The following is a 57671-nucleotide window of genomic DNA, read 5'->3' as shown; positions in this document are numbered from 1 at the left end:
CCGGCAGCGGCTTCCAAAGCCTCGAGCCAGGTCGCGACCTGCCGCACATCGTCGCCGCCTTGCGATTTCGGCAGCACGATGCCGTCGGGCCTGCCCGGCATCACCGCGGCGAGATCGGCCAGCGTCAGGCCGGTGTCGAGCGCGTTGACGCGGACATAGAGCTGATGCGGGCCGGGGCGGCTCTTCAGCATCGAAAGCGTGAGCTCACGCGCTTCCGCCTTCTTCTCGGCGACGACGGAATCCTCGAGATCAATGATCAGCGCGTCAGCCTTGCCTTCGCTCGCCTTCTCGAATTTGCGCGGGGAATCGCCCGGCACGAACAGCATCGAACGCATCAGACCGGCCTCTTGTGCATCATCGCCATGCGGCGGCATTTACCGACGATCTCGTCGTTCTGGTTCAAAGCGTGGTGCTCGAACTCGACGATGCCGGCCTTGGGCCGCGATCTGGATTCCCGCACCGAGAGCACCTTTGTCGTGGCCCGCAACGTGTCGCCATGGAAGACCGGCTTTGGAAAGGTGACGTCGGTCATACCGAGATTGGCGACGGTGGTGCCCAAGGTCGTATCATAGACCGTCATGCCGATCATGATGCCGAGCGTGTAAAGGCTGTTGAAAATGCGCTGGCCGAACTCGGTCTTCTCGGCGAAATGCGCGTCGATGTGCAGCGGCTGCGGGTTGAGCGTCAGCAGGCTGAATAGGGTGTTGTCCATCTCCGTGACGGTCCGGCTCAGCGGATGCCTGAACTCCTGGCCCACGGAAAAGTCCTCGAAATAAAGTCCGGCCATCGCGGTTTCCTCCCTGCGAAATAACGGCGCGCTCTTGCCGTCGCGCCGCATGACCCCATGCATGGTAGACACACTTCGCGGGCAAATTCACGTATCTGCATGCGGTTTTTCGAGCTAAAGAACGCAAGGCGAAGGGAGATCAAGGCCATGGATTTCGCGCTCACCGATCAGCAGGAAGCCATTCGCGACGCCATCGCCAAGATCTGCGAAGGCTTTCCCGACGCTTATTGGCTGAAGAAGGACCACGACGGCGGCTTCCCGCACGACTTCCACAAGGCGCTGGCGGATGCCGGCTGGCTCGGCATCTGCGTGCCGGAGGAATATGGCGGCTCCGGGCTCGGCATCACGGAAGCCGCGATCATGATGCGCACCATCGCCGAGTCGGGCGCCGGCATGTCCGGTGCCTCGGCGGTGCACATCAACGTGTTCGGACTCAATCCCGTCGTCGTGTTCGGGACCGAGGAGCAGCGCAGGCGCATGCTGCCGCCGATGGTCGAGGGCCGCGAGAAGGCGTGCTTCGCCGTCACCGAGCCGAACACCGGCCTCAACACCACGCAGCTGAAGACCCGCGCGGTCGCCAAGAACGATCGCTACATCGTCAACGGTCAGAAGGTGTGGATCTCGACCGCCCAGGTCGCACACAAAATCCTGCTGCTGGCGCGCACCACGCCGCTGGAGGAGGTGCGCTCGCCCACCCACGGCCTCAGCCTGTTCTACACCGATTTCGATCGCAACAGGATCAAGGTCCACGAGATCGAGAAGATGGGCCGCAAGATCGTCGATTCCAACGAGTTGTTCTTCGAGGACTTCGAAATCCCGATGGAGGATCGGATCGGCGAGGAAGGCAAAGGCTTCGAGTACATCCTCGAAGGCATGAATCCGGAGCGCATTCTGATCGCGGCCGAGGCCGTTGGTCTCGGCAAGCTCGCGCTGTCGCGCGCGACCGAATACGCCAAGACGCGCGTCGTGTTCAACCGTCCGATCGGCAAGAATCAAGGCATCCAGCATCCGCTTGCGGTGAACTGGGTCGAATTGGAAGCGGCCTGGCTGATGGTGATGTCGGCGGCCTGGCAATACGACAAGGGCATGCCCTGCGGCGCGGCGGCCAATGCCGCCAAATATCTGGCGGGCGAAGCGGGCTTCTCGGCCTGCGAGCAGGCGGTGATGACCCATGGCGGCTTCGGCTACGCCAAGGAATTCCACGTCGAGCGCTATTTGCGCGAGGTGCTGATCCCGCGCATCGCGCCGGTCAGCCCGCAGCTTGCGCTCAGCTTCATCGCGGAAAAGGTGCTGGGGCTCGCGAAGTCGTACTGAACGGGTCTATTCGGCGGCGATCCGCTCCATCGCCATGGCGCGAAGCCGGGCGCGCTGGATCTTCACGCCGTTGGCGCTGTCGGTGACGGGGAAGGCGTCCACGACATAGATCCGCGCCGGCACCTTGTAGCCGGCGAGCCGCTCGCGCAGACGCGCGATCAGCGTCTCCTGCATTGGTGGCTCCGTCGTCGGGATCACGAAGGCGACGCAGCGCGCCTGGCCCTTGAGATCGACTGCGACGACCTGGGCGTCGGCGACGCCGGCGCAGGATTTGAGCTCGTCCTCGATCTCGCCGGGTGCGACCAGGAAGCCCCCAAGCCGCATCGCATCGCCGGCGCGGGTCTCGTAGACGAACGAGCCGTCGCCGCGCAGCCGGCCGATGTCGCCGGTACGGAAGAAGCCGTCGGCGGTGATCGCCTCGCGCGTCGCCGCAGGATTGTTGAAGTAGCCGAGAAAGCGCGAGGGCGCGCTGATCTCGATCTCGCCGGAGACGAGGCTTCCGGCGAGCTCGCCGGTCTCGACATCGCGCACGCGGACTTTCGCGTCGGGCGACATCGGCCAGCCGCCGCCCTCGATCCGATCGGCGAAGGCATCGCTGGGGCGGCCGATCGAGAACAGCGCCTGCACCTCGCTCGAACCGTAGAGGCCGAACAGTTTCAGGCCGCGCGCCTCGGCCTCCGCAGCCAGCTCGCGCCAGCCGGGCTGGAACGCGGCGAAGCCGCAGACTTCGAGATGCGGAAACGGGCGTGGCGCATCGGTGAGGGCGAGGATGCGCCGGAACATCTCGTCCGAGCCGAAGGCATGCGTGATCGGTTGCGTGCTGAGGATCTGCAGGGCCGGCGCGGCCTCGAAGGCATCGAGCACATGAATGGTTGCGCCGGCTGCGAGGAAGCCGAGCAGGCTCGTCATGCCGAAGGTGCCGCAGAACGGCAGGATGGCCAGCAGCGAATGACGGTGGTGATCGAGCTGGAGCGCGCGGGCGACGGAGGCGGCGTGCGTCGCCAGCGTCCGCTGCGAATGCGCGACCAGCTTCGGTCCCTTGGTGGTGCCCGACGTCGTGTAGAGCAGCACGGGCAGGTCGACATCATCCTGGATCGGCGGAGGGGGCGGGTAGGGCGTCTCGAAGGCATCGAACCGAACGCAGGGCCAGTGCGCCGGCAGCGCATTTGCGCCGACCACCGCAAGCCGTTGCAGCGCGGGCACTTCGGCCTTGCCGATATCGGCGAGGATGGCGGTAAAGTCGATCGCGCGGAAGGCGGCCTCGACCACCATCAGCTTCGCGCCTGAGAGCTTGAGCAGGTGCGCGACTTCCGCGCTGCGATAGCGCGTATTGACGGCGGCGACGATCGCGCCGAGCCGTGCGGCGGCGAACAACAGTGCGAGCCATTCGACCCGGTTGACCAGCCAGACCGCGACGACGTCGCCCTTGCCGATGCCTTGCGCCGCAAGCCAGGCGGCGGTCTGCTCGATCTTCGCCGAGAATTCCGCGCGCGAGACGGCGTTGCCGTCGAAGACCAAGGCAGGATCGGCCGCGCTCTTGATCCGGAGCAGCGATTGCAGCGAAACGTCGTTGGCGCTCATGGCCATCGGACTAACCCGATCGCGAAAACCTGTCTACTTGGTGCCGAACATCCGGTCGCCGGCATCGCCCAGGCCCGGCACGATGTAACCGTGGTCGTTGAGCCGCTCGTCGATCGCGGCGGTCCAGATCGGCACGTCGGGATGCTCGCTCTGGAACTTGGCGATGCCCTCGGGCGCGGCCAGGAGGCAGACAAAGCGGATGTCGCGGGCGCCGCGGGCCTTGAGCAGGGAGGCGCCGGCGCAGGCCGAGTTGCCGGTGGCCAGCATCGGATCCATCAGGATCACGGTGCGGTCGGACAGGTCCTGCGGCGCCTTGAAGTAATATTCCACGGCCTGCAACGTCTCGGGGTCGCGGTAGAGCCCGATATGGGCGATGCGCGCCGAGGGCATCAGCGCCAGCATGCCGTCGAGGAAGCCGACGCCGGCGCGCAGGATCGGCGCCAGCGTGAGCTTCTTGCCGGCGATCTTGGGCGCCTGCATGGCCGCAATCGGCGTCTCGATCTCGACCAGCTCCAGCGGCAGGTCGCGCGTCACCTCGTAGCCGAGCAGCATCCCGATCTCGTTCAGGATCTCGCGAAAGCTCTTGGTCGAGCGGTCCTTCTCCCGCATCAGGGACAGCTTGTGCTGGACCAGGGGGTGGGCGACGACATTGACGTTGCTGGTGCTCATGAAACCGCTCTACACGGTTCCGCGAAACTGCGCCAGATCGGCCAGGGACTTTTAGGCAAAGCCTTTTCCGCGGGATAGGCGGCCTCAACCGGGCATCGCCACCGCGGTTGCTCACTTCACAGGCAGCCATGGTCAGCTCGCGGTCGATCGCGTGAGAGATCGTACGAGCTAGACCCCGTGCCTCGCGCCGCCCTCTGTCAGACCTGAAGTAGCCTGTGATTTCCACGAAGAATCGATCGACGGCGCCGAGGCTGATTGGCGGACGGGCCTAGCCGAAATGATCGCAGGCGACCGGCTCATAAAGTGGGTCCAGCATCGGACGGACCGAAGGAACGCTCGGTCGCGATGCGTCGGCGGTCAGCGCCCGCACCTCGACGAATGCCGACAACAGGGCGAGCGCGAGGTCGGCATGGCGTGCCTCGACTGCGGCATCCAGCCAATCCGGCAGCTCGCGCTCGCGCGACAGCGCGCAATGCCACTCGCCGTCATCGTAGGCGATGCGGCGGACCTGCCACATCGGCAGCTCCAGCTCCATCACAACCAGTGCGGCATCGGCCCATGCCCCGACATCGATCAGGCGCGTGAGGCGTGCGGTGCGCTCGCTGTCTCCGAGCGAAGGGATGCGCCGGCAGGCGTGTCCGATGATGTCGAGCATCAGCGGCCGCGTCGTCGCATGTGCCTTGCGCAGCCGCTCGGCGAGCGAGGGGAGATCGAGCGGGTGGAGAGCGGCGGTCATGTCAGGCCTCCTGGAAGTGGCGTCGGTCAGTCGGCCGGCCTCGCCAAGATGGCCTGCAAGGCATTTGAAAACGAGATGGAGATCGGGCGAGAGATATAGGGACTCCATAAGTGGGCGGGGGTCTTCGCGGTCGGTGCGCACGCCTCGTCCTTCGAGACGGCGCTGACGCGCCTCCTCAGGATGAGGCTAATCAGCTTCCGCGCCCTTTGAAACTGCAGCCACAAACTCCGTCCTCATCCTGAGGAGCCCGCCTTAAGCGGGCGTCTCGAAGGATGGCAGCCGGGAGAAGCCCCCAGATGCGATAGCTCTGCGCCGCGACGCGCCGGCCTTTATGAGATTCCTATAACGTCGCCATAGGCCTCATCTCGAAAACCTATGGGCGTGGTGGCACCTCAGGTCTCTCCTAAGGAGTATCGCCATGATGGACCTTTTGATGCTGGCGCTGGGCTTCGTCTTCTTTGCCCTCGCGATCGGCTACACCTATGCCTGCGAACGGCTGTGAGGGAGCGGACCATGATCTTCGATTATGCGCTCGCCGGCGCCGTTTCGTTCGGCCTCCTGATCTATCTCACCTATGCACTGCTGCGGCCCGAGCGGTTCTGACGCCGTGCTGCTGCTCGTCGAATTGCTGCTGGCCGACGCTGCGCTCGTCACGGGCCTGCTCGCGCTGCTCCTGCCGCACTTGCGCCGGACCAAAAGCCTGAAGGGTTAACGCCATGACTGTGATCGGTTGGTTCCAGATCATTCTTTATTGCACGATCGTGGTCGCGCTGACCAAGCCGCTCGGCTGGTACATGACGCGCGTGTTCAACGGCGAGCGCACCTTCCTGTCGCCCGTCCTGCGCCCGATCGAGGCCGGCATCTATTGGATATCCGGCGTCGACGAGAAGCGCGAGCAGCACTGGCTCACCTACACGGTCGCGATGCTGCTGTTCCATGTCGGCGGCTTCCTCATCATCTACGGCCTGTTGCGGCTCCAGGCCGTGCTGCCGTTCAATCCGGCCGGGCAATCGGCGGTCGCCGAGGATCTGTCCTTCAACACCGCGATCTCCTTCATCACCAACACCAACTGGCAGAACTACGGCGGCGAGAGCACGCTGTCCTATCTGACCCAGATGCTCGGCCTGACGCACCAGAATTTCCTGTCGGCGGCGACCGGAATCGTGCTCGCGATTGCCCTGATCCGCGGCTTTGCCCGCGCTTCCATGCGCACGGTCGGCAACTTCTGGGTCGATGTGACCCGCTGCACGCTCTACATCCTGCTGCCGATCTGCGTCGTGTTCACACTGTTCCTGGTCTGGCAGGGCATCCCGCAAACGCTTGGAGACTACGTCGAAGCGACCACGCTCGAGGGCGCCAGGCAGACCATCGCGGTCGGCCCGGTCGCCTCGCAGGTCGCGATCAAGATGTTAGGGACCAATGGCGGCGGCTTCTTCAACGCCAATGCCGCCCATCCGTTCGAGAACCCGACCGCGCTGTCGAATTTCGTGCAGATGCTGTCGATCTTCGTGCTCGGCGCCGCGCTCACCAACGTGTTCGGCCGCATGGTCGGCGACCAGCGCCAGGGCTGGGCGATCCTCGCGGTGATGGGCGTCATGTTCGTCGCCGGTGTCGCCGTCACCTATTGGGCGGAAGCGAACGGCACTTCGACGCTCCACGCTCTGGGCCTGACCGGCGGCAACATGGAGGGCAAAGAGGTTCGCTTCGGCATCGTCGCCTCCTCGCTGTTCGCCGTGATCTCGACGGCCGCCTCCTGCGGCGCGGTCAACGCCATGCATGACAGCTTCACCGCGCTCGGCGGCATGATCCCGCTGATCAACATGCAGCTTGGTGAGATCATCGTCGGCGGCGTCGGCGCCGGCCTGTACGGCATGCTGCTGTTCGTCGTCCTCTCGATCTTCGTCGCAGGCTTGATGGTGGGCCGCACGCCGGAATATGTCGGCAAGAAGATCGAGGCGCGCGAGGTCAAGATGGCGATGCTCGCGATCCTTGTGCTGCCGCTGATGTATCTCGGCTGGACCGCGGTCGGCGTGGTCTATCCGGCTGCTGTCGCCTCGATGGCGAATGCCGGCCCGCACGGCTTCACCGAGGTGCTTTACGCCTTCACCTCGGCGACAGGCAACAACGGCTCGGCCTTCGCAGGGCTCACCGGCAACACCTTCTTCTACAATCTCACGCTCGCATCGGCGATGTTCGTCGGCCGCTTCTTCATGATCGTTCCGGCGATGGCGATTGCGGGCGCGCTCGCTGCCAAGAAGTCGATTCCGCCGTCGGCCGGTACGTTCCCAACCACCGGCGGGCTGTTCGTCGGCCTCGTCGTCGGCGTGATCCTGATTATCGGCGGCCTCACCTTCTTCCCGGCGCTCGCGCTCGGCCCCATCGTCGAGCACCTCGCGATGAACGCGGGGCAGGTGTTCTGATCACCAAGTGTTCTGATTGACAGACTTCTGATTGTTTGGAGTGACCTCCATGGATACGATGAAACTGCAAGAGCGCGCTCCGATGTCGGCGATGCTCGATCCCAGGATCGTGCTCCCTGCGATCCGGGCCTCCTTCACCAAGCTCGACCCGCGGCTGATGGTGAAGAACCCCGTGATGTTCGTGGTCGAGATCGTCGCCGCGCTCACCACGGTGATCTTCCTGCGCGACCTCGTCACGGGCGGAGCGAGCCTCGGCTTCACCTTCCAAATCATCCTCTGGCTCTGGTTCACGGTGCTGTTCGCCAATTTCGCTGAAGCCGTTGCGGAAGGCCGCGGCAAGGCGCAGGCCGAATCGCTGCGCAAGACCCGCACCGAGAGCCAGGCCAAGCTTTTGACCGGCGCCGGCCAGGCTTTCAAGCTGGTGCCGGGCACCAGCCTGAAGGTCGGCGACATCGTGCTGGTCGAAGCCGGCGACACCATTCCGTCCGACGGCGAGGTGATCGAGGGCGTCGCCTCCGTCAACGAGGCCGCCATTACCGGCGAGTCTGCGCCCGTGATCCGCGAATCCGGCGGCGACCGTTCGGCGGTGACCGGCGGCACGCAGGTGCTGTCGGATTGGATCCGGGTGCGCATCACGGCAGCCCAAGGCTCGACCTTCATCGATCGCATGATCAAGCTGGTCGAAGGCGCCGAGCGGCAGAAGACGCCGAACGAGATCGCGCTCAACATCCTGCTCGCCGGCCTCACCATCATCTTCGTGTTCGCCACCGTCACCATTCCGAGCTACGCGGCCTATGCCGGCGGCTCGATCTCGGTGATCGTGCTGGTCGCGCTGTTCGTGACGCTGATCCCGACCACGATTGGCGCGCTGTTGTCGGCGATCGGCATCGCCGGCATGGACCGCCTGGTGCGCTTCAACGTGCTGGCGATGTCGGGCCGTGCGGTCGAGGCCGCCGGCGACGTCGACACGCTGCTGCTCGACAAGACCGGCACCATCACGCTGGGCAACCGGCAGGCGACCGCGTTCCGTCCCGTTCGCGGCGTGACCGAGCAGGAGCTGGCGGATGCCGCCCAACTTGCCTCGCTCGCAGACGAGACACCCGAAGGCCGCTCCATCGTCGTGCTGGCAAAGGAGAAATACGGCATCCGCGGCCGCGACATGGCGGAGCTAGGTGCCACCTTCATCCCGTTCACGGCGCAGACCCGCATGAGCGGCGTCGACGCCGGCGGCTCGTCGGTGCGCAAGGGCGCGGTCGATGCGATGCTGAACTATGTCGGCGGCGGTGCGCCGCTGGCGGTCGCCTCCGGCAACACGGCGCGGGCGATGCAGCCTGCTGCGCTCTCGGAGGTGGGCCGTGAGACCCAGGCCATTGCCGATGAAGTCTCGAAATCCGGCGGCACGCCGCTGGCTGTCGCCAAGGACGGCAGGCTGCTCGGGATCGTCCAGCTCAAGGACATCGTCAAGGGCGGCATCCGCGAGCGCTTCGCCGAGCTGCGCCGCATGGGCATCCGCACCATCATGATCACCGGCGACAATCCGATGACGGCCGCTGCCATCGCCGCGGAAGCCGGCGTCGACGATTTCCTGGCGCAGGCAACGCCCGAGGACAAGCTCAAGCTGATCCGCGACGAGCAGGCCAAGGGCAAGCTGGTGGCGATGTGCGGCGACGGCACCAACGACGCGCCGGCGCTCGCCCAGGCCGATGTCGGCGTCGCCATGAACACCGGCACCCAGGCCGCCCGCGAGGCCGGCAACATGGTCGACCTCGATTCCAACCCGACCAAGCTGATCGAGGTGGTCGAGATCGGCAAGCAGCTCCTGATGACACGCGGCGCGCTGACCACGTTCTCGATCGCCAACGACGTCGCCAAGTATTTCGCGATCATCCCGGCGATGTTCCTGGCGTTCTACCCGCAACTGAGCGTGCTCAACGTCATGAACCTGTCGAGCCCGCAGAGCGCCATCCTGTCGGCGATCATCTTCAACGCGCTCGTCATCATCGCCCTGATCCCGCTCGCGCTGAAGGGCGTCGCCTACCGCGCCGTCGGGGCCGGCGCGCTGCTCCGGCGTAACCTCTTGATCTACGGGCTCGGCGGCATCGTCATTCCCTTCATCGGCATCAAGGCGATCGACCTCGCGGTAACAGCCTTGCACTTGGCTTGAATTCGTCATTGCGAGCGAAGCGAAGCAATCCAGAACTATCTCCGCGGTTGATAGCCTGGATTGCTTCGTCGCTTCGCTCCTCGCAATGACGGGAGAAATTTGGAGAAAGACATGCTCAGAGAAATCCGCCCCGCCATCGTCCTCTTGCTGGCGCTCACCGCCATCACCGGGCTTGCCTATCCGCTCGCCATGACCGGCATGGCCGGCGCGCTGTTTCCCGTGCAGGCGCAAGGCAGCCTGATCGAGAAAGACGGCAAGGTGATCGGCTCCGCCCTGATCGGGCAGGAGTTCAAAGACGACAAATATTTCCACGGCCGCCCCTCGGCGACGCTGGCGCCGGACCCGAACGACTCGGCCAAGACGGTGTCCGCGCCCTACAATGCCGCCAATTCGGGCGGCTCCAATCTCGGCCCGACCAGCAAGGCGCTGGCCGACCGGTTGAAGGAAGATGTGGACAAGCTCAGGAGCGAGAATCCGAACGCCTCGGTGCCGGTCGATCTGGTGACGACCTCGGCCAGCGGCCTCGACCCGGACATCTCGCCGGAAGCGGCGCAATTCCAGGTGCCGCGCGTGGCGAAGGCGCGGAGTCTGCCTGAGGATCAGGTCAAGCAGCTTGTGACCGCCAGCACCGAAGGCCGCCTGCTCGGCCTGCTCGGCGAGCCCAGGGTTAACGTTCTGGCGCTGAATCTCGCGCTCGATCGCATGGCCACGAAGTAGCCGTCTAGGCTCGCAGTGTGGGGGTGATTATACTGGCAAGATGGTCCGAGAGCGCCGCGATCCCGAACAACGTCCGTCCCCGGAGGCCCTGCTGGAAGCGGCGCGCCGGGAGGAGAGCGCGAGCGGCAAGCTGAAGATCTTCGTCGGCGCCGCTCCCGGCGTCGGCAAGACCTACGAGATGCTGCAAAGCGCCCATGCCAAGCGCAAGGCCGGCATCGATGTCGTGGTCGGCTTCGTCGAGACCCATGGCCGCGCCGAGACCGAGGCGCTGGTGCGTGGCCTCGAAGTGGTGCCGCGCAAGCGGCTGGACTACCGCGGCCAGATCGTCGAGGAGATGGACCTCGACGCGGTGATCGCGCGGCGGCCGCAGATTGCGCTGGTCGACGAGCTCGCCCACACCAATGCGCCCCTTTGCCGCCACCCCAAGCGCTATCTCGACGTCGAGGAGCTGCTCTCGCACGGCATCGACGTCTACACCGCCGTCAACATCCAGCACATCGAGAGCCTGAACGACGTCGTTGCCCAGATCACCCACGTCCGGGTGCGCGAAACCGTGCCGGATTCGGTGTTCGACCGCGCCGATGCGATCGAGCTGATCGACCTCACGCCAGACGACCTGATCCAGCGGCTGAAGGAGGGCAAGGTCTATGTGCCCAAGCAGGCCGAGCGGGCGCTGGAGCATTATTTCTCGCCGGGCAACCTCACGGCGCTGCGTGAGCTCGCACTGCGGCGCACCGCCGAGCGGGTCGACGAGCAGCTGCTCAACCACATGCAGGCGAATGCGATTCCCGGGCCCTGGGCCGCGGGCGAGCGCATCCTGGTCTGCGTCAGCGAGGATCCCCGCGCGGCCGGCCTCGTGCGCTACACCAAGCGGCTGGCCGACCGGCTGCATGCGCCGTTCACCGCGATCTCGATCGAGACGCGGCGATCGCTGCAATTGTCCGACGAGGAGCGGGATCGGCTGGCCGATACGCTGCGGCTCGCGGAATCGCTCGGCGGCGAGGCGCTGACCATTCCCGCCGTCGGCCGCCGCATCGCCGACGACGTCGTCAATTTCGCGCAAGGCAACAACGTCACCCAGATCGTGATCGGCAAGTCGACGCGCTCGCGCTGGTTCGAGATGACGCGCGGCTCCGTCGTGCACGATTTGGTGCGCCGCGCGGGCAATATCAGCGTTCACGTCATCCCCGGCGACGAGCTTTCCGGAGAGGCCGCGCCCAAGATGGCGGTGCAGACCGCCGCACGATCCGAGCCATTCGATCCCTTGCCTTATCTCAAGGCGCTTGGAATCGTGCTCGTGGGTCTCGGCGCGGCCAAGCTGATCCAGCCTTATTTCGGCATCGAGAACGTCGACCTGGTGCTGCTGACCGCGGTGGTCGCGGTGGCCGTGCGCTATGGCCTGTGGCCGTCGCTGCTGGCGACCGTCGCGGCCTCGCTGTCCTACAATTTCTTCTTCCTGCCGCCGATCTACACTTTCACGATCACCGACCCGACAATGTCGCCGCCTTCGTGCTGTTCCTGGTGGTGGCGATGATCGTCTCCAATGTGGCGGCGCGTGTGCGCATCCAGGCCGACACCGCGATCGGCCGGATCAGGATGACCGAGCAGCTCTATGCCTTCAGCCGCAAGCTCGCCGGCACCGCCACGCTCGACGACGTCTTGTGGGCGAGCGCCTACCAGACCGCATTGATGCTCAAGGTCCGCGTGGTGCTGTTGTTGCCGGATGAAGGCCTGCTCACGGTGAAATCAGGCTATCCGCCCGAGGACGAGCTCGACCAGGCCGATCTCGCTGCCGCCAATTGGGCCTGGAGCAACGATCGCCCCGCCGGCCGCGGCTCGGACACCTTGCCCGGCGCAAAACGGCTGTTCCTGCCGATGCGCACCGGGCGCGGCCCGATCGGCGTGATCGGCATCGACAACGACCGCACCGGCCCGCTGCTGACGCCGGACCAGCGCCGGCTGCTCGATGCGCTGGTCGACCAGGGCGCTCTCGCGATCGAGCGCGTGCTGCTGGTCGAGGACATGGACCGCGTCAAGCGCACCGTCGAATCCGAGCGGCTGCGCTCGGCACTGTTGACCTCGATCTCGCACGATCTGAAGACGCCGCTGGCGTCGGTGTTGGGCGCAGCCTCGACCATGCGCGATCTCGCCGGTGCGCTCTCCGACACCGAGAAGCGCGACCTGCTCGCCACCGTGATCGACGAATCCGAGCGGCTCAACCGCTTCATCGCCAATCTGCTCGACATGACCAAGCTCGAATCCGGCGCGATCGTGCCCAACACGGCGCTGCACGATCTCGGCGAAATCGTGGGCAGCGCGCTGCGGCGCGCCAGCAAGATCCTCAGCCGCCACAAGGTCGAGCTGGTGCTGGCCGCCGATCTGCCGATGCTCCAGCTCGATGCCGTGCTGTTCGAGCAGGTGCTGTTCAATCTGCTCGACAACGCCGCAAAGTACGCGCCGCCGGAGACGACGATCTCAATCCGCGGCCGGCGCGACGGTGCTCATGTCGTGCTCGAGATCGCCGACGAGGGCGCCGGCATTCCGGCGGACGAGCTCGAGAGCGTGTTCGACAAGTTCTATCGCGTGCAGAAGGGCGATCACGTCCGTCCCGGCACCGGGCTCGGGCTTGCCATCTCCCGCGGCTTCGTCGAGGCCATGCGCGGCACGATCTCCGCTGCCAATCGCAGCGAGCGAAGCGGCGCGGTGCTCACCGTTCGCCTGCCGGTTCCGGCAGAGAACCACGCATTGGATACCGCCGCATGAGCGCCGCTCCGATCAAGGTCCTGGTCATCGACGACGAGCCGCCGATCCGCAAATTGCTGCGGATGGGGCTGACGACGCAGGGCTACGACATCCTGGATGCGCCGAACGGCAAGACGGCGCTGGAGAAGCTCGACGAGGAGCCGGCGCTGATCATCCTCGATCTCGGACTGCCCGACGTTCAGGGCCATGAGCTGCTCCGCACCATCCGCGCCCGCAACGAAGGCGTGCCGATCGTGGTGCTGTCGAGCCGCGGCGACGAAGCCGGCAAGGTCCAGGCGCTCGATCTCGGCGCCGACGATTATCTGACCAAGCCGTTCGGCATGGAGGAGCTGCTGGCGCGGCTGCGCGCCGCGCTGCGCCACCAGCTTCAGGTCAAGGGCGAGCGTCCGGTTTTCCGCACCGGCGATCTCTCGGTCGATCTCGTCCGCCGCATCGTCAAGATCGGGGATCGCGACGTCAAGCTCTCGCCGAAGGAATATGACCTGTTGCGGGTGCTGGTGCAGCACGCCGGCAAGGTGCTCACCCACCGCTTCCTGCTGAAGGAGCTGTGGGACGAATTGACCGATGCGCAATATTTGCGCGTCTATGTCCGCCAGCTCCGCCAGAAGATCGAAGCCGATCCGGAGCGGCCGCAATACGTGCTGACGGAAACCGGGATCGGGTATCGGCTGAAGGCGGGGGATTAGCGTTCCACAGACCCCGTAGGGTGGGCAAAGGCGCAACGCGCCGTGCCCACCATTCTCTCGATTTCGATAAAGGTGGTGGGCACGCTTCGCTTTGCCCACCCTACGAGACTGTGAATCTTTTGTACCGCGCGTCAGACGAATGTGATTCTCTGGGCAGACTGATCTGCTGGAGAGGATGATGGCTGACGACGGACTTTTTGGTGAATTGCCGGAGCAGTCGGCACGAACCGAAGCGGTGCCGCAAGGCGCACCTCGGCTGCGCGAGCCTGTGCGCAATCAGGTCGAATTGCGAGCGGTCGATATCGACAGCCTGATCGGGCAGGATCATCCAGCGCGGGTGATCTGGGCTTATGTCGAAGGGCTGGACCTGAGCGAGCTGGAAGATCGCGTCAAGGCACGGGAAAACAGGCCGGGCCATCCGGCGCCATCGCCACGGTTGTTGCTGGCGCTTTGGCTGTACGCCGCGAGCGATGCCGTTGGCAGCGCGCGGGCGCTGGACCGGCTCTGCGACAGCCACGACGTCTACCGCTGGCTCTGCGGTGGCGTGTCGTTGAACCATCACGGGCTGTCGGACTTCCGGGTCGGCTGTGCCGACTTGCTCGACCGTTTGCTGGTTGAACATCTGGTGGCCCTGAACGAGGCAGGGCTGGTCGATCTGGAGAAGCTGACCCAGGACGGGGTGCGGATACGAGCGAATGCCGGGACCGGATCTTTCCGGCGGGAGGCGACGCTGGATCGGCAGATGGCGCAGGCCGAGGCCATTGTGGAAGAGCTCAAGCGCGAGGTCGATGCGGACCCGGAAGCCAGCAATCGGCGGATCCGGGCCGCCAAAGAGCGGGCGGCGCGCGAACGCAGCGAGCGGGTGCAAGCCGCGCAGGCCGCGCTGGCCGAGATCAAGCGCAAGCGAAAACAGCTCGACGACAAGGGCGGCAATGGCAAGAAGCCGAAGGAGCCTCGGGCCTCCACCACCGACCCGCAGGCCAGGGTGATGAAGATGGCCGATGCCGGCTTCCGTCCGGCCTATAATGTGCAGGTGGCTAGCGCGGCTGGCGAACTGATCGTGGTCGCGATCGATGTCGACAACAGCGGCTCAGATCGTGGCTTGATGCGCCCGATGCTGGAGCGAACGCGCGCTCGGCTGAAGCGCTTGCCACGCCGCTACCTCGCCGATGGCGGGTTCTGCACTGGCGACGACATCGAATGGGCGCATGGCGAGGGCATCGAGGTTTACTGTCCACCGCCCCAATCCAGGAGCGGTGTCGATCCCTTCTTACCCCGGAGCAGCGACGGTCCTGGCATAGCGGCCTGGCGTGCTCGCATGGCCAGCGAAGCCGGCAAGGCACAGTACCAGGCCCGTACCATCTGCGAATGCATCCATGCCCGCTGGCGCAACTGGGACCTCAGGCAACTGACCGTGCGCGGCATCGAGAAGGTCCGTGCCGTCGTGCTCTGGTACGCCCTCACCAACAACATCCTGCAAGGGCATCGTCTCGCAAAAGCATAGATAACCAACAGCCTGACGCCGCCGGCTTCCCCCATCAAGGGGCGATACCACCCCTTGATGCCGAAGCCGAAACAAAACGAATTGGCTCACAGGCTCTACGATATCTCTCTCCACATCGTCATTGCGAGCGCAGCGAAGCAATCCAGAGTCCCGCCGCGGAGGCGGTCTGGATTGCTTCGTCGCAAGGGCTCCTCGCAATGACGCCGGTGTAAACTAGCCCGCCTTCCTGTGCCGCGCCGTCGACCGGTGCGCCTTCTTCGGAGCGTGCCGCCGCCCCGTCGCGCGGCGCGCATGCGACTTCGCCGCCGTCTTCTTGCCGCCCTTCAGGCTCTGCTTCAGCGCGTCCATCAGGCTGACGACGTTGCTCGGCCGCTCCTCGGGCTCGGGCAGCTCGATCTTCTTGCCGCTGGCCTTGCGCTTCACCAGGGCCTTCAGCGCGTCCTCGTATTCGTCCTTGAACTTGCTGGGGTCGAAATGCGCCGCCTTGGTCTGCAGGATGTGGCCGGCGAGCTCGACCATGTCCTTGGTGATCTTCGGGCTCTTGATGTCGTCGAAGAACTGGTCCTCCTCGCGCAGCTCGTAAGGGAAGCGCAGCGTGGTGCCGAGCAGGCCCTTGCCGAGCGGCTCGATCGCCATGACGTGCTCGCGGTTGGTCAGAACGATCTTGGCGAGCGCGACGCGTTCCTGGTCCTTCATCGCGTCGCGGATCACCGCGAACGCATCGGCCGCCGCCTTGCCGTCGGGCGCGATGTAATAGGGATGGTTGAGAAAGCGCTGATCGATCTCCTCGCGCGGCACGAAGCTCTCGATGTCGATGGTATGGTTGCTCTCGATCTGGACCGCCTCGAGCTCCTCCGGCTCGATCTCGACGTACTTGCCCTTGCGCAGCTCGTAACCGCGGCCCTTCTGGTCGCTCTCGACGACGTCACCGGTCTCGGAATCGATCATCTGCTGCTTGAGCCGGTTCCCGGTCTCGCGGTTGATCAGGTGAAAGCGCGTCTTCTCGGCCGCGGTGGTCGCCGGATAAAGCACGACCGGGCAACTGACCAGCGACAGCTTCAACGTTCCCTTCCAATAGGCGCGCGGGGCCATTCCATTCTCCAGCGTTTTCAAGGCGTTTTGGAACCCCAACCGTCCCATCGGGTTTTGGTTCCGGGCGGGACTTTCGCCGTGATAGGCTTTGAGTGCCGAACGAGAAGCGGGACCGGTCGTGCTGCAAAAACTTTCCACTTACCGACAGAAGCGAGACTTCGAGAAAACGCCGGAGCCATCGGGCAAGTCCGCCGTGGCGCCATCGAAACAGCGGCGCTTCGTGATTCAAAAGCATGATGCGAGCCGGCTGCATTACGATCTCAGGCTCGAATTCGACGGCGTGTTCAAGTCCTGGGCGGTGACGAAGGGGCCCTCGCTCGATCCCCATGACAAGCGGCTCGCGGTCGAGGTCGAGGACCATCCGCTCGATTATGGCGATTTCGAAGGCACGATTCCGGAAGGCCAATACGGCGGCGGCACCGTGATGCTGTGGGACCGCGGCACCTGGGACTCGGACGATCCGGAAGCCGGCTTCAAGAAGGGCGATCTGAAGTTCACGCTCCACGGCGACAAGCTGCAGGGAAGCTGGGTCCTGGTGCGCATGCGCAACCGCGGCGGCGAGAAGCGGACCAACTGGCTGCTGATCAAGCATCGCGACGAAGATGCTCGCGAAGGTGCGGACAACGATATTCTCGAGCAGGACAAGTCCGTCGCCTCCGGCCGCACCATGGAGCAGATCGCCGCGGGCAAGGGCCGCGCGCCGAAGCCGTTCATGCTGGCCAAGGGCACCAAGGGCAAGGCCGACGCAGTCTGGCAGTCCAACCGTGCCGAGGAGACGAAAGGGCGCACGGTGAAGCCGGCGCCGCGCACCGCGTTGAAGGCCGGCAAAGCGGCGAAGACAAGTGCCACGACCGCGACGAGCGCCAAGAAGGTGTCGGAGATGCCGGATTTCGTTGCGCCGCAGCTCTGCACGCTGGTCGAGCGGCCGCCCGGAGACGAGGGCTGGTGCCACGAGATCAAGTTCGACGGCTATCGCGTTCAGCTCCGGGTCGAAGACGGCGAGGCGACGCTGAAGACCCGCAAGGGTCTCGACTGGACGAGCAAGTTCGCCTCCTTCGCCGAGGAGGCGGCCGCGCTGCCGGACGTGATGATCGACGGCGAGATCGTCGCGCTCGACCATAACGGTGCGCCGAACTTCTCCTCGCTGCAAGCGGCCCTGTCCGACGGCAAGACCGACGACCTGATCTTCTTCGCTTTCGATCTGCTCTTCGCAGGAAGCGAGGATTACCGCCGCCTGCCGCTCAGCGAACGCAAGGCCCGCCTGAAGCAGCTGCTGGGCCAGCGCAAGCGGAAATCGACCCAGCTCCGCTATGTCGAACATTTCGAGAGCGGCGGCGATGCCGTGCTGCAATCGGCCTGCAAGCTCGAGCTCGAAGGCGTGGTGTCGAAGAAGCTGAACGCGCCCTATCGCTCGGGGCGCACCGAGAGCTGGGTCAAGTCGAAATGCCGCGCCGGCCATGAGGTGGTGATCGGCGGCTACAAGACCACCAACGGCAAATTCCGCTCGCTGATGGCAGGCGTGCAGCGCGGCGATCATCTCGCCTTCGTCGGCATGGTCGGCACCGGCTTTGGCGCGGACAAGGTCAAGCGCCTCATGCCGTCTCTCAAGGCCATGGAGGTCAAGGAGAGCCCATTCGGCGGCAAGAACGCGCCGAAGAAGACGCGGGACGTGCACTGGCTGAAGCCGGAGCTCGTCGCCGAAATCGAGTTCGCAGGCTTCACGGCCGACGGCAATATTCGCCAGGCGGCGTTCAAGGGGTTGCGGCAGGACAAGCCGGCCGAGGAAGTCCAGGCCGAGACGCCCGTCGATACCGAGCTCGCCGAGCCCCGGGCCAGGAAGGCGGCGCGCACGAAGGCGGGCGGACGAGCGAAGCAGACCGCTCAAAATGCCGAGGTCATGGGCGTCGTCATCTCCAAGCCGGACAAGGAGCTCTGGCCCGACGACGGCGATGGTGGCGCCGTCACCAAGCTGGACCTTGCCCGCTATCTCGAAGCCGTCGGCGAATGGATGATCGCGCATCTCAAGGGCCGGCCATGCTCGCTGATCCGTGCGCCCGACGGCATCAAGGGCGAATGCTTCTTCCAGCGCCATGCGATGCAGGGAACGTCGAACCTTCTGGAGCTCGCGCGGGTCTCCGGCGACCGCAAGCCCTATCTTCAGATCGACCGGATCGAAGGGCTCGCCGCGGTGGCGCAGATCGGCGGCGTCGAGCTGCATCCCTGGAACTGCGCGCCCTATGCCTACGACACCCCGGGCCGGCTGGTGTTCGACCTCGATCCCGCGCCCGACGTCGACTTCGCCGACGTCGTCGAGGCGGCCAAGGAGATGCGGCAGCGGCTCGCCGACATCGGCATGGACAGCTTCTGCAAGACCACGGGCGGCAAGGGCCTGCACGTCGTGGTGCCACTGCTTCATGGCGCGCGCGACAAGGTGAGCTGGAAGGAGGCCAAGGCCTTTGCGCAAGGCGTCTGCCAGTGGATGGCGGACGATGATCCCGAACGCTATCTGCTCAACATGTCGAAGAAGCTGCGCAAGGGAAAGATCTTCCTGGATTATCTGCGCAACGACCGCATGTCGACGGCGGTGGCCCCGTTGTCGCCGCGAGCCCGCGCCGGGGCCACGGTCTCGATGCCGCTGACCTGGGCGCAGGTGAAGAGCGATCTCGATCCCAAGCGATACACGCTACGCACCGTGCCGGCCCTGCTGGCGCGATCGAAGGCGTGGGAGGGTTATGACGATGCCGCCGCATCGATCAAGGCGGCGATGAAGAAGCTGGCAGGGAAGGTGAAGTAGGTCGTCGCTGTTGCGACGAAGGCGGGTGCCGTAGGGTGGGCAAAGCGAAGCGTGCCCACCACCTGCTTTCGTTCGAGCGATGAGGTGGGCACGGCGCGCCGCGCCTTTGCCCACCCTACCAAGTCTGCATCTAGATCCTACCCATCAGCAGAAGGATCAGCAGAATGACGATGACAAGCCCGAGGCCGCCGCCGCCGTAATAGCCGGTGCCGTAGAACGGCCCGCCGCCGATGCCGCTGAAGCCGCCGAGCAGGGCGATGATCAAAATGATCAGAATGATCGTGCCGATTGACATGCGAATCTCCTCCAGCCCTTTGTTCAAAGGGTCGTTGCAACCTGTCCCGTTGTGCGGGGGCAACTTGCCGCAGGTTGTAAAGTTCCGGCTTTGAAACACGGACGGGGGATCAACTTGCATGGAACCTTTGTTGGTCGACCTGACATGATTATGTGGAGTTAGTCAGAAGAGGCAGGACCATGTCAGCACCGCTTGTCGTCTCAATTCCGCATCGTCTCGGCCGAGAAGAGGCCGTGCGCCGGCTGAAGACTGGGCTTGGCCGCGCCGCAGCAAGCATTCCCGTGATGCAGGTCGAGGAGGAACGCTGGAGCGGCGACACTATGGCCTTCCGCATCCGCGCGCTCGGCCAGGTCGCGACCGGACAGGTCGATGTTGGCGACGATCAGGTCCGGGTCGAGGTGGTGCTGCCCTGGCTGTTGCAGCGCTTTGCCGAGATGGCGCAGGCGACGATCAGGAAGCGCGGCCAATTGCTGCTGACCAAAGACGGGGGGAAGTGACCTCAGGCGCGCACGCGTTGTCGCGGCGCTCCGACGGCATTCGCGGTTCGGGCCGCGATGACCGAGGCAGGATAGTCGCGAAAGGCCTGCGCGAGCGGCAAGTCGTTGCCCGCAAGGCCCGGCACGGTATAGCCCGTGATGTCGATGGTGGCGTCGATACCTTCCGGTGCGGGCCATGCCCGGCCCGCTTGGGTGAACGGGGCGAAATGACGCCCAGCCACGACGATCGCGGCGGCGCGGCCATGACGGCGCGCGAAGGCGACGACATGGTCGGCATGGGCGCCTCGTACCTCCAGCGGCTGGTAGTCGCCCTGCGCGAAGACGTCGCCCAGCTCGTTGCGCAGCTTGAGCAGATGCCGCGTCCAGGCCAGCTTGAGCTTGCCGTCCGGCCAGTTCTCGATGAGGCCGCTCCAATCCGGCGCTTCCAATGATGTCAGCGCCGCATGGCGCGCGGCGAAATCGACCGGACGGCGGTTGTCGGGATCGACCAGCGACAGGTCCCAGAATTCGGTGCCTTGATAGAAGTCCGGCACGCCCGGCAGCGTCGCCTTGAGCGTGAGCTGGCTCAGCGAGTTCAACGTGCCGAGCAGCGCGATGCGGCGAGCCAGCGTCTGCAACGCCTGAAGGAATTCCACGGACCGGTCGGCGTCGAGGATCTTGGCGATGAAGTCGCGGATGCCGTCCTCATAGGCTTCATGCGGGTTGAGCCAGCTCGTCTCCTCCTTGCCCTCGCGCGCAGCCTTGAGGGCATAGGCCTGGATGCGCTCGACAAAGGCGGCATCGGCCGGCGCCTCAATCGGCCAGACGCCGAGCAGGGTCTGGTAGAGCATGTATTCGAACGTTGCCGACGGCGCGCGGAAATTGCCGTGGAGCGTGAGATGCGGTGCGTTCAGCACCTTCCAGCGCGCCACCGCGCTGGTCCATTCACCGGGAATCTCGCTAAGCGCCGCGATGCGCGTGCGCGCATCCTCGCCGCGCTTGGTGTCGTGGGTGGCGGTTGCCGTCATGCCTTGCGGCCATTCCCTGGCGCGAGCCTGCATGGCTTGATGGAACGCGGGAATGCTGAGGCCGGTGCTTGAGGGATCGCCGCCGACCTCGTTCAGCGCGAGCAGCCGGTGGAATTGATAGAACGCGGTGTCCTCCAGCGACTTCGCCATCATCGGCCCGGTGAATTGCTGCACCTTGAGCGCAAAGCGGCGCACGCGCGGGGCGCTGTGCGGCGGACGGCCAGGCTTGAGCAGGTCCATGGTCAAGGCATCGCGCAGGAAGTCGAAAATGCCGTCGTCGGCGGCGAACCAGTCCCGGCGGGCGCGCGCGATGGTGTCGTCGATCAGCTTGCGGTCCGCTGCCGTCGGGCCGCTGTGCGTCAGATAGGTGCGATAGACCGGGAAATGCAGCACATAGAGCTCGAGCGCCTGCCGCAGGCTGTCGGCCGAGAAGTCCCGCGTCGAATAATGCCCGTTGGCGATGCGCGCGAGCAGGCGGGTCAGCACGGTGAATTCGCTGGTCAGCAACGTCTCGAGCACGCGCCGCTTGGCGTCCTTGACGTAAGGCACAAGCCGCGGCGGCCGGTTGCTGATCTGCCGCCAGGTCTCGTCCAGCGCCTCCAGCCCCCTGGGATCGATCAGCACGTGGGTGATGACATTCATCCACTCGTAGCCGGTGGTGCCCTGGACACCGGCGAAATGCGGCAGGCGCTCGTGCTCACACAGGATTTTTTCGATCACCGTATAGAACGGCTTTGTGTTGCCTTGGGCGGTGTTGCTTTGGGCGTCGCGCACCAGCCGGCGCAATCGCTGGCAATATTGGGCGGGGTCGCGCAGGCCGTCGATGTGATCCAGCCGGATTCCCTGCAATTTGCCGTCGGCAATGAGCTGCTTCACCAGCCGGTGCGTGGCGGCAAATGTGCTCGCGTCCTCGACGCGCAGGCCGGCGAGGCCGTTGACGTCGAAGAAGCGGCGATAATTGATGTCGCTGGAGGCAAGCCGCCAGTGCCCGAGCTTGTAGTGCTGGCGCTCCAGGAGATGATGCAGCGTCAGCGTCTGTGCCGGGCGGTCCTTGCCGGCGCGATAGGCGGCAAGGCCGCGCTTGATGATATCGGCGGCGCCTGCGATCTCCTTGAGCTCGGCCTTGAAGCCGGGAGCTTCCTTGCGATTGGGACGCCGCAGCCCCGTGTAACGGGTCGCGAGCGACAGCAGGCGCTTGCCGGGCTCCGTTTCCGCCGCGTCCGCCTCCTTGACGACCATCCGCAGCATCTCGCCATAGCGCTCCGGCGCGATGGGCAAGCGGTGCTCGAAATACCACGCCGCGAAGCTTCCTTCGTCCGGGTCGTAGCGCAGCTCGATGTCGCCGCGCTCCAGCGCCTCGCCGTAGGACGAGCCGAGGATCGGCAGCAGCACGCCGCCGCGGGCGCGGTAGGCCAGCTGGTCCCAGTCGATGTCGAAGGAGGCGGCGTGCGGCGAGGCCTGGCCCCATTCCAGCACGTCGAGCCACCAGGGATTGTCGGCAAAATGCACGCCGACATGGTTGGGGACGAAATCGATGATGAGCCCGAGATCGTGCTGCTGAAGCGCCTCGCTCAGCCGCGCAAAGCCGGCTTCGCCGCCGAGCTCGGGATTGAACTGGCCGTGGTCGACGGTGTCGTAGCCATGGGTCGAGCCCTTGCGGGCCTTCATCACCGGTGAGGCGTAGAGATGCGTGATGCCAAGCGCCTTGAGGTAAGGAACGACGGCGGCAGCCTTGTCGAAGTCGAAATCTGCGGTGAGCTGGAGCCGGTAGGTCGCGAGCGGAATGGCGGGAGGCATCCTAACCTCCGAGGCGCCAGACCACCGACCAGGGCGGGAGCCGCTCGCCGGATCCGCCGCCCCAGATCGGCGTGCCCGCGCTGACGCTGGAGGTGATCTCGTGATCGGACAGATTGGCGACAAGGCGCAATGTCGAGCCATCGCCCATGCGCCAATGCGCGGTGAGGAGGCCGTTGTCGGCCGCCTCGGCATCACCGAAGCTTGCGCCTTTCAGCCGCGGCATGATCTGCTTGCGACGGACGCCGAGCAGCTCTCGCACCAGCCCAAGCCGCGCATCGTGTTGCGGCGTGCGGCCGGTCCAGTCGAGCACGGCCGATTGCAGCGTTGCCGGATCGAGCGGGTCGGGCACCTCGTCGCCGTATTTTTCGTAAGCCCAGGCATATTCCCGCTTGCGCCCCGTGCGCACGGCATCGGCGAGTCCGCCCTGGAAATCGCAGAAGAACGGGAAGGGGACCGTCGAGCCCCATTCCTCGCCCTGAAACATCATCGGCACCATCGGCGCGAGCAGGGTGACCGCGAGCGCGGCCTCGATCTGCTTTGGCGATGCCAGACTTTCCAGCCGCTCGCCGAGTGGACGATTGCCGATCTGGTCGTGGTTCTGCAGGAAATTGACGAAGGTTGCCGGCGGCAGCTGGCCGCTCGGCTCGCCGCGCGGCTTCTTGCCCCAGAACTCCGAGATCTCGCCCTGATAGACGAAGCCGGAGGCGAGCGCGCGCGCCAGGTCCATGCGCGGTGTCTGGTAGTCGCCATAGTAACCGACATGCTCGCCGGTCAGCATCACGTGCCAGACGTGATGATAGTCGTCGTTCCACTGCCCGCGATATTTGCCGTTCGGCGGGTCCTGCGCAGCGTCGAGCAGGCTGGCGCGATTGTCGCCGTTCTCCAGCACGAGGTGGATGTGGCGTCCCGTAGCCTTGGCGAGCTCGCCGGCGGCAACGCTGAGGTCCTGCAGCATGGACTGCTCGCCCGGGACAGCCATGATGTGATTGGCGGCGTCCAGCCTGAGGCCGTCGAAGCGGTAGTCGCCGAGCCAGGACAGCGCGTTCTCGACGGCGAAGGCGCGCACCTGCGGCACGCGATAATCGATCGCACTGCCCCACGGCGTGTGCGCATCGGTGAAGAAGGTCGGCGCGTAACGGCCGAGATAGTTTCCTTCCGGGCCGAAATGATTGTAGACGACGTCGAGGAACACCATCAGCCCGCGCAGATGCGCCTCGTCGATCAGCGTCTTCAGGTCTTCGGGCCGGCCATAGGCACTGTCCGGCGCGTACCACAGCACGCCGTCATAGCCCCAGCCGCGGCGTCCTGCGAAATCGGCGAGCGGCATCAATTCCAGCGCCGTGATGCCGGTCGCGGCGAGATGATCGAGCTTGTCGATCATGGCGCGATAGGTGCCTTCCGGCGTGAAGGTGCCGACATGGGTCTCGACCAGCACCGTCTCTTCCCAGGGACGGCCGCGCCAATCGCGCGCGCGCCAGGCGAAGTTATCGTGATCGATCACCTCGCTCGGGCCGAACACGTCCTCGGGCTGGAAGGCCGAAGCGGGATCCGGCACGTCGATCTCGTCGTCGATTCTGAACTTGTATTTGCTGCCGGCGGTGAGGCCGGCGATCTCGGTGACGTACCAGCCGTCCTGCCGGCGCTGCATCGCGTGCCTGCGGTCGAGCAGGAGATCGACGCGGCGCGCGGCCGGCGCCCACAGCCGGAACGACACGCCGTCCTTGGTCGGCCTCGCCCCGAAGGATGGCCTCATAGCGCGCCTGCGAAGGCAAGCACGGATCGCGGCGGCGCCTTGCTGTCGCTCCCGGGCAGGAAGTCGATCGTATTCAGCTTGGCATCGGTCGTGTTCAGGAGCTGCTGCCAGCTCTTGTATTCGGTCATTTTGGGCAATTTGAATGCGATCTCTTCGGGAGCGGCGTTCAGTACGATAAAGATCGCGGCCCCACCCGGTTCCATCGGGCCCATCACATAGGAGAGAAACCGCCCATCCGGGAATGTCCAGTCGCTCTCCGTCATCTCGTCGCCGGCCGGCGTCAGCCACAACGCGCCGTAGGAGACGCCGTCCTTGGGCCGGCCGTCGAGCCAGCGATGGCTGCGCAGCTGCGAGAAACGGCGACGGATGTCGGCGAGCTGGGCGACGAAGTCGATCATGTCGTCGCCGTCCTTGCCGAGATTGTCCCAGCCGACCCAGCCGACCTCGTTGTCCTGGCAATAGGCGTTGTTGTTGCCGGATTGCGAGTTGCCGACCTCGTCGCCGGCGAGGATCAGCGGAACGCCCTGGGCCAGCATCAGGCAGGCCAGCACGTTCTTGCGCAGCTGACGGCGCAGGCTGATGATATCAGGATCGTCGGTCGGCCCCTCGACGCCGCAATTGTTGCTGTGATTGTCGTTGGAGCCGTCGCGATTGTCCTCGCCGTTGACCTCGTTGTGCTTCTCGTTGTAGCTGAAGAGATCGGCGAGCGTGAAGCCGTCGTGGACGGTGATGTGGTTGATGCTGGCGCGCGGCCGCCGCCCGTCGTGATTGAACAGGTCGGACGACGCGGTCATGCGGCTGGAGATGTCGCCGATCAGGCTGCCTTCGCCGCTCCAGTAGCGGCGCATGGCGCTGCGATAGCGATCGTTCCATTCCGACCATTGCGAGGGGAAGGCGCCGACCTGGTAGCCGCCGAGGCCGAGGTCCCATGGCTCGGCGACGAGCTTGACGGTCGCCAGCACCGGATCCTGTCGCACTGCGGTCAAGAACGAGCTGCCGCGATCAAAACCGTTCGGCCCGCGTGCCAGCGTGGTGGCGAGGTCGAAGCGGAAGCCGTCGACGTGGCAGACCTCGACCCAGTAGCGCAAGGAATCCATCACCATCTGCAGCACGCGCGGATGGGTGAGGTTCACCGAGGAGCCGCAGCCGGTGAAGTCGTCGTAATAGCGCGGGTTCTCGCGGTTCAGCCAATAATAGGAGGCGTTGTCGATGCCGCGATAGCACAGCGTCGGACCGAGATGATTTCCCTCGGCGGTGTGGTTGTAGACCACGTCGAGCATGACCTCGATGCCGGCATCGTGCAGCCGCGCCACCGTGGTGCGGAAGGAATCGAGCGCATTGTCCTGGGCGTAGCGCGGCTCCGGCGCGAAGAAGGACAGCGTGTTGTAGCCCCAGTAATTGGCGAGCTTCTTTTCCACGAGGATGCGGTCGTCGACGAAGCTGTGCACCGGCAGCAGCTCGACCGTGGTGACGCCGAGCTTCCTAAGGTGCTCGATCATCGCGGGCGAGGACAGTCCGCCATAGGTACCGCGCAGGTTCGGCGGCACGTCGTCGCGCTTCTGGGTCAGGCCCTTGACGTGGGCCTCGTAGATGATGGTGTCTTCCCAGGGAATGTTCGGCCGGATCTCGCGGCGGCCCCAGTTGAAGGTCTCGTCGACCACGACGGCCTTGGGCATGCCGCGCGCGTTGTCGCGCCGGTCGAACGACAGGTCCTCGCGCGGGCTTCCGGTGCGATAGGCGAAATGCGCATCGCTCCAGACCAGGCGCCCGGCGAGCCGCTTGGCGTAGGGGTCGAGCAGCAGCTTGTTGGCATTGAAGCGATGGCCGTGCTCGGGCTCGTAGGGGCCGTGCACACGATAGCCGTAGAGCTGGCCCGGCGAGACGTCGTTGAGATAGCCGTGCCAGACGTCCTCGGTCTTCTCGGGCAGCTCGATGCGCTCGAGCTCGCGGCGGCCTTGCGTGTCGAACAGGCAGAGCTCGACCTTCTGCGCGTTGGCGGAGAACAGCGCGAAATTGGTGCCGCGTCCGTCCCAGCTTGCGCCGAGCCGTGCGGGCGATCCGGCGGTCAGGCGCATCGATCAGCTTTCCGGAACGAGGAAGATCGCAGCGAGCGGCGGAATGGTGAGGCGGAGCTCGCCGCCCTCGGCCTGGACTTCGCCGATATTGCCGACATTGCTGCCGCCATAATGGGCGGAATCGGAGTTGAGCACTTCCTTCCACTTGCCGCCGAAGGGCACGCGAACGCGATAGTTCTGGTAGACGTTGGGCGAGAAGTTGACGATGACGATACACCGCGCGCTCTCGTCGAACCCCTTGCGCAGCCAGGCGAATACGTTGCGGTTGGCATCGTCCGTGATCAGCCATTCGAAGCCGGCCTGCTCGCAATCCATCTGGTGCAGCGCCGGCACCGCGCGGTAGAGCCGGTTGAGGTCGCGGATCAGGGCCTGGACGCCGGAATGGACCTTGTACTCGAGCAGGTGCCAGTCGAGCGACTGGTCGTGATTCCATTCGCGGCTCTGTGCGATCTCCGCGCCCATGAACAAGAGCTTCTTGCCGGGATGGCCGAACATGAAGCTGTAATAGGCGCGCAAATTGGCAAAGCGCTGCCACTCGTCGCCGGGCATGCGGCCGAGGATGGAGCGCTTGCCGTGCACGACCTCGTCATGCGACAGCGGCAGGATGAAGTTCTCCGAGAACGCATAGTGCAGGCCGAACAGGATCTCGCCGTGATGATGCTTGCGATGGATCGGATCCTTGCTGATGTAGTTCAGCGTGTCGTGCATCCAGCCCATGTTCCATTTGTAGCCGAAGCCGAGCCCGCCGAACTCGACAGGGCGCGAGACCTGGGGCCAGGCGGTGGATTCCTCCGCGGCCGTGGTCGCCTGCGGGAAGCGGGCGAACATCTCCGTGTTGAAGCGGCGCAGGAAGTTGATCGCCTCGATGTTCTCCCGCCCGCCATACTGGTTCGGGATCCACGCGCCGGGCGGCCGGCTGTAGTCGAGATAGAGCATGGACGCGACCGCATCGACGCGCAGGCCGTCGATGGCATAACGCTCCATCCAGAACAGCGCGTTCGACACCAGGAAGTTCGTCACTTCGGTGCGGCCGTAATTGTAGATCAGCGTGCCCCAGTCGAGGTGGCGGCCCTGCAGCGGGTTGGCGTGCTCGTAGAGCGCGGTGCCGTCGAAATGGCCGAGCCCGTGCGGGTCGTCCGGGAAGTGACCCGGCACCCAGTCGAGCAGCACGCCGATGCCTTCGCGGTGGCAGGCATCGATCAGCGCCGCAAAATCCTCGGGGCTGCCGAAACGGCTGGTCGGCGCATAGAGGCCGGTCGGCTGATAGCCCCATGAGCCGTCGAACGGGTGCTCGCTCACGGGCAGGAATTCGAGATGGGTGAAGCCCATGTCGCGCGCATAGGCCGGCAGCTGCTCGGCAAGCTCGCGATAGGTCAGCCATTCATTGTTGCCTTTGCGCCGCCACGAGCCGAGATGAACCTCGTAGATCGACATCGGCGCCGACATTGCATTGATGCCTTCGGGCGCCGGGCGCGGCCGCGGCAGATGCGCCTCGTCGAACACGATCGACGCTGTCTTCGGCCGCAACTCGCTGGCGAATGCCATCGGATCGGATTTCAGCGGCAGCAGATGACCATGCGGTCCGACGATCTCGAACTTGTAGTGATCGCCTGCCTTCGCATGCGGGATGAACAATTCCCAATAGCCGTTGCCGCGCACCCGCATCGGATGGCGCCGACCGTCCCAGAAGTTGAAGTCGCCGACCACGGAGACGCGCCGCGCATTCGGCGCCAGCACGACGAAGCCGATGCCGTCGACGCCCTCGAGCCGCAAGGGGTGCGCGCCGAGCTTGTCGTAGAGGCGCTGATGGGTGCCTTCGCCGAGCAGGTAGAGGTCGAAATCGGTCAGGATCGGTGGAAAGCGGTAGGCATCCTCGAACTCGACGACGTTGCTGCCGAACTTGGCGCGCAGCTGGTAGTGCTTCGAGCCGTTGGGCAGGGCGCCGATGAACAGGCCGGAATCGTGGACGCGGTCGAGCGGCGCGACCTCGCCATGGTCGCCGACCGCCTCGACATTGGTGGCCTCGGGCAGGAATGCGCGGACCACGCTTTTGCCGCCCTCGGGATGCAGCCCGAGATAGTGGAAGGGGTCGGAGTGGCGGCCCTCGATGATCGCGTAGGCTTCGGCAGGCAGTTTAGGCATGGGCTTCGCTCTCGGCACTGGACAGAATGCGAAGCAGTCCGGTCAGCGGCGCATGGAGCCCCTCAGGCCGGTGGGACAGCTCGTACTCTACGTCGTGGAACGCTCGATCTAGCAGGAAAAATTTCAACAGGCCTTCCGCGCTGGACCGATCCTCCGGCCACAGCCTCCGGTCGGTCATGGCTTCGCGGTAGGCGGACAGGAAGGTCGCGGTGGCGCGCTCGCGCCATTCGTCGAGCGCGGCCGCGAGCCGGTCCTGCTCGTCGGAGGCGCCCGTGAGCGCGCGGCCTAGCGCCGCGTTCACGGAAAGGTTGATGGAATGGATCAGGCCGGCGACGTCGCGGGCGGCCGGCGCCTTGCGGCGCTTGTTGGCCAGCGGCACACGCGGATCGCCGTCGAAGTCGATGATGAAGATATCGTCCTTCACGATCAGAGTTTGCCCGAGCCGGAAGTCGCCATGATGACGGATGTTCAACCCGCCGATGTCCGATGGCAAGAGCGCATTCAGGCCGTCGAACAGGCTACGGCGTGCGGCGACGAGCCGGTCGATCAGGGGCCGGTCCGCCTCCCGCAGCCCGTCGCGGCTGTCGGCCAGCCGCTCGAGAACCCGCTCGGCACGCGCCTTGAGGTCGGAGAGCCAGGTCCTGATCTGGGCCGGCTCGATCGGCACGGGCGCGAGATCGTCGGGCTTTGCCGCGGCGAGCGCGACGTGCAGTTCGGCGAGCCGCCGGCCGATCTGCGCGATGAAATGCAGATACGGCGCCTGCTCCTGGGTTTCGCGCGGCATCTCATCGGCCGGCGCCAGGCGCTGCTCGTCGACATAGCGATCGAGATACCCAGTCGTCACGGTCCAGCCGTCGCCCTGGTTTTCGACATAGGCGTGGAGCACGCCGAGCGCGCTGCGCTGGTTATTGTCGACAAGCTCGACGCTGCCGAGCAGCGCCGGCGTGTTGGCGAAGCGAGCGACCTCGGTGAGATAGCGGCCGATCTCGATCTCGGGGCTGACGCCGCTTTCGAGCCGGCGATAGATCTTGGCGACGTACTTGTTGTCGACCAGCGCGGTGCTGTTCGATTGCTCGATGGCGCGGATGCGTTCGGGCTCCTTGATGGTGTAGTCGGCGAACCGGCTGGTCGCCTTGAACTCCAGCCGCAGATTGTTCTCCTCCACCACCAGGTTTTGCGACAGGCCCCGCAGGAACAGGCCGATGAAGATCTGCTCGGTCGCGACGTCGAGCAGCGTGCCCTCTCGCGCACCCTGGCGCACGGCGGCGAGCGCCTTCGGGTTGAAGCGTTCGCGGTCGAAGCGCACCCACTCGATCTGCATCGGCATCACGTAGCGCGTGGTGACGTCGTTCCGCGTCGTCTCGAAGAACGCGATCCAGGGTCTGTTGTCGCCGATGTCGCTGAACGGCACCGCTGAGGTGAGCGTGGCCTTGATCTGCTTGGGATTGTGCTCCGGATACCAGCGCGTCCGCGACAGGAAACCCGGCAGCACGTCGCGCTCGAACACCCCGCGCTCGCGGGCGAGCGAGACCCAGTTCGAATTCACCGGCACCACCAGCGTCTCGAATTCCGGCACTGCGCGCGGAATCACCGGCTCCGACTTGTCGCGCTCCTGAAGCTGGAACCAGTAGAAGCCGTAGGGCCCCAGCGTGATCATGTAGGGCAATTCGCCGATCGCGGGAAAGCGCGTGCGGCCGAGCATTTCCTGTGGAATGCGGTCCTTCCACGGCGACAGGTCGAGCTCGGTGGCCTGCGCGGCGCGCGACAGATTGGCGACGCAGAGGATCACCTCGTCGCGGTATTGCCGGACATAGGCCAGCACGGCGCGATTGGCCGGGCGGATGAAGGTCATGGTGCCGCGTCCGAAGGCGAGCGTCGACTTGCGCACCGAGATCAGCCGCTTGGTGGCGCTGAGCAGCGAGGACAGGCTGCGCGATTGCGCCTCGACGTTCACGGATTCATAGCCGTAGACCGGGTCCATGATCAGCGGCGCGTAGAGCCGGGCCGGGTCGCAGCGCGAGAAGCCGCCGTTGCGGTCCGGGCTCCACTGCATCGGCGTGCGCACGCCGTTGCGATCGCCGAGATAGATGTTGTCGCCCATTCCGATCTCGTCGCCGTAATAGATGATCGGCGTGCCCGGGAACGACAGCAGCAGCGAGTTCATCAGCTCGATCTTGCGCCGGTCGTTGTCCATCAGCGGCGCAAGGCGGCGGCGGATGCCGACATTTATGCGCGCGCGGGGATCGTTGGCGTAGGTGGTCCAGAGATAGTCGCGCTCGACGTCGGTGACCATCTCCAGCGTGAGCTCGTCGTGATTGCGCAGGAACAGCGCCCATTGGCAGCTCGCGGGGATATCAGGCGTCTGGCGCAGGATGTCGGTGATCGGGAAGCGGTCCTCCTGGGCGATCGCCATGTAGATGCGCGGCATCAGCGGGAAGTGATAGGCCATGTGGCATTCGTCGCCACGGCCGAAATATTCCTGCACGTCCTCCGGCCATTGATTGGCCTCGGCCAGCAGCAGCTTGCCCTTGGAATATGCGTCCAGCTCCTGGCGCAGCCGCTTGATGATCGCATGGGTCTCGGGCAGGTTCTCGTTCGAGGTGCCCTCGCGCTCGCACAGATAGGGAATGGCATCGAGCCGGAAGCCGTCGACACCGGCATCGAGCCAGCGCTTCATCACCTGGATGATGGCGCTGACCACGCGCGGATTGTCGAAATTGAGGTCCGGCTGGTGCGAGAAGAAGCGGTGCCAGTAGAACGCGCCGGCCTCGGGATCCCAGGTCCAGTTCGACTTCTCGGTGTCGGTGAAGATGATGCGCGTGCCCTGGTACTTCTGGTCGGTGTCGCTCCAGACATACCAGTTGCGGGCGCTGGAGCCCGGATGGCTGCGGCGCGCACGCTTGAACCATTTGTGCTGGTCCGAGGTGTGGTTGACGACGAGCTCGGTGATGACGCGCAGGCCGCGCTTCTGTGCCTCCTGGATGAAGCGCTTGAAGTCCTTCATTGTCCCGAAATCGGGATTGACCGCGCCGTAATCGCCGATGTCATAGCCGTCGTCGCGGCCGGGCGAGGGATAGAACGGCAGCAGCCACAGCGCCGTGACGCCGAGCTCCTGCAGATAGGGCAGCCGCTCGGTCAGCCCGGCGAAGTCGCCGATGCCGTCATTGTTGCTGTCGGCGAAGGCCTTGACGTGGAGCTGGTAGATGATGGCGTCCTTGTACCAGAGCTCATCCACGACCTCGGCAGCCTCAACCTTCTTGGTATCGACGGAAGACAGAACATTCATGGCGTGACCCCTTACGCCAGGCAGCGGAACAGAAGTGCCGGATCGCGGTCGGGATCGATACGCAACTTGATGCCGCCCCATTCGATGCGGGATTGTTCGCCGGTGAGCAGGTTTTCGAGTGTCGTCACATGGTGACGCCGTCCGCCGACGTCAACGGTGAGATCACCGAGCGGCAGCCAGCATTCACGGACATGGCGCGCCACCGCGATCACGACGACGACAATGTTGGCCGGATCGGCCGACTCCTTGGCGAAGGCGATCGTCTCGCCGTCCTCGATGGCGATAAAGCGCAAATTCGCGGTCTGCTGAAGCGCCGCGTTGTCGTTGCGGATGCGGTTGAGCGCCGCGATGTAGGGTTTGATGTTGCCGGATTTGTCCCAGTCGCGCTGCCTGATCTGGTACTTCTCGGAATCCAGATATTCTTCGCGGCCGGGAATGGCGTCATGCTCCAGCAGCTCGAATCCGCTGTAGATGCCGTAATTGCCTGACAGCGTGGCCGCCAGCGCGACGCGCGACTTGAAGGCCCAGGCCTCTCCGCTCTGGAGGTGAAAGGGCAACAGGTCAGGCGTGTTGACAAACATGTGCGGACGATAGAAATCGCGTTCGGGATAGCGCGTCAGCTCGCCGAGATATTGCTGTAGCTCCCACCTCTCTGTGCGCCAGGGAAAGTACGTGAAGGACTGCGCGAAGCCGAGCTTGGCGAGGCCCTTCATCAGCTTTGGCCGTGCATAGGTCTTGGAGAACAGGATCACGTCGGGATGACGGCGGCTTATGTCGCGGATCAGCCACTCCCAGAACGCAAGCGGCGCGGTGTCGTGATTGTCGATGGCGAAGATGGTCACGCCCTTGTCGATCCAGAACAGCATGGCATCGCGAAACGCGTTCCAAAGCCCGACGCGATCCACCGAATTGAAATCGGGGATGACGATGTCGGAATAGGGGCCGTCCGCCGCCTTCACCGAGCGGTCGGGCCGCCATTTGAACCATTCCGGATGCTGCGTCAGCCAGGGATGATCCGGCGAGCACTGCACCGCGAAGTCCAGCGCAAGCTCGATCCCATACTCGAGACACGTGGCGACCAGCGCGCGAAAATCCTCGATCGTGCCGAGCTCCGGATGCAGCGCGTCGTGGCCGCCCTCGACCGAGCCGATCGCATAGGGCGAGCCGGGATCGCCTTCACCGGCCACCGGCGCGTTGTTGCGGCCCTTGCGGCTCGTGTGGCCGATCGGGTGGATCGGCGTGAAGTAGAGCACGTCAAAGCCCATCGCGGCGATGTCGGGCACGCGCGCGATGCAGTCGCGCAGCGTGCCATGCCGGCCCGGCCATGCGCCCTGGCTGCGCGGCATCATCTGATACCAGGCGCTGAAGCGCGCCTTGTCGCGGTCCGCGGTCAGCGGAAAGAATGGCGAGCGCGTCAGGTCCGGCCGCGACTGGCTCTCGGCCATGGCTTCGCCGAGCTCGGTCGCGAGCAGCGAGGTGATGTCGCCGTTCCTCAAATAGTCCTCGCACTGCCTGATGATGATCGCTGCGGCGTCCTGCTGCGCGCCATGCGCCTTGGTCAAAAGGCCGGCGCCCTCGATCGCATCGAGGCTGACATCGGCCCCGGTGCGCCGTTTTCGCGTGACGGCGCGCGACCAGGTGGCGAACTCGTCGGTCCAGGCTTCGATCGCGTAGACATATTGGCCGGGCTCGGGGGGCGTGAACGCGCCGGACCAGCGGTCATCGCCGTGATGGGTCATCGGCTCGCTCCGCCATTCGCGCTCCTGCTCTCCTCGCCAGATCAGCGCGGCTGATATCACGGCCTCGCCATCGCGGTAGATGTCGGCCCAGACCTCGATCCGTTCGCCCGCGATCCGCTTCACGGCGAAGCGGCCGCCGTCGATCGCGGGATAAACGTCCTCGATCAGGAAAGCGCTGCCGGCCGCGGCACTTTCGACAGTTTGAATTGTCTTGTTCACGGTGATGCCATTGACAAGAAAGCAGGAGCCCGTTTCCCTTGTCGGGAACCCACGCTTGGTACCATTATAGAAAGCCGCTTGTGTGTCATTGGTTCCCTCGGGAACGGCAAGCGCAGTTTGCGAGTTACCCCTGACTAACCTCTTCCGCGATCTCGTTAAAATCGATGCCCCCGGCCAAACCATGGCCTGCAAGCTGCGTGCCGAATGGATCTTTTAGCTCAAGCCCGGATCAAGGGCGTTCAATCCGAATTCATCGATGCCCTCGGCAAGCTGCGGGTCACCGCGCCCGAGGCCCTCAAATCCATCCTCGACGCCCTGCCGGAGAAGCGGGTCTATCGCTTCGTCAGCGGGCCGGTCGTGGTGCGTGCCCTCGGACATCCGCGCACGGAATTGGCCTCGATCGGCGCCCCGCCGCTGCAATGGAAAATTTCCGGCAACGGCAATGTGATCGCGGCAGGCGAGACGCGCGAGCCCGTGATCGCCTGGCCCGCCGGCCTGGCGCTCGGGTATCACCGCCTGACGCTGACCGATGCCGAAGGTGCCAGCGAAGACGTGCCGATGATCGTGGCGCCCGAACGCTGCTTCGGCGGCGATTTCGATCGCGGCTGGCTGCTTGCCGTGCAGCTCTACAGCGTCCGCTCGGGCCGCAATTGGGGCATCGGCGATTTCACCGATCTCGCCGGCCTGGTCCGGCTCGCCAAGCAGCTCGGGGCCGACGGCGTCGGGCTCAATCCGCTGCATGTCCTGTTCGACGACCACCCGGCCGATTGCAGCCCCTATTCGCCGAACAGCCGGCTGTTCCTCAACCCGCTCTATATCGACGTCGAGGCGATACCTGAATTCTCGGCCGACCTCGTGCCCGACGCGGCCGCGACGGCCGCCCGCCTGCGCGAGGGCGATCGCGTCCCTTATGCCGACATGGCGGCGCTGAAATGGCTGGGCCTGCGCGCGGCCTTCGACAGCTTCGTCAGAAGCGCGAGCGGGGCGCGTCGCAAGGCGTTTGACGCCTTCCGTGCGGACCGCGCGCCGCTGTTGTCCCGTTTTGCCTGCTTCGAGGTGCTGCGGCATCGCTTCACCGGACCCTGGTGGGAATGGCCGCAAGAGTGGCAGCAGCCGGATGAGGCGAAATTCGCCGAGCTGCGCAACGGTCCCGACAGGCGCGAGGTCGAGTTCGTCGAATTCGTGCAATGGACGGCCGACAGCCAGCTGCATGCGGCCAAGGAGCTCGCCAGCCAGCTCGGCATGCGCGTCGGGCTCTATCTCGACGTTGCCGTCGGCGTGCAGTCCAACGGCTTCGATGCCTGGAACGAGCAGACGGCGATCTCGCGTCATCTCGCGGTCGGCGCGCCGCCCGACGTGCTCAACACCATCGGCCAGGATTGGGGCCTTGCCGGCTTCAACGCCGGTGGGCTGGAAGCGCAGTCCTTCGTCCCCTTCGCCGACATGCTCGCGGCCTCGATGCGTCATGCCGGCGCCATCAGGCTCGATCACGTGCTCGGCCTGAAACGGCTTTATCTCGTGCCGCGCGGCTTCAAGCCCGACAACGGCGCCTATGTGCAGATGCCGTTCGAGGCGCTATTGGCTGCCGTGGCGCGCGAGAGCGCGGCCCATAAATGCATCGTGATCGGCGAGGACCTCGGCACCGTGCCGGAAGGTTTCCGCGAAATGATGCAGGATTTCGGCATCTGGTCCTATCTCGTCATGATGTTCGAGCGCGACGATGCCGGACATTTCCGCAATGTCGACCATTACCGGCCCAATGCGCTGGTGACGCTGAACACGCATGACCTGTCGACCTATGCCGGCTGGCGCTCCTTCAGCGATCTCAGGATGAAGCGCTCGCTCGGGCTCGATCCCGGCGAGAACGACCAGGCGCGCTGGGATGCGCTCGGCAGGCTCGACGAGATTCTGGGCCAGAACGGCATCAACGCCAACGATGTGTACTCCGTGCTCGCGTTCCTCTCGCGCACGCCCTCGCGGCTGCTTGCGGTGTCGCTGGAGGATCTGCTGGGCGTGATCGACCAGCCCAACATCCCCGGCACGATCGACGAGCATCCGAACTGGCGGCAGCGCCTTCCGGTCGCGCTCGACGAGATCGCGTCCAAGATCGATCTCGCAGCCTTGAAGGCCGCGACACGGGAACGTTCATTGCCCGGCGGGAGTTGAACGGCCGGGCATTGCTAGGCTCGCACGACATTGTCTCAGAGGATCGAAGACTATGCGCTGATCGGCGATTGCGAGACCGCGGCGCTGGTCGGGCGCAACGGCTCGATCGACTGGCTGTGCTGGCCCGCCTTCGATTCCGACGCCTGCTTCGCCGCCATTCTCGGCACCCACAAGAACGGGCGCTGGCTGATCGCGCCATGCGAGGACGCGACCCGCATCTCGCGGCGCTATCACGATAATACCCTCATCCTCGAAACGCGATTCGAGACGAAGAGCGGCACGGTTGCGCTGATCGACTTCATGCCGCCGCGCGGCAAGGCGTCCGACATCGTGCGGCTGGTGCGCGGCCTCGGGGGCACCGTGAAGATGCGGATGGAGCTCGTGATCCGCTTTGGCTTCGGCGCCGACATTCCCTGGGTGCGGCGGATGGATCATTCGCTGCTGGCAATCTGCGGCCAGGACATGACGGTGCTGCGAACACCCGTCGACACCCGCGGCGAGGATCTGACGACGGTCGCCGAATTCGAGGTCGGCGCGGACCAGACCGTGCCCTTCGTGCTGACCTACGGCCCCTCGCATATCGAGCCGCCCGCGCCGATCGATCCCGAGGTCGCGCTCCAGGAGACCGAAACGTTCTGGCGCGATTGGTGCGGCCACTGCACCCGCGACGGCGACTACCAAGACCTCATCCTGCGCTCGCTGATCACGCTGAAGGCGCTGACCTTCGCTCCGACCGGCGGCATCGTCGCGGCACCCACCACGTCCTTGCCGGAAAAGCTCGGAGGCAGCAGGAACTGGGACTACCGCTTCTGCTGGCTGCGCGATGCCACCTTCACGCTGCTGGCGCTGATGAACTCGGGCTACACCGAGGAAGCCTCGGCCTGGCACAATTGGCTGCTGCGCGCGGCGGCCGGCTCGCCTTCGAACATGCAGATCATGTACGGCATCTGGGGCCAGCGGCGGCTCCTGGAATGGGAGGCGGCCTGGCTCGCCGGCTACGAGGGCGCGCAGCCGGTGCGGGTCGGCAATGCCGCCCACGCCCAGCTCCAGCTCGACGTCTATGGCGAGTTGATCGACGCCTTCCATCAATCGCGCATGGCCAAGCTCAAGCTCGACGACGAGAGTTGGGCGCTGGAATGCGCCGTGCTCAATCATCTCGCCGAGGTCTGGGACCAGCCCGATCACGGCATCTGGGAGCGGCGCGGCCAGCCCAGGCACTACGTGTTCTCCAAGGTGATGACCTGGGTCGCCTTCGACCGCGGCATCAAGAGCGCCGAGACCTTCGGCTTCAAGGCGCCGCTCCTGCACTGGCGCACCTTGCGCGATGCGATCCACCGCGACGTCTGCACCAGGGGCTTTGACGCGGAGGTGGGCGCCTTCGTCGAATCCTACGGCACGAAGCTGCTCGATGCCAGCGTGCTGCTGCTGCCGGCCGTCGGCTTCCTGCCGGCGTCGGACCCGCGCATCTGCGGCACCATCGCCGCCGTCGAGAGATGCCTGATGCGCGACGGTTTCGTGCTGCGGCACGATCCGCGCGAGCTGCCTCCGGGACAGCCGCCGCTCGAAGGCGCGTTCCTGGCCTGCAGCCTCTGGCTCGCCGATGCCTATGTGCTCTCGGGTGATCTCGACAAGGCGCAGGAATTGTTCGATCGCGTGGTCGGCGTCGCCAATGACGTCGGGCTGCTCGCCGAGGAATACGATTCCGTCGCCCGCCGCCAAACCGGCAATTTCCCGCAGGCGCTGACCCACATTGCGCTGGTCAACACGGCGCATAACCTCTCGGCTGCACGGCAGAAGAGCGAGAAGCCGGCGATGCAGCGGTCGAAGTAGTAGCAAGAGCCGTCAGGCTCTGTTGCCTCCACAAGGACGGTGCTCCCCCTCTCCCGCTTGCGGAAGAGGGTTGGGGAGAGGGCTCTCTCCGCTGGGCGAGAACCCCCAAGAGGAGAGAACCCTCACCCGCCGCGACGCGGCGACCTCTCCCGCAAGCGGGAGAGGTGACCCGACTGGCAGCCCGTCTAGCCCACCCCATTCCGCGTCAAGATCATCTCCATCGCCTCGGCAAAGCCGTCCTGCTCGTTGCTCGCAGTGACATGCGTGGCCTCGTCCTTGACGTTGTCGGCGGCGTTGCCCATCGCGATCGAGGTGCCGCTGACGCGGAACATCGCGAGATCGTTCTGCATGTCGCCGATGGTGGCAACCGCGTCGGTCGAGATGCCCAAGCGCTGGGCCATGGCCTGCACGAACGTGCCCTTGTTGAAGCCGGGCGGGGTAACGTCGAGATAATAGGTCTGCGAGCGCACCGCGGTGGCCTCACTGCCGAGCGCCTCCTGCATCGCCTTCTCGCAAGCGGCGAGCCCGGCCGCATCGGCGCTGGCGCCGACGATCTTGCAGGCGCTCGCAAGATAGGGCGAGAAATCCGTCACGATGGTCGGATCGGCGCGGATCGTGTGCTGCTCGTGCGCGACGTAGCTGCCGCTGGGATTGTCGATCAGCCATTTGTCGGTGGTGAACAGCCAGATGTCGGCGCCGTAGTCGCGGAGGATCTGCAAGGCGCGCTCGGCCGCGCGCGCCGGAATCAGGTGCTGCTCGACCGGCCGCATCTCGGGATCGACGATCGAGGAGCCGTTGAACGGGCCGACCGGCAGCCACAGCGCCAGCGGCTCGATCAAAAAGCGCATGCCGATCGCCGGCCGGCTGGAGGTGATGGTGAAGCCGATGCCGGCCTGGTGCAGCCGCTGCACCGCGCGTCTTGCGCGCTCGGTCAGCGTCTTGTCCTTGGTCAGCAGCGTGCCGTCGACGTCGGAGACCACGAGTGAGATTTGCGTCATGGCAAGACCTTGGGTATTGCGCCGCCCAGCTTCAATTGCCGCACGATGCCGTCCACGATCGCCTCGACGGTCTCGTCGATCGAGACGGTGATGACGTGCTCGCCCGCCTCCGGCGGCTCCAGCGTCTCGAACTGGCTGGTCAACAGTCCGGGCGGCATGAAATGTCCCTTGCGCTGCGCGAGCCGTTCGGCGATCAGCTCCTTGGTGCCCTTCAGGAACACGAAGCGGACGTCGTCGCGGCCGCGCAGCAGCACGTCGCGATAGGCGTGCTTCAGCGCCGAGCAGGCGATGATGACGTGCCCGCCGCGTCCGCACACCAGCGCGATCTCGTCGGCGATGGCATTCAGCCAGGGCCAGCGGTCTTCGTCGGTGAGGGGATGTCCGGCTCGCATCTTCTCGACATTGCTGGCGGGATGGAAGCTGTCGCCGTCCTCGAAACGCCAGCCCAGGCGCTCGCCGAGCGCCTTCGCAACCGTGCTCTTGCCCGAACCCGACACGCCCATCACGATCAATGCACAAGGTGCTTCAGCGCGGCCCACGAATTTCCTCCGGAAGCGCGGCCTTGTCGACCAGCCAGACGGTCTCGCCGTTCGAGCGCGCGCGTAAGGCCGGCAGATTCTCGCCATTGACGAGGCGCGTCAAGATCGGCTGCTTGTCGTGCCCGGCAATCTCGAACAGCATCTCGCGGCAGGAGGCCAAAGCGGGCAGGGTGAGCGAGACCCGCGGCACGAACGGCGCGACGTTCGCCTTGGGCACGCCGACGACCCAGCGTCGGGTCTCCTCGATCTCGGGGTAACCGGGAAACAGCGAGGCGGTGTGGCCGTCCGGCCCCGCGCCCATCAGGACGAGATCGAACAGCGGGCGGGCCGGATCGAGCTGGTCTGCGCCATAGAAGGCCTGCAGCTCGCGCGCATAGGCTGCCGCGGCGGCATCGGGATTGTCAGCCGTGGTCGGGATCGGGTGGATATGGCCGGCGGGCGCATCGCGGTCGAGAAAGGTCGCGCGCGCGACCGCCATGTTGTTGAGGGGATCGCTTTCAGGCACGAAGCGCTCGTCGCCGATGAACCAGTGCACGCGGTCCCACGGAATCCTGCTGCGCCAGGCCTCGCTGCCGAGCAACTGATACAGCTTCTTCGGGCTGGAGCCGCCGGTGAGGCAGACCGCGATGCGGCCGGGATTGGCCGCAATCCGCGCCATCACCCGTTCGGCCGCGGCGCGGGCGAGAGCTTCGGCATCGGCCTCGACGATCAGCTTCGGCTGCTCGGCCAGAGCCATCACGAGTACTTCCGCCAGCTGCGCCCGTCGCGCCGGAGCAGCTCGTCGGCGCAGGCAGGGCCGTCGCTGCCGGCTTCATAGGTTTCGATGCCGTTGGTGCCCGCGCTCTTCCAGGCGTCCAGGAACGGCTGCACGGCCTGCCATCCGGCCTCGACACCGTCCGCGCGCTGGAACAGGATGTTGTCGCCGATCATGCAGTCGTAGATCAGCGTCTCGTAGCCGGTCGAGGGATCGGCGCGGAAATAGTCGCCGTAGCGGAACTTCATCTCGACACCATCGATGGTGACGCTCGGCCCCGGGACCTTGGCGTTGAACTGGAGCTCGATCGTCTCGGTCGGGGCGATGCCGATGGTGAGGAAGTTCTGCGACAGCCGGTCGACGTCCGTGCCTGAAAACATCGACAGCGGCGCCTGCTTGAACTTGATCGCGACCTCGGTGCGCTTGTGCTTGAGCGCCTTGCCGGTGCGCAAATAGAACGGCACGCCGGCCCAGCGCCAATTGTCGATCATCAGCTTCAGCGCGACATAGGTCTCGGTGGTGCTGCCAGGCTTGACGTCCGCGGTCTTGCGATAGTCCGTGATCTCGTCGTCGCCGATGCGGCCGGCGAGATATTGCGCGCGCACCGAATTCTTCAGCGCCTCTTCCCGGCTGGGCTGCGGGATCGCGGTGAGCACGTCCGCCTTCTCGGAGCGCACGGAATGTGCGTCGAAGCGGGCGGGCGGCTCCATCGCGACCAGCGACATCAGCTGGAACAGGTGGTTCGGCACCATGTCGCGCAGCGCGCCGGTGGCATCGTAGAAGCCGCCGCGGTGGCCGACGCCGAGCTTCTCCTCCACGGTGATCTGGATGTGGTCGATGTGGTTGCGATTCCAGATCGGCTCGAACATGCCGTTGGCAAAGCGCAGCACCAGGATGTTCTGCACCGTTTCCTTGCCGAGATAATGGTCGATCCGGTAGATCTGGTGCTCGTCCATGATCTTCAGCAGCTCGGCATTCAGCGCGCGGGCCGAGGCAAGGTCGGTGCCGAACGGCTTCTCGATCACGAGCCGCCGCCAGGCGCCGTTCTCCTTCATCATGCCGGTGCGGCCGAGCTCCCGCGCGGTCGGCGCGAACGCGGCGGGCGGCGTCGCCAGATAGAACAGCCGGTTGCCGCCGGTGTCCTGCGCGCATTCCAGCGAATCCAGATGCTGGTGCAGGCGATCGAAGGAGGGCGGATCCTTCGGATCGGCCTCGACGAAGGTCACGCATTCCAGCAGCCTCGTCGCGATGTCGTCGTCGACGGGGCGCGTCGCAAATTGCCGCAAGCCCTTCAGCAGGCTGTCGCGCAGCTCCTCATCGGACTGGCCCCTGCGGGCGACGCCGACGACGCAGAATTTTTCCGGCAACAGATGCTCGGCGGCCAGATTGTAGAGCGACGGCATCACCAGACGATGGGTGAGATCGCCGGTGACGCCAAAGATGACGAAGGCGCAATTTTCCGGCTTGCGCTTTGGCTGCGGGTCTTTTGTCACGAATAGTCGGCCTTCGCTTGGTTCACTCGTTACTTTGGCTTCGCCGCGCCCGGCTCCTTGTGCCCGCCGAACCCTGCACGCATCGCGGAGAGAATTTTTCGGCGAAGGTGTGTTCCTTGCGGGACCGGAAACGTGTGTAGAGCGCCGCGGTCAGGACCTCGGCCGGCACGGCCTCGTCGATCGCGGCATTCACGGTCCAGCGTCCTTCGCCGGAATCCTCCACGAAGCCGGAATATTCGGCAAGCTGCGGACTGTCGGCGAGCGCAGTCGAGGTGAGGTCGAGCAGCCAGGATGGAATCACGCTGCCGCGCCGCCACACTTCGGCGATGTCGGCGAGATCGAAATCGTAGCGGTGATCCGCCGGCAGGGCCTCGATATTGGCGTTCTTGAGGATGTCGAAACCTTCGGCATAGGCCTGCATCAGGCCGTATTCGATGCCGTTATGGATCATCTTGACGAAGTGCCCGGCGCCGACGGGGCCGGCGTGAATGTAGCCTTGCTCGATGCGGGGATCGCGGCCCTCGCGCCCCGGCGTGCGCGGAATGTCGCCGGCGCCCGGCGCGAGCGCCGCGAAGATCGGATCGAGCCGGTCGACCACCGTCTTCTCGCCGCCGATCATCATGCAGTAACCGCGGTCGAGCCCCCAGACGCCGCCTGAGGTGCCGACATCGATATAATGGATGCCGCGCGCCTTCAGCGCCTTGCCGCGGCGGACGTCGTCCTGCCAAAAGGTGTTGCCGCCGTCGATGATGACGTCGCCTTCCTGCATCACGCCGGCGATCGTCTCGATCGTGGTCTCGGTGATGCGTCCAGCCGGCAGCATCACCCAGGCCGTGCGCGGCCGCTCCAGCTTGGCGACGAACTCTTCCAGCGTCGCCGAGCCGACCGCGCCGTCTGCGGCAAGGCCGGCGACGGCCTTCGCATCCTTGTCGTAGACCACCGTCGAATGCCCGTGGCGCATCAGGCGGCGAACGATGTTGCCGCCCATTCGGCCGAGGCCGATCATGCCGAGTTGCATCTGCATCATTCCTTTAGTTCAGCGCGTCGTTGAGCGCCGCATTGAGCGCGGCGAGGCCTTTCTTGAGCCCGCCCTTCAGGTGCACGCGCAACGCGCGCCGGCCGCGCTCCGTCAGCACGTCGAAATCGCCGCGCGCCTGCGCCGCCTTGATCACGCCGAAGCTCGCCTTCTGGCCCGGCACAGGCAGGTCCTTGGCATCGTCCGCGGTGATCTGGAGGAACACGCCGCTGTCGGGCCCGCCCTTGTAGGCCTGTCCCGTCGAGTGCAGGAAGCGCGGGCCGAACTCGGCGCAGGTCGCGACGTGCCGCTTCTCGCGCACCTCGAGCCGCATCGCCTGGAGCGCGTCGATCGTGGCCTTGTCGCGCGCGATGTAGCCGAGCAGGGCGACGTAGTCTCCATCGCTGGATCGCGACAGATGCGCCTTCAGCCAGGAGCTGAGATCGCCATTGGCGCCGGCGGCGCGCAGCGCCGTGGCATTGGCCTCGTCGGTGTAGAGATCGGCGTCCTTGGTGCTGACCACCGGCTCTTCTGCCGGCAGCTTGCCGGTCTTCTCGAACGCGGCCGTGAGCTCGCGGGTCTTGATCTTGGCCGCTTCCACGTCGGGCTGGTCGAACGGGTTGATGCCGAGAATGCTGCCGGCCACGGCGGTTGCCATTTCGAAGCGGAAGAATTCCTGGCCGAGATGCTCGATCGACTTCATGACGATCCGCACCACGGGATGACCCGCCGCCTCGATCGCGGCAAGCTGGGAATCGTGTGCGGCGTCCGCTTCGCCTTCGACACGGATGTCGATGAAGAAGCGGTCGTTGCCGTAGACGGAGGGATCGCCCAGCGGCTCGCCCTCGATCGGGATCAGGCCCTTGCCCTCCTTGCCGGTCGATTCCGCGATCAGCTGCTCGGCCCAGGCGCCGAAATCGGCGATCTTCTTCGACGCCAGGATCGTCACCTTGTCGCGGCCTTCGAGCCCGGCGAGACCCATGGCAAGGCCGAGCTGCACGCCCGGATTTTCGGACGGCGGCACGTCTGGGCCACAGGAGCGGGCCATCGCCAGCGCATGCTTGACGAAGGTCTTGACGTCGATGCCCGCGGTTGCCGCCGGCACCAGCCCGAACGGCGAGAGCACCGAATAACGCCCGCCGATCGAGGGCTCGCCATGGAAGACGCGGGCATAGTTCAGCTGCTTCGCCGCCTTCTCCAGCGACGAGCCGGGATCGGTCACCGCGATGAAGCGATGGCCGGTCTTCACCTTTGCACCCACCGCCTTGGCGACCTGCTCATGGAAATAGTCCTTCATCGCGTTCGGCTCGGTGGTGCCGCCGGACTTGCTGGAAACGATGAAGACGGTGTTGGCGATGTCGATCTTCGCCTCCATCGCCCGGACCTGCGCCGGATCGGTGGAATCGAGCACGTGCAGCTTGGGGAAGCCGGGCTTCTTGCCGAAGGTCTCGGCCAGCACCTCGGGGCCGAGGCTGGATCCGCCCATGCCGAGCACGACGGCGTCGGAGAATTGCTGGCCCTTCACGCGGCCGGCATAGTCCTCGTAATCGGCAATGTCGGCCTGGTGCGGACTGTCGAGCCAGCCCAGCCATTTGTCCTCGTCCGCACCGGTCCAGACCGACTTGTCGCGCTGCCACAGCCTGCGGATCCTGGCCGACGCCCGCCACTCCTCGGTGGTCTTGGCCAGCGCCTTGCCGAGCCCGTCGCCCAGCGAAAGCTGCTGGCGGTCGAGTGCGGGCCCGAGCACGACCGCGCGCTTGTGGGCGACGGCGCCGTAGAGCTTGTCGGCGGCATCCGCAAACAGCTTGACGCCGTCCTTGACCAGCTCCTCGGTGATCGCATCGAGCGAGATGCCGGAGCGCTCCAGCTCCTCCAGCACGCACTTCGCGTCCTCGACATTCTCCTCCAGGCTGTCGCGCGGCTTGCCGTGGTCGCGGAACGCATCCAGCGTTGCCGGCGGCACGGTGTTGATGGTGTCGGGACCGATCAGCTCCTCGACGTAGAGGACGTCGCTATAGTCCTTGTTCTTGGTGCCGGTCGAGGCCCACAGCATGCGCTGCGGCTTGGCGCCCTTGGCGGCGAGCTTCTCCCAGCGGGGGCCTGAGAACAGGCGCTTGTAGTCCTGGTAGGCGAGCTTGGCGTTGGCGATCGCGACCTTGCCCTTGAGCGCGGCGAGCCGCTCCTTCTCCGACGGATCGTTGGCGCGGGCGATCTTCTCGTCCAGCTGCTTGTCGACCACCGAATCGATCCGGCTGACGAAGAAGCTGGCGACGCTCGCCACGTGCGAGGGATCGCCGCCGCCGGCGACGTAGGTCTCGAGACCGGCGATGTAGGCCTCCGCCACCTCGAGATAGACGGCCTTGGAGAACAGCAGCGTGATGTTGATGCTGATGCCCTCGCTGATCAGCTGCTCGATCGCCGGCAGCCCCTCCGGTGTCGCCGGCACCTTCACCATCAGGTTCTTGCGACTAACGTCCTTCCAGAGCCGCCGCGCCTCCGCGATCGTGCCTGATGTGTCCATGGCGAGATAGGGCGACACCTCCAGGCTGACATAACCGTCGCCGCCCTTGAGGCGGTCATAGACCGGGCGCAGCACGTCGGCGGCGTTCTGGATGTCCTCGACCGCGACGGCCTCGAACAAATCGGCCACATTGCGGTCGCCGCGCTTCAGCGCCTTGCCGATCGGGGCGTCGTATTCGTCCGAGCTGCCGATCGCCTTCTCGAAGATCGATGGATTGGAGGTGACGCCTTTGACGCCGTCGGTGTCGATCAGCCGCTTCAGGTCGCCCTTGGCGATGAAGCCGCGGGCCAGGAAGTCGAGCCAGACCGCTTGTCCGTGCTTTTCCAGTTCTTTGACGGGATTCATGATGCTTATTTATCTCCAAGCCTGCGGGCGAGGGGTTTTCGCGCCGGTCCTGACGCGCTATCCTCTAGCTTACATGCACCCGGGAGGGAACCAATCAAGGGTATGGGAGTCATACCCTCCAGTGTAACTCCGTCGCGATCATGGCGATCCAGGCGGGCAGGCTATGTTGCGTAAAAGTCGTTGGCCAGAGGAATGGCCGAGGTCTCCTTGCGTAATGTCAGCCGTCGCGCCTCGTCGGCCAGTGGTTGCGTAGAGTGCCACCGGCGGATTTCGATCCGCCGTCGCATCGTGGCTCGGCCGCGAATGGCCATGCTGGGGGAAGAGCATGTACGCCAATAAGAAGAAGGGTCTGGCCGTCGCCGACAGCCAGCCAGCGGTTGCGTCGGTCAGCATCGACGCATCGCGCGATCTCGAAATCAACCGCTGCGTGACGCAGCTGCGGCTGCTGGTCGCGGCGGGCTTTGCCATGACCCTGCTCAGTGCGAGCCTTGCCTTCGACTGGTGGGACGGGCCCGGCGGCTACGATACGATGGTCGGTTATGCCGGCGTCGTCGTGTTTGGCCTGGTCACGTCCTGGCTGATCTGGATGCTTCCCGCCGAACGAGGAGCGGTGGTGGTCGTCACCCCCTACGGCATCCGCGATCTCCGTATCGGCAATGAATTTCTCCTCTGGGAATCGATCGCGGAGATTTCGGCTGAAGAAAGCCGCGGCCACAAGGCGATCGTGCTCACGCCCTCGCCGGCGCTGCAGCGCCAGCTGTCCGCCATCCCGACCCTGGCCCGTCGCGCGCAGGATGGCCGGATCGTCATCCGCTCGGAGGGCCTGGCGACCGATTTTGATACATTGCTGCGCGCTTGTCGCGACTTCCACGCTGGCACTAGCGCGCGCACCGCATTGCAGCAGGAAGATGAACGGCGGCCGCAAGGCTTCGCCGTACAAGCGTCATAAGATCGCCGCTCCCGGACCGCTATGCTGCATCGCCGGATGGGGTCATATCCGGGAACGCCCGGATGTGGCGACCGAGTGACATTTTCTGGAAATGAGCCAGAATAGACAGAGATTCGCACAAATTACAGGCATGTGCCTGTTCGTAACTCATGGAGTGCCTACGTTGTGCGTTGCGTCGAGTTGGCACCCGGGTGTCCAATGATCGTCATGTGCTCACGCTGATTCGAAACGGCCTGAGGAACGCTCCGGTAACTGCTTTCGTTTCAGCTTGTAGCGGAACTCACGCGGAGAGGGATCATGTACAACGATTCTCTATTCAACGCTTTCGCTCGGTCGTTCGAGGCGAGAAGCCAGCACGACATGTCGATGGCGGAATATCTGGAATCGTGTCGAAGCGATCCCATGAAATACGCGAACGCGGCCGAACGACTCCTAGCGGCGATCGGTGAGCCCCAGACGATTGACACGGCCAAGGACCCACGCCTTGGCCGTATTTTTTTGAACCGCACCATCCGCACCTATCCGGCCTTCGCCGGCTTCTACGGCATGGAAGAAACCATCGAGCGTATCGTCGGTTTCTTCCGCCACGCGGCGCAAGGTCTCGAAGAGCGCAAGCAGATCCTCTACCTGCTCGGCCCGGTCGGCGGCGGCAAGTCCTCGCTCGCCGAGCGACTCAAGTCGCTGATGGAAGTGCAGCCGATCTACGTGCTCAAGGCCGGCGACGAGCTCTCGCCGGTGTTCGAGAGCCCGCTCAGCCTGTTCGATCCCGATCAGCTCGGTCCGATGCTGGAGGAGAAGTACGGCATTCCGCGCCGTCGCCTCACCGGCCTGATGAGCCCGTGGTGCTACAAGCGGCTCGAAGCGTTCGGCGGCGACATTTCGCAGTTCCGGGTCGCCAAGATCCAGCCCTCGCGGCTGCGCCAGATCGCGATCGCCAAGACCGAGCCCGGTGACGAGAACAACCAGGACATCTCTTCGCTGGTCGGCAAGGTCGACATCCGCAAGCTCGAGACCTACGCCCAGAACGATCCCGACGCCTACAGCTATTCCGGCGGCCTCAACCGCGCCAACCAGGGCGTGCTCGAGTTCGTCGAGATGTTCAAGGCGCCGATCAAGATGCTGCACCCGTTGCTGACCGCAACCCAGGAAGGCAATTATATCGGCACCGAGAACATCGGCGCGATCCCGTTCACCGGCATCATCCTGGCGCACTCGAACGAAGCCGAGTGGGCGAGCTTCAAGGCCAACAAGAACAACGAAGCCTTCATCGACCGCATCTGCGTCATCAAGGTGCCCTACTGCCTCAGGGTCACCGAGGAGCAGAAGATCTACGAGAAGCTGATCCAGGGCTCCGAGCTCGCCGCGGCTCCTTGCGCGCCGTCGACGCTGGAGACGCTGGCGCGGTTCTCGGTGATGTCGCGCCTGCGCAAGCATGAGAACTCCACCCTGTTCGGCAAGATGCGGGTCTACGACGGCGAGAGCCTGAAGGAATCCGATCCGAAGGCGCGCAGCGTCCAGGAATATCGCGACGCCGCCGGCGTCGACGAGGGCATGGACGGCGTCTCGACCCGTTTCGCCTTCAAGATCCTGGCCGCCACCTTCAACCACGATCCGCAGGAGGTGGCCGCCGACGCCGTGCATCTGATGTACGCGCTGGAGCAGGCGATCCGCCGCGAGCAGCTGCCTGAGGAGACCGAGAAGCGTTATCTCGAATTCATCAAGGCGGATCTGGCGCCGCGTTATGCCGAGTTCATCGGCAACGAGATCCAGAAGGCCTATCTCGAATCCTACTCGGATTACGGGCAGAACCTGTTCGATCGCTACGTCGACTATGCCGACGCCTGGATCGAGGACCAGGACTTCAAGGATCCCGACACCGGCCAGCTGCTCGATCGCGAGCTTTTGAACCAGGAGCTGACGAAGATCGAGAAGCCGGCGGGCATCGCCAACCCCAAGGACTTCCGCAACGAGGTCGTCAAATTCTCGTTACGGTCGCGGGCTCAGAACGGCGGCAAGAATCCGACCTGGACCTCCTACGAGAAGATTCGCGATGTGATCGAAAAGCGGATATTCTCCCAGGTCGAGGACCTGCTTCCGGTCATCTCCTTCGGGTCGAAGAAGGACGGCGAGACGGAGAAGAAGCACGGCGAGTTCGTCGCACGCATGGTGGAGCGCGGCTATACCGAACGTCAGGTTCGCCGGCTCGTCGAATGGTACATGCGCGTGAAGCAGGCCGGTTGAGGCGGATGGGAGGCGAATGGTAAAGTGCCCATTCACATTATTGACAGGCGCCTGAATCCAGGCGGCAAGAGTCTTGAGAACCGCCAGCGGTTCTTGCGTCGGGCCAAGTCCCTGGTGCAGGGCGCCGTCAAGAAGACCTCGCAGGAACGCGACATCAAGGACGTCCTGGAGGGTGGTGAGGTCACGATCCCGCTCGACGGCATGCACGAGCCGCGTTTCCGCCGTGAAGGCGGGACGCGCGACATGGTCCTGCCCGGCAACAAGAAGTTCATCGAAGGCGACTATCTGCAACGCTCCGGCCAGGGCAGCGCGAAGGATTCCGGTCCCGGCGAAGGCGACAGCGAGGACGCCTTCCGCTTCGTGCTGAGCCGCGACGAGTTCGTCGATCTGTTCCTCGACGACCTCGAGCTGCCGGATCTCGCCAAGCGCAAGATCGCGCAGACCGAGAGCGAAGGCATCCAGCGCGCCGGATACACCATGACCGGCTCGCCCGCCAACATCTCGGTGAGCCGGACGGTGAAGCTCGCGCTCGCCCGCCGCATCGCGCTGAAGCGTCCGCGCAAGGACGAGATCGAAGAGCTGGAAGCCGCGATCGCAGCCTGCACGGACGAGGACGAGCGCGCGGCTCTCGTGGCCCGGCTCGATGCGCTGAAGGCAAAGTCGAAGCGCATTCCCTTCATCGATCCGCTCGACATCCGCTACCGGCGCTTCGAGACGGTGCCCAAGCCCGTCGCGCAGGCCGTGATGTTCTGCCTGATGGACGTCTCCGGCTCGATGTCCGAGCACATGAAGGATCTGGCGAAACGCTTCTACATGCTGCTCTACGTTTTCCTGAAGCGGCGCTACAAGCACGTCGAGATCGTCTTCATCCGCCACACCGACCGTGCCGAGGAGGTCGACGAGCAGACCTTCTTCTACGGTCCGGCCTCGGGCGGCACGCTGGTCTCCAGCGCGCTGCAGGCGATGCACGAGATCGTGCGCGAGCGCTTCAATCCATCGGACTGGAACATCTACGCCGCGCAGGCTTCCGACGGCGACAATTCCTATTCCGACGGCGAACTCACGGGGCTCCTGCTAACCGAGAAGATCCTGCCGGTCTGCCAGTTCTTCGCCTATCTCGAGGTCGGCGAGGCCGGCGGCAGCGCCTTCGATCTCTCCGACTCCTCGCTCTGGAGCCTCTACGAACGCCTGCGCAACAGCGGCGCACCGCTCTCGATGCGCAAGGTCTCGGAGCGCAGCGAGATCTTTCCGGTATTCCACGATCTATTCCAGCGCCGCGACACTGCCCAGGAGAAGGCCGCTCCATGACGGAACGTTTGTTCGAAGGCGCCGATTGGGATTTCCACACCTTGCAGCGCATCACCGATGCCTGCGAGGAGGTGGCGTTGAAGGATCTCGGCCTCGACGTCTATCCGAACCAGATCGAGGTGATCACCGCCGAGCAGATGCTGGACGCCTATTCGTCGGTCGGCATGCCCTTGTTCTACAAGCACTGGTCGTTCGGCAAGCACTTCGCGTTCCATGAGGCCTCCTACCGCAAGGGCCTGATGGGGCTCGCCTATGAGATCGTCATCAACTCCTCGCCCTGCATCTCCTATCTGATGGAGGAGAACACGGCGACGATGCAGACACTGGTGATCGCGCACGCCGCCTTCGGCCACAACCATTTCTTCAAGAACAATTATCTGTTCAAGCAGTGGACCGATGCCGACGGCATCCTGGACTATCTCGACTTCGCCAAGAACTACGTCATGCAGTGCGAGGATCGCTACGGCCGCATCGAGGTCGAGCGCACGCTCGATGCCGCGCACGCGCTGATGTCGCACGGCATCGACCGCTATCCCGGCAAGAAGAAGCTCGACCTGCGCGCCGAAGAAAAGCGGGCAGGGCGCCGCCGCCAGCACGAGGAGGAGGTCTTCAACGATCTCTGGCGCACGGTGCCGAAGGGCGCCGCCAAGAGCCGGTCCACGCTCAGCATCGAGCGCCGCCGCAAGCTGCTCGGCCTGCCGCAGGAGAATTTGCTCTATTTCCTGGAGAAGAGCGCGCCGCGGCTGGCGCCCTGGCAGCGCGAGCTGCTCCGCATCGTCCGCCACATCGCGCAATATTTCTATCCGCAGAGCCAGACCAAGGTCATGAACGAGGGGACGGCGACCTACGTCCACTATCGCATCATGACCAAGCTGCACGAGCAGGGTCGCATCAGCGACGGCAACTTCCTGGAATTCCTGGGGTCGCACACCAACGTGGTGTTCCAGCCCGAGTTCGACGACCCGCGCTTCTCCGGCTTCAACCCTTACGCGCTCGGCTTTGCGGTGATGCAGGACATCGAGCGCATCGTCACCAATCCGGAAGACGAGGACCGCGAGTGGTTCCCCGACATCGCCGGCAAGAACGACGTCATGGGCGTGTTGCGCGACGTCTGGGCCAATTACCGCGACGAAAGCTTCATCGGCCAGTTCCTGAGCCCCAAATTGATGCGGCACTTCCGCATGTTCCACCTGCACGATGATCCCGAGGAGCGTGCCGGTATCCGCGTCGATGCCATCCACGACGAGCGCGGCTTCCGCCGCGTCCGCCGCGAGCTGGCACGGCAGCACGATGTCGGCTTCATCGACGCCAATATCGAGGTGGTCGACGTCGATCTCTCCGGCGACCGCCGCCTGATCCTGCATCACCACGTCATCAAGGGCTCGCAGCTCAACGAGACCGACGCCAAGCGCGTGCTGCAGCACCTGGCCGACCTCTGGACCTACGACGTCGCGCTGATCGAGGTCGACGCCAACGACAAGGTCTTGCGCGAATACGTCGTCAGCCCGCGCCCGATCCCCGCCGCGGTGGCGTGAGGCATCGGCGTGGCGATGAGCTCGCCCGTAGCCCATCCTTCGAGACGCCCGCCTCTGGCGGGCCCTCAGGATGAGGACGGAGTGCGTGGTTTCAATTTCAACAAATAGAGATGCTGCCTAGCCTCATCCTGAGGAGACCGCGAAGCGGTCGTCTCGAAGGACGAGGCGCTTGCTCCGGCCGTCGCTGAGAACGCTCTAACTTGATCGCTTCCCCGGCTTCTTCTTCGACACATTCAGCTCCACCGCCGCGCGGATCAGCGCCTGCAACGCCTTCTTGTTGACCTTGTCGCCCTCGCGAATATCGATCGCCCGGCGCACATTGCCGTCGAGGCTGGAATTGAAGAGACCTGCGGGATCGGCCAGCGCCGCGCCCTTGGCGAAGGTCAGCTTCACCACTGCCTTGTAGGTCTCGCCGGTGCAGATGATGCCGTCGTGCTCCCACACGGGAACGCCGCGCCATTTCCACGCCTCGACGACGTCAGGATCGGCTTCCCTGATCAGGCCGCGGACGCGCGCGAGCATCGCGCCGCGCCAGTCGCCGAGCTCCTTGATCCGGCCGTCGATCAGTTTCGATGGCGAAGCGTTGCCTGCTTCCTTCGCGCTGCTCGTCTTCGCCGCCACGGGCTTCTTCATCATGGCCTCGTTCACGCGTTGCTGCGGCCGCGATAAGGCAGCGCGAACAGATACAGCCCGGTCGCGAGCAGCGGAATCAGCGGCACCAGCGCCAGGAAGCCGATCCACACGGCCTGGACCTGCATCGTCATCGCCACGATGTTGGCGATGACGGCGAGCGTGAAAGCCATCGACAGCCAGCGGTGAATTTGCCGAATCCACATCTGCGTGCTCATTGGGGACCTCCTGTTGGATTGATCGAAATGGACGCCGGCGGAGCTAGCTCGCCCGGGCCAGCAAATCGTCCAGCTTGGCCAGGAACTGCTTCCAGCCGGCATGCGCGCCGCCGAACGCCTGCTTCTGCGTCGGGCGGAAGCCCGCCTGCTCGACGCGCAGATGCGTGCCCGCGCTCGTCGGCGTCAGTGTGAAGGTGACGATGCTTTTCAGATCGAAGGCGGCGTCCTCATGCGAGAAATTCCAGGTGTAGGCCAGCGACTTCTGCGGCTCGATGGTGAGCACCTGGCAATCCAGCACGCCGCCCCACTCGCCGCGCAGGTTGAAGCGATGGCCGACAACCGGCTTGAAATCGTTCTTCATCAGCCATTCCTCGATCAGATGCGGCTGCGTCAGCGCGCGCCAGAGCCGCTCGGCCGGATAAGCAAATTCGCGCTCGATAACGACGGAGCGCGTCTCGGCGGGTTCGTTCATTGGTCCATCCTCTTCAGGAGATCGTCGAGAGCGTCGAGCCTTTTCTGCCAGAACCCGGCCATCTGGCCGGTCCAGTCGATCAGCGGATTGAGCGCACCGGGCTGCGCGCTGTAGTGGGTCTGCCGTCCTTCATGGCGGTCGCGCACCAGGCCCGCCTGCTTCAACGCGCCGAGATGTTTCGACACCGCAGGCTGCGACACGCCGGATCGCGCCGTCAGCGCCCCGACCGTCTGCTCCCCCTCGCGGCACAGCCGTTCGAAGATCGCCCGCCGGGTCGGGTCGGCGAGCGTCCTGAACAGGAGGTCGGGGGTGGAGGGCATGCGGGATCCATAACTAGGAAGTTATGGTTTATGCATAACCGTAGAGTTATAGGTTAGTCAAGTAGGACGGGAGATATGGCGATGGCTGGCGCAGCCCTCTCCACGTCATTGCGAGGAGCGCTTGCGACGAAGCAATCCAGAGGCCCTCCGCGGAAGGATTCTGGATTGCTTCCGCCTTCGCTAGGGCTTCGGCGGACAAGTCGCTGCGCTCGCAATGACGGGGAGTGGCGGCGCCGTGCCCGGCCTACGGCCGCAAATACAGATACCCCTGCGATTGCAGCTCGGCCAACCGGACCACGCCGCCCTTCTCGGCGTTGACGAAACCCGGCAGCAGCTCGTTGAGCGTGACGTTCTGCGCTTTCATCGTGTTGCCGCAGGCGGCGAGCTCGACGCCGTCCTTGGAGAAATCGCCGACGCGCTTGCTGACATCGGGATTGGCCTGCGCCGAGTGAAACGCCTTCAGCGCCGGGCCGTGGATCACCAGCGCGATCGTCACATGCTCGGGGCCGCCGACGCCGTCGATGTGGTTCTGGATGTTGCCGAGCACGAAATTGACCTTCTCGGCATCGCTGAGGTGATAGACCACCTTGAGCTTGGCGCCGGTGCCCGCCTCCGTTGCGGCTTTCGCGCTGGAGGCGCCGAGCGCTGCACCCAGTGCCGAGATGGCGCTCCACAAGATGTTCCGGCGGTTCATGGCGATTTCCTTCGACGAGGCCAAATTTGCCGAAGGCATATCACTTGTGGCGTAGCGCCGCGAGTTCCTTGCGATCGGTCACCAGCGAAGCGCATTCGCTGTTGTCGGTGCGGTCGAGGCGGAAGATCTTGTCGTCGGCGCCGGCCGTCAGCGAATGCTCGGCATCGTCGTCGGGCTTGTTGTTCTGCCAGACGCGCACCCGTTCGAGCCGGACGATCGCCGACTTGTCGTCCTTGGAGAGCGCAACGCCGATGCCGCCGCCCTCGCAATCGACGCCGCAGCCGAGCCGCACCTCGTTGCCGCTCTTGGTGAACACGGCGTGGTTGCACGAGCCGCTGGAATCGAAATCGCCGCTGCGATGACGGTACCTGAAGCCGAGGCGGAAGGAGTTGTGGAGCTCCTTGTCCTCCTTGTCGACTTCCGCCGAGACCAGCAGCTTCATCGAAGCGACCTTCTGCTTCGGGTGCCGCGCCAGATGGTCGGCATCGTAGCGGCGGACGAAGCAGGCATAGGCCTTGTTGCCGGGGGCGCCCGCATACATGCGCGTATTGAACGTCTCTGCCTCGGCCTTGCTGGCCTCGCGAATATCGTCGCCGTCCTCGGCCCGGGCAGTGCCGATGAATGCAGCCAGGGCGAGCGGAAGGACAAGGGCAAGCTTCATGATCGCACCGAACGCCTGATGGGCATTGGCCCGCCATCCGCGGGCCGGTCTGTCATTGGTCGCAGGCGCAGTGGAGCGCGTTCAGCCGCCGCACGTCGCTCGATGTCGGGCAGCGGCCACGGCGGGCCTTAGTCACCACTCCAATCGAGAAGGTTCAACGGGTGCGACGACTTGATTCCTCGGAACCCGACGCCGGTGCTTGCTGCGACATTGTCTCGTTTCGTCAATGTGGTAGCCTTCACAGACGACCGCCTTTGGCAGTCGTAGGCTGGGGCTGCCTTGTAAGTTTGTGGAGTCCCCGCATGGGTGAAATTCGCAACTTCAGACCCGGAAATCCCGATGAGCCGCCGCCGCACAGCGGACTGCCTCGTCGTCTCGCCGCGATCATCGTCGGTGACATCGCCTCCTACAGCCGGTTGATGCAGGCCGACGAGGAAGGCACGCATGCCCGCGTCAAGCGGATCGAGCGCGACATCATCCAACCCAGCATTGTCGAACACCATGGAAGTCTGGTGAAGACGACCGGCGACGGCTTCATCGCCATTTTCGACAGTCCCGTCGAGGCCGTTCGATGCAGCATCGTCATCCAGCAAAATCTCGTCGGTCGCAACGCCTCGATTCCCAAGCATTCCAGGCTCGAATATCGGATTGGCGTCAATCTCGGTGACGTCATCGTGGAGCCGGACGACATCTATGGTGACGGCGTCAACATCGCCACGCGTATCGAGGGCATCGCAGAGCCGGGGCAGGTCTACATTTCCGGCGCGATCTACGAACAGATCAAGCACAAGATCGTGTGCGGTTATGAGTCGCTCGGCGACCGCAAGGTCAAGAACATCACCGATCCCGTGCGCGTCTATCGCGTGCTGCCGGATGCAGATGCCGTCGGCAAGACACGAAGCCGGCGCGAGAACGTCCTGCTCTTTCTTCTGATCACGGCATTGCTGGTGATTGCCGGCTACGTGCTTTGGTACGTGCTGGTGCAGCACCGCAGCCAGGTGGGGCAACAGGCTGCCGCTCCCCCGATCGCGGCGCCGTTCGCTTCGCCGACGCCGCAATCCGTTCCGTCGTTACCGAGTCCGGCAGCACCGGCGCCACAAGCCGCACCCGCGGCTTCTCCGGTGCCCACAACGGTGCCATCGCCCGCAGCATCGCCTTCACCGTCTCCGGCATCCAGTCCATCGGTGACGCCGGTCCGGGAACCCGAGATGATCGCCATTCGCGGCGGCAGCTTCGCCATGGGAAGCAACGACGATCCGACCGAGCGTCCCGTCCACCAGGTCACGATCAAGCCGTTCTCGATCGGAAAATATCCGGTCACGGTGCGGGAGTGGAACGAATGCGCGGCCGCGAAGGCTTGTGCTTTCACCGCGACCGGCAAGGACGACGCGCCGGTCAGCAATGTGAGCTGGACTGACGCGCAGCAATATGTGGCGTATCTCTCCAAGGCGACGAAGAAGCCGTACCGACTTCCGAGCGAGGCCGAATGGGAATACGCGGCGCGCGGCGGTACGCAGACAAAATATTGGTGGGGCGACAAGCTCCAGCCTGGCATGGCCGGATGCAAGGATTGCGGCGACCTCGCAGCCGAGCAGCCAGCGAAGGTTGGCAGCTTCAAGCCCAATCCCTTCGGGCTCCACGACATGGGCGGCGGTGTCGACCAGTGGGTCGAGGATTGCTGGCACAAGAATTATCAGGGTGCTCCGGCCGACGGTTCGGCATGGACCGGCGGCGACTGCTCATCGCACGTCCTGCGCTCGGGCTCTTGGAAGAACGATTCGAGATACGTGCGGCCGTCCAACCGCGATGGCTATGATACCAACGTCCGTTACCCCACGCATGGATTCCGTGTCGCGCTTACTCCTTGAGGCTGGAGGAGGTTTGATGAAAATCGTTCGCTGCGCCGCGCTGGCGGCGGCACTTGCATTGCTTCCAGTCGTTTTGCTGTCAGGTGTTTTGCTGCCAAGCCCTGCTTACTCTCAGGGCAAAACCGCTCCCAAAGACGCAAAGCTCTATTTCATCACCCCGCAGGACGGGCAGAAGATCCGTGGTGGGTTCTGGGTCCGGTTCGGTCTGCGCAACATGGGCGTGACGCATGCCGGCGATGACTACCAGAACGCCGGTCATCATCATCTGCTGGTCGACGTCAACGAGCCCATCGACACCAAGGAACCAATCCCGCAGGACAAGTCCCATCTGCATTTCGGGGCAGGGCAAACCGAAACGTTTCTCGAGCTTCCGCCCGGCACGCACACGCTGCAACTGGTGCTGGGCGATGCGAAGCACTACCCCTTCGATCCGCCCGTCGTGTCTGACAAGATCACCATACGAGTCAGGCAGCCCGTTTCAGTCCGACGCCGTTGATCACCGCAGGCTGGCGTTGATCTTGTCCAGCACCGCCGAACCCGGGCAGAGCGTGTCCGCCTCCAGCGCGTTGAGCGGGGTCTCGACCGTATTGAGATGCTCGTGCAGGTCGTCGGCATCGGGATCGACGTACAGAAGACCGGTGACGATCTGGCCCTTGGCGGCGTGCCGCGCGAGGAAGGTCTGGGCGCCGAGACGGTCATGCGGATCGTAGTCGGCGTCGATCTTGCGCAGCGCGATCTTGCTGCCGTCGTGCTGCTCGACCACCTGCACCGTGCCAGGCGCGTAGTCCACCGCGATCGGGTCGCGGCCGACCAGCACGTCGAGCCGGTTCACGGCGTCGTTGTGCTCGCGGACATAATCGAAGCTCTTGGTCGAGCCGGCATGGTTGTTGAAGGCGATGCAGGGGCTGATGACGTCGATGAAGGATGCGCCCTTGTGGCCGATCGCGGCGGCGATCAGCGGCACCAGCTGGCTCTTGTCGCCCGAGAACGAGCGCGCCACGAAGGTGGCCCCTAACTGCAGCGCGATCGCGACGAGGTCGATGGCGTTGTCGGTGTTGGTGACGCCCTTCTTGCTCT

Annotated in this window: 42 protein-coding genes and 2 pseudogenes (2 of these 44 only partly in view); 18 read left to right on the top strand and 26 right to left on the bottom strand. The window is 64.9% G+C overall.

What is annotated here, in order from left to right; all coding sequences use genetic code 11:
- Positions 1 to 335 carry the 5' portion of an HpcH/HpaI aldolase/citrate lyase family protein gene (locus ACNJYD_RS29735; RefSeq protein ID WP_439364115.1) on the bottom strand. Its footprint begins 517 nt before the window's first position, so only the first 335 of its 852 coding nucleotides appear in the window; its start codon is at positions 333 to 335; the stop codon falls past the left edge of the window.
- On the bottom strand, positions 335 to 787 hold the full coding sequence (locus ACNJYD_RS29730; RefSeq protein ID WP_212254484.1) for a MaoC family dehydratase: 453 nt from the start codon (positions 785 to 787) through the stop codon (positions 335 to 337). Before ACNJYD_RS29730 ends, ACNJYD_RS29735 begins: the two co-directional genes overlap by 1 nt.
- Before the next feature lie 147 nt (positions 788 to 934).
- On the opposite strand from ACNJYD_RS29730, the gene ACNJYD_RS29725 reads away from it, so the two are divergent.
- The gene (locus tag ACNJYD_RS29725; protein ID WP_060735112.1) at positions 935 to 2101 is read left to right on the top strand and encodes an acyl-CoA dehydrogenase family protein; all 1167 of its coding nucleotides are present in this window, start codon (positions 935 to 937) and stop codon (positions 2099 to 2101) included.
- A gap of 6 nt (positions 2102 to 2107) precedes the next feature.
- Here the strand turns inward: ACNJYD_RS29725 and ACNJYD_RS29720 are convergent, their stop codons facing one another.
- The 3 genes from ACNJYD_RS29720 to ACNJYD_RS29710 form a co-directional block, all read right to left on the bottom strand.
- Positions 2108 to 3682, bottom strand: coding sequence for an AMP-binding protein (locus tag ACNJYD_RS29720; protein WP_439367529.1), 1575 nt, complete (start codon positions 3680 to 3682; stop codon positions 2108 to 2110).
- A 33-nt stretch (positions 3683 to 3715) separates the two neighbouring features.
- Entirely contained in the window at positions 3716 to 4351 is a 636-nt protein-coding gene (gene upp / locus ACNJYD_RS29715; RefSeq protein WP_172786898.1) for a uracil phosphoribosyltransferase, read from the bottom strand.
- A 268-nt stretch (positions 4352 to 4619) separates the two neighbouring features.
- A complete protein-coding gene (locus ACNJYD_RS29710) occupies positions 4620 to 5087 on the bottom strand; it encodes a hypothetical protein (RefSeq protein WP_439364114.1) in 468 nt (155 codons plus the stop codon).
- A 513-nt stretch (positions 5088 to 5600) separates the two neighbouring features.
- Between ACNJYD_RS29710 and ACNJYD_RS29705 the strand changes: the two genes are divergently transcribed.
- From ACNJYD_RS29705 to ACNJYD_RS29675, 7 genes and pseudogenes are all read left to right on the top strand, one after another.
- The gene (locus ACNJYD_RS29705; RefSeq protein ID WP_035698142.1) at positions 5601 to 5690 is read left to right on the top strand and encodes a K(+)-transporting ATPase subunit F; all 90 of its coding nucleotides are present in this window, start codon (positions 5601 to 5603) and stop codon (positions 5688 to 5690) included.
- Positions 5691 to 5803: 113 nt separating this feature from the next.
- Entirely contained in the window at positions 5804 to 7507 is a 1704-nt protein-coding gene (gene kdpA / locus ACNJYD_RS29700; protein ID WP_439364113.1) for a potassium-transporting ATPase subunit KdpA, read from the top strand.
- Between the two features lie 49 nt (positions 7508 to 7556).
- A complete protein-coding gene (gene kdpB / locus ACNJYD_RS29695; protein ID WP_439364112.1) occupies positions 7557 to 9671 on the top strand; it encodes a potassium-transporting ATPase subunit KdpB in 2115 nt (704 codons plus the stop codon).
- A 111-nt stretch (positions 9672 to 9782) separates the two neighbouring features.
- Complete coding sequence (locus tag ACNJYD_RS29690) at positions 9783 to 10388, top strand: K(+)-transporting ATPase subunit C (protein WP_439364111.1); 606 nt, start codon at positions 9783 to 9785, stop codon at positions 10386 to 10388.
- 40 nt (positions 10389 to 10428) lie between these two features.
- Positions 10429 to 13151 (top strand): annotated as a pseudogene (locus ACNJYD_RS29685) (DUF4118 domain-containing protein).
- Positions 13148 to 13837: a response regulator gene (locus ACNJYD_RS29680; protein WP_439364110.1), complete on the top strand. Its 690-nt coding sequence runs from the start codon at positions 13148 to 13150 to the stop codon at positions 13835 to 13837. Before ACNJYD_RS29685 ends, ACNJYD_RS29680 begins: the two are co-directional and overlap by 4 nt.
- 175 nt (positions 13838 to 14012) lie before the next feature.
- Entirely contained in the window at positions 14013 to 15341 is a 1329-nt protein-coding gene (locus tag ACNJYD_RS29675; RefSeq protein WP_212257604.1) for an IS1182 family transposase, read from the top strand.
- A gap of 213 nt (positions 15342 to 15554) precedes the next feature.
- Here ACNJYD_RS29675 and ACNJYD_RS29670 read toward each other — a convergent pair whose 3' ends face one another.
- Positions 15555 to 16433, bottom strand: coding sequence for a non-homologous end joining protein Ku (locus tag ACNJYD_RS29670; RefSeq protein ID WP_212254492.1), 879 nt, complete (start codon positions 16431 to 16433; stop codon positions 15555 to 15557).
- 118 nt (positions 16434 to 16551) lie between these two features.
- Here ACNJYD_RS29670 and ligD point away from each other — a divergent pair, with 118 nt between their 5' ends.
- Positions 16552 to 19227, top strand: coding sequence for a DNA ligase D (gene ligD, locus ACNJYD_RS29665; protein ID WP_439364109.1), 2676 nt, complete (start codon positions 16552 to 16554; stop codon positions 19225 to 19227).
- A gap of 130 nt (positions 19228 to 19357) precedes the next feature.
- On the opposite strand, the gene ACNJYD_RS29660 is transcribed toward ligD, so the two are convergent.
- Entirely contained in the window at positions 19358 to 19522 is a 165-nt protein-coding gene (locus ACNJYD_RS29660; RefSeq protein ID WP_008560028.1) for a DUF3309 family protein, read from the bottom strand.
- A gap of 179 nt (positions 19523 to 19701) precedes the next feature.
- On the opposite strand from ACNJYD_RS29660, the gene ACNJYD_RS29655 reads away from it, so the two are divergent.
- Entirely contained in the window at positions 19702 to 20019 is a 318-nt protein-coding gene (locus ACNJYD_RS29655) for a polyhydroxyalkanoic acid system family protein (RefSeq protein WP_271499627.1), read from the top strand.
- Between the two features lie 2 nt (positions 20020 to 20021).
- On the opposite strand, the gene treY is transcribed toward ACNJYD_RS29655, so the two are convergent.
- The 6 genes from treY to ACNJYD_RS29625 are packed head-to-tail and all read right to left on the bottom strand — an operon-like array spanning position 20022 to position 34037.
- Positions 20022 to 22823 carry a malto-oligosyltrehalose synthase gene (treY, locus tag ACNJYD_RS29650; RefSeq protein ID WP_439364108.1) on the bottom strand — a complete coding sequence of 934 codons (2802 nt, stop codon included), beginning with the start codon at positions 22821 to 22823 and terminating at the stop codon, positions 20022 to 20024.
- Position 22824: 1 nt separating this feature from the next.
- Positions 22825 to 24576 (bottom strand): malto-oligosyltrehalose trehalohydrolase, encoded by a 1752-nt coding sequence (gene treZ / locus ACNJYD_RS29645; protein WP_439364107.1) that lies wholly within the window; start codon positions 24574 to 24576, stop codon positions 22825 to 22827.
- Positions 24573 to 26651 (bottom strand): glycogen debranching protein GlgX, encoded by a 2079-nt coding sequence (gene glgX / locus ACNJYD_RS29640; RefSeq protein ID WP_439364106.1) that lies wholly within the window; start codon positions 26649 to 26651, stop codon positions 24573 to 24575. The genes treZ and glgX overlap by 4 nt, the downstream gene beginning before the upstream one ends.
- A 3-nt stretch (positions 26652 to 26654) precedes the next feature.
- Positions 26655 to 28793 carry a 1,4-alpha-glucan branching protein GlgB gene (gene glgB, locus ACNJYD_RS29635; protein WP_439364105.1) on the bottom strand — a complete coding sequence of 713 codons (2139 nt, stop codon included), beginning with the start codon at positions 28791 to 28793 and terminating at the stop codon, positions 26655 to 26657.
- The gene (gene treS, locus ACNJYD_RS29630; RefSeq protein ID WP_212254499.1) at positions 28786 to 32079 is read right to left on the bottom strand and encodes a maltose alpha-D-glucosyltransferase; all 3294 of its coding nucleotides are present in this window, start codon (positions 32077 to 32079) and stop codon (positions 28786 to 28788) included. The genes glgB and treS overlap by 8 nt, the downstream gene beginning before the upstream one ends.
- An 11-nt stretch (positions 32080 to 32090) precedes the next feature.
- Positions 32091 to 34037 carry a maltotransferase domain-containing protein gene (locus tag ACNJYD_RS29625; protein ID WP_212254500.1) on the bottom strand — a complete coding sequence of 649 codons (1947 nt, stop codon included), beginning with the start codon at positions 34035 to 34037 and terminating at the stop codon, positions 32091 to 32093.
- Positions 34038 to 34241: 204 nt separating this feature from the next.
- Between ACNJYD_RS29625 and malQ the strand changes: the two genes are divergently transcribed.
- Together malQ and ACNJYD_RS29615 are read left to right on the top strand one after the other, a co-directional pair.
- Positions 34242 to 36203, top strand: coding sequence for a 4-alpha-glucanotransferase (malQ, locus tag ACNJYD_RS29620; RefSeq protein ID WP_212254501.1), 1962 nt, complete (start codon positions 34242 to 34244; stop codon positions 36201 to 36203).
- Between the two features lie 30 nt (positions 36204 to 36233).
- A complete protein-coding gene (locus tag ACNJYD_RS29615; protein ID WP_212254502.1) occupies positions 36234 to 38033 on the top strand; it encodes a glycoside hydrolase family 15 protein in 1800 nt (599 codons plus the stop codon).
- Positions 38034 to 38218: 185 nt separating this feature from the next.
- On the opposite strand, the gene ACNJYD_RS29610 is transcribed toward ACNJYD_RS29615, so the two are convergent.
- The 6 genes and pseudogenes from ACNJYD_RS29610 to ACNJYD_RS29585 form a co-directional block, all read right to left on the bottom strand.
- On the bottom strand, positions 38219 to 39031 hold the full coding sequence (locus tag ACNJYD_RS29610; protein WP_172786880.1) for an HAD family hydrolase: 813 nt from the start codon (positions 39029 to 39031) through the stop codon (positions 38219 to 38221).
- Entirely contained in the window at positions 39028 to 39570 is a 543-nt protein-coding gene (locus ACNJYD_RS29605) for a gluconokinase (RefSeq protein WP_212254503.1), read from the bottom strand. Before ACNJYD_RS29605 ends, ACNJYD_RS29610 begins: the two co-directional genes overlap by 4 nt.
- On the bottom strand, positions 39557 to 40306 hold the full coding sequence (gene pgl, locus ACNJYD_RS29600; RefSeq protein ID WP_172786994.1) for a 6-phosphogluconolactonase: 750 nt from the start codon (positions 40304 to 40306) through the stop codon (positions 39557 to 39559). Before pgl ends, ACNJYD_RS29605 begins: the two co-directional genes overlap by 14 nt.
- Complete coding sequence (gene zwf / locus ACNJYD_RS29595; protein WP_439364104.1) at positions 40306 to 41817, bottom strand: glucose-6-phosphate dehydrogenase; 1512 nt, start codon at positions 41815 to 41817, stop codon at positions 40306 to 40308. Before zwf ends, pgl begins: the two co-directional genes overlap by 1 nt.
- A 29-nt stretch (positions 41818 to 41846) precedes the next feature.
- Positions 41847 to 42835: pseudogene (gnd, locus tag ACNJYD_RS29590) on the bottom strand (phosphogluconate dehydrogenase (NAD(+)-dependent, decarboxylating)).
- A 13-nt stretch (positions 42836 to 42848) separates the two neighbouring features.
- Positions 42849 to 45698: a bifunctional transaldolase/phosoglucose isomerase gene (locus ACNJYD_RS29585; RefSeq protein ID WP_439364103.1), complete on the bottom strand. Its 2850-nt coding sequence runs from the start codon at positions 45696 to 45698 to the stop codon at positions 42849 to 42851.
- Positions 45699 to 46023: 325 nt separating this feature from the next.
- On the opposite strand from ACNJYD_RS29585, the gene ACNJYD_RS29580 reads away from it, so the two are divergent.
- The 4 genes from ACNJYD_RS29580 to ACNJYD_RS29565 all read left to right on the top strand — a co-directional run bounded on the left by ACNJYD_RS29580 (position 46024) and on the right by ACNJYD_RS29565 (position 51731).
- Positions 46024 to 46647: an STM3941 family protein gene (locus ACNJYD_RS29580; RefSeq protein WP_260382517.1), complete on the top strand. Its 624-nt coding sequence runs from the start codon at positions 46024 to 46026 to the stop codon at positions 46645 to 46647.
- Between the two features lie 297 nt (positions 46648 to 46944).
- Complete coding sequence (locus ACNJYD_RS29575) at positions 46945 to 48888, top strand: PrkA family serine protein kinase (RefSeq protein ID WP_172786875.1); 1944 nt, start codon at positions 46945 to 46947, stop codon at positions 48886 to 48888.
- Positions 48889 to 48918: 30 nt separating this feature from the next.
- Positions 48919 to 50196 carry a YeaH/YhbH family protein gene (locus tag ACNJYD_RS29570; protein ID WP_212254901.1) on the top strand — a complete coding sequence of 426 codons (1278 nt, stop codon included), beginning with the start codon at positions 48919 to 48921 and terminating at the stop codon, positions 50194 to 50196.
- Complete coding sequence (locus tag ACNJYD_RS29565; RefSeq protein WP_172786874.1) at positions 50193 to 51731, top strand: SpoVR family protein; 1539 nt, start codon at positions 50193 to 50195, stop codon at positions 51729 to 51731. The genes ACNJYD_RS29570 and ACNJYD_RS29565 overlap by 4 nt, the downstream gene beginning before the upstream one ends.
- Before the next feature lie 195 nt (positions 51732 to 51926).
- Here the strand turns inward: ACNJYD_RS29565 and ACNJYD_RS29560 are convergent, their stop codons facing one another.
- The 6 genes from ACNJYD_RS29560 to ACNJYD_RS29535 form a co-directional block, all read right to left on the bottom strand.
- Positions 51927 to 52364 (bottom strand): DUF1801 domain-containing protein, encoded by a 438-nt coding sequence (locus tag ACNJYD_RS29560; RefSeq protein ID WP_439364102.1) that lies wholly within the window; start codon positions 52362 to 52364, stop codon positions 51927 to 51929.
- Positions 52365 to 52375: 11 nt separating this feature from the next.
- Positions 52376 to 52579 (bottom strand): hypothetical protein, encoded by a 204-nt coding sequence (locus tag ACNJYD_RS29555; protein ID WP_025034403.1) that lies wholly within the window; start codon positions 52577 to 52579, stop codon positions 52376 to 52378.
- A 43-nt stretch (positions 52580 to 52622) separates the two neighbouring features.
- A complete protein-coding gene (locus tag ACNJYD_RS29550) occupies positions 52623 to 53051 on the bottom strand; it encodes an SRPBCC family protein (protein WP_439364101.1) in 429 nt (142 codons plus the stop codon).
- Entirely contained in the window at positions 53048 to 53371 is a 324-nt protein-coding gene (locus tag ACNJYD_RS29545; protein WP_172786872.1) for an ArsR/SmtB family transcription factor, read from the bottom strand. The genes ACNJYD_RS29550 and ACNJYD_RS29545 overlap by 4 nt, the downstream gene beginning before the upstream one ends.
- Positions 53372 to 53615: 244 nt before the next feature.
- Positions 53616 to 54065 carry a DsrE family protein gene (locus ACNJYD_RS29540; protein WP_172786871.1) on the bottom strand — a complete coding sequence of 150 codons (450 nt, stop codon included), beginning with the start codon at positions 54063 to 54065 and terminating at the stop codon, positions 53616 to 53618.
- Between the two features lie 40 nt (positions 54066 to 54105).
- Entirely contained in the window at positions 54106 to 54726 is a 621-nt protein-coding gene (locus ACNJYD_RS29535) for a hypothetical protein (protein WP_172786870.1), read from the bottom strand.
- Between the two features lie 302 nt (positions 54727 to 55028).
- Between ACNJYD_RS29535 and ACNJYD_RS29530 the strand changes: the two genes are divergently transcribed.
- Both ACNJYD_RS29530 and ACNJYD_RS29525 read left to right on the top strand, forming a co-directional pair.
- Positions 55029 to 56594 (top strand): SUMF1/EgtB/PvdO family nonheme iron enzyme, encoded by a 1566-nt coding sequence (locus ACNJYD_RS29530; protein WP_439364100.1) that lies wholly within the window; start codon positions 55029 to 55031, stop codon positions 56592 to 56594.
- Positions 56595 to 56610: 16 nt separating this feature from the next.
- Complete coding sequence (locus ACNJYD_RS29525; RefSeq protein ID WP_439364099.1) at positions 56611 to 57090, top strand: DUF4399 domain-containing protein; 480 nt, start codon at positions 56611 to 56613, stop codon at positions 57088 to 57090.
- Here ACNJYD_RS29525 and ACNJYD_RS29520 read toward each other — a convergent pair whose 3' ends face one another.
- Positions 57091 to 57671, bottom strand: partial view of a 2-oxoacid:ferredoxin oxidoreductase subunit beta gene (locus ACNJYD_RS29520; RefSeq protein ID WP_025034408.1) — the 3' portion only. It continues 475 nt past the right edge of the window; only the last 581 of its 1056 coding nucleotides appear in the window; its start codon lies off the right edge, out of view; its stop codon occupies positions 57091 to 57093.

This window comes from Bradyrhizobium sp. SPXBL-02 (assembly GCF_051853065.1).
In the GTDB taxonomy this organism is placed as follows: domain Bacteria; phylum Pseudomonadota; class Alphaproteobacteria; order Rhizobiales; family Xanthobacteraceae; genus Bradyrhizobium.
Note: the sequence above shows the minus strand (reverse complement) of the source record. Positions and strands in the feature narration are given on the sequence as shown.

What these genes read in the sequence shown, in the direction of transcription:
- ACNJYD_RS29675 (WP_212257604.1), top strand. Translation starts at nt 14,013, where the DNA reads ATGATGGCTGACGACGGACTTTTTGGTGAATTGCCGGAGCAGTCGGCA.
- ACNJYD_RS29535 (WP_172786870.1), bottom strand. Translation starts at nt 54,726, where the DNA reads ATGAAGCTTGCCCTTGTCCTTCCGCTCGCCCTGGCTGCATTCATCGGC.
- ACNJYD_RS29580 (WP_260382517.1), top strand. Translation starts at nt 46,024, where the DNA reads ATGTACGCCAATAAGAAGAAGGGTCTGGCCGTCGCCGACAGCCAGCCA.
- pgl (WP_172786994.1), bottom strand. Translation starts at nt 40,306, where the DNA reads ATGGCTCTGGCCGAGCAGCCGAAGCTGATCGTCGAGGCCGATGCCGAA.
- ACNJYD_RS29670 (WP_212254492.1), bottom strand. Translation starts at nt 16,433, where the DNA reads ATGGCCCCGCGCGCCTATTGGAAGGGAACGTTGAAGCTGTCGCTGGTC.
- ACNJYD_RS29565 (WP_172786874.1), top strand. Translation starts at nt 50,193, where the DNA reads ATGACGGAACGTTTGTTCGAAGGCGCCGATTGGGATTTCCACACCTTG.
- treS (WP_212254499.1), bottom strand. Translation starts at nt 32,079, where the DNA reads ATGAATGTTCTGTCTTCCGTCGATACCAAGAAGGTTGAGGCTGCCGAG.
- ACNJYD_RS29655 (WP_271499627.1), top strand. Translation starts at nt 19,702, where the DNA reads ATGTCAGCACCGCTTGTCGTCTCAATTCCGCATCGTCTCGGCCGAGAA.
- ACNJYD_RS29555 (WP_025034403.1), bottom strand. Translation starts at nt 52,579, where the DNA reads ATGAGCACGCAGATGTGGATTCGGCAAATTCACCGCTGGCTGTCGATG.
- ACNJYD_RS29705 (WP_035698142.1), top strand. Translation starts at nt 5,601, where the DNA reads ATGATCTTCGATTATGCGCTCGCCGGCGCCGTTTCGTTCGGCCTCCTG.
- kdpA (WP_439364113.1), top strand. Translation starts at nt 5,804, where the DNA reads ATGACTGTGATCGGTTGGTTCCAGATCATTCTTTATTGCACGATCGTG.
- ACNJYD_RS29560 (WP_439364102.1), bottom strand. Translation starts at nt 52,364, where the DNA reads ATGAAGAAGCCCGTGGCGGCGAAGACGAGCAGCGCGAAGGAAGCAGGC.
- ACNJYD_RS29530 (WP_439364100.1), top strand. Translation starts at nt 55,029, where the DNA reads ATGGGTGAAATTCGCAACTTCAGACCCGGAAATCCCGATGAGCCGCCG.
- ACNJYD_RS29690 (WP_439364111.1), top strand. Translation starts at nt 9,783, where the DNA reads ATGCTCAGAGAAATCCGCCCCGCCATCGTCCTCTTGCTGGCGCTCACC.
- ACNJYD_RS29660 (WP_008560028.1), bottom strand. Translation starts at nt 19,522, where the DNA reads ATGTCAATCGGCACGATCATTCTGATCATTTTGATCATCGCCCTGCTC.
- ACNJYD_RS29610 (WP_172786880.1), bottom strand. Translation starts at nt 39,031, where the DNA reads ATGACGCAAATCTCACTCGTGGTCTCCGACGTCGACGGCACGCTGCTG.
- glgB (WP_439364105.1), bottom strand. Translation starts at nt 28,793, where the DNA reads ATGCCTAAACTGCCTGCCGAAGCCTACGCGATCATCGAGGGCCGCCAC.
- treZ (WP_439364107.1), bottom strand. Translation starts at nt 24,576, where the DNA reads ATGAGGCCATCCTTCGGGGCGAGGCCGACCAAGGACGGCGTGTCGTTC.
- ACNJYD_RS29575 (WP_172786875.1), top strand. Translation starts at nt 46,945, where the DNA reads ATGTACAACGATTCTCTATTCAACGCTTTCGCTCGGTCGTTCGAGGCG.
- ACNJYD_RS29680 (WP_439364110.1), top strand. Translation starts at nt 13,148, where the DNA reads ATGAGCGCCGCTCCGATCAAGGTCCTGGTCATCGACGACGAGCCGCCG.
- malQ (WP_212254501.1), top strand. Translation starts at nt 34,242, where the DNA reads ATGGATCTTTTAGCTCAAGCCCGGATCAAGGGCGTTCAATCCGAATTC.
- glgX (WP_439364106.1), bottom strand. Translation starts at nt 26,651, where the DNA reads ATGCGCCTGACCGCCGGATCGCCCGCACGGCTCGGCGCAAGCTGGGAC.
- treY (WP_439364108.1), bottom strand. Translation starts at nt 22,823, where the DNA reads ATGCCTCCCGCCATTCCGCTCGCGACCTACCGGCTCCAGCTCACCGCA.
- ACNJYD_RS29710 (WP_439364114.1), bottom strand. Translation starts at nt 5,087, where the DNA reads ATGACCGCCGCTCTCCACCCGCTCGATCTCCCCTCGCTCGCCGAGCGG.
- ACNJYD_RS29720 (WP_439367529.1), bottom strand. Translation starts at nt 3,682, where the DNA reads ATGAGCGCCAACGACGTTTCGCTGCAATCGCTGCTCCGGATCAAGAGC.
- upp (WP_172786898.1), bottom strand. Translation starts at nt 4,351, where the DNA reads ATGAGCACCAGCAACGTCAATGTCGTCGCCCACCCCCTGGTCCAGCAC.
- ACNJYD_RS29725 (WP_060735112.1), top strand. Translation starts at nt 935, where the DNA reads ATGGATTTCGCGCTCACCGATCAGCAGGAAGCCATTCGCGACGCCATC.
- ACNJYD_RS29550 (WP_439364101.1), bottom strand. Translation starts at nt 53,051, where the DNA reads ATGAACGAACCCGCCGAGACGCGCTCCGTCGTTATCGAGCGCGAATTT.
- ACNJYD_RS29585 (WP_439364103.1), bottom strand. Translation starts at nt 45,698, where the DNA reads ATGAATCCCGTCAAAGAACTGGAAAAGCACGGACAAGCGGTCTGGCTC.
- ACNJYD_RS29525 (WP_439364099.1), top strand. Translation starts at nt 56,611, where the DNA reads ATGAAAATCGTTCGCTGCGCCGCGCTGGCGGCGGCACTTGCATTGCTT.
- ACNJYD_RS29545 (WP_172786872.1), bottom strand. Translation starts at nt 53,371, where the DNA reads ATGCCCTCCACCCCCGACCTCCTGTTCAGGACGCTCGCCGACCCGACC.
- ACNJYD_RS29540 (WP_172786871.1), bottom strand. Translation starts at nt 54,065, where the DNA reads ATGAACCGCCGGAACATCTTGTGGAGCGCCATCTCGGCACTGGGTGCA.
- ACNJYD_RS29730 (WP_212254484.1), bottom strand. Translation starts at nt 787, where the DNA reads ATGGCCGGACTTTATTTCGAGGACTTTTCCGTGGGCCAGGAGTTCAGG.
- kdpB (WP_439364112.1), top strand. Translation starts at nt 7,557, where the DNA reads ATGGATACGATGAAACTGCAAGAGCGCGCTCCGATGTCGGCGATGCTC.